Origin of the sequence: Spirillospora sp. CA-108201, from assembly GCF_050936235.1 — a bacterium.
In the GTDB taxonomy this organism is placed as follows: Bacteria; Actinomycetota; Actinomycetes; order Streptosporangiales; family Streptosporangiaceae; genus Spirillospora.
Window position 1 is genome coordinate 8,710,493 of record NZ_JBNJNE010000001.1, and the last position, 55,074, is coordinate 8,765,566.

A 55,074-nucleotide genomic window follows, 5' to 3' on the forward strand; every position below is an offset into this window, starting at 1 on the left:
TCGCCAAGCTCGACCTCCCGCACGCCGAGGGCGACCACCGCCGCGTCCTCGCCGTGCTGCGCTTCCTGGGCGGCGAGGGGTGACGGTTCCGGCCGCCCCGGACCGGCCGAGGCGCCGCGCCGTCTGGATCGCGCTGGCGGTCGCGACGGCGCTGGTCGTGGTCGCGCCGGTCGGCCTCAGGGCGTTCGGCCGGGCCGTCCAGCGGACCTCGACGTCCATGACCCCCTACCGGCACGCGATCCGGGAGGTGCGGCTCGACGTGGGCAGCGCCGAGGTCTCGGTCGGACCGGGATCGGACGGGGAGGCGCGCGTCTACAAGGACCTGCGCTGGGGGCCGAGGAAGCCCGAGCTCACCGAGTCGCTGGTGGACGACGTCCTGTTCGTCACCTTCCGCTGCCCGGGCCCCGACTGGCCGGGCGCCGGCTGCGGGGCGGAGATCGACGTCCAGGTCCCGGCCGGGGCGCGCGTGTCGGCGGTCTCGGGCTCCGGGAGCATCGACGTGCGCGGGGTGACCGGGGACCTCGACCTGCGGACCGGGTCCGGGGAGATCGACGTCGCCGGGGCGCGCGGCCGGCTGCGGCTGCTGGCGAGGTCCGGAACGATCAGCGGCCGCGCCCTCGCCGCGTCGAAGACGCAGGCCGACGTGTCGTCGGGCACCCTCGACCTGCGCTATGCCGAGCCGCCGGACTCGGTGGACGCCTCCGCGGGCTCCGGCACCGTGAAGATCATCGTTCCGCCGGGCTCGCGCTACCGGGTCGCCGGGTGGACGGGCGCGGGCAACGCCCACCTCAACCCGGCCGTCTACGACGACCGCTCGGACCGGCGGATCTCCGTCCGCAGCGGCTCGGGCGAGACCTACGTCGACTACCGCGATGACTAGGACGAATGCCGCGAACCGGAGCGATGGGCATCACACCGGGCGGATTTGCGTACATCGGTGTGCGGCCGGTTAACTGCTGGCATGCCTTCCGTACGCCTGTGCCTCGAGCACCGCCCGCCGATGCCGCGGGCCATGCGGCGTACGTGTTGCCGGCGAATGTGTGACCGCTGAGGGCCCCCGCCTGAGACTCGCGCCCCGAAGCGAGCGAACTCCGAGACCCCCGAGTCGCGCATGTTCTTCCAACGCCACCTGCTGAGCCACGCGCCGTACCCGCCCGGTCTCTCCTGACCCGCGCGGCGCCGCTCCGGCGCGTCCGCCGACACCGGCACAGCCTGATCGCCGACCCGTCCTGAACGCCGCCGCCCGTCCGGCGGCCCCCGTCCGCATGGGTGATTCCCTGTGATTCAGATCGAAAAACTTCGTAAGGTCTACCGCGGCCGCGGCCGCGAGGTGGCCGCCGTCGACGGCGTCGACCTGACCGTCGCCGAGGGCGAGGTCTTCGGCGTGCTCGGCCGCAGCGGAGCCGGAAAGAGCACCCTGCTGCGCTGCGTCAACCTGCTGGAGCGCCCGGACGAGGGCCGCGTCGTCGTCGGCGGCCGGGACCTGCTCGCGCTGCGCGGCGGGGAGCTGCGCCGGGCGCGCCGGGGCATCGGCATGATCCACCAGCACTTCGGCCTGCTCGGCAGCCGGACCGTCGCCGGGAACGTCGCGTTCCCGCTGGAGGTCATGGGCGTCCCGCGCGCCGAGCGGGCCGGCCGCGTCGCCGAGCTGCTGGACCTCGTCGGGCTCACCGAGCACGCGAAGGCCCACCCGGCGCGGATCTCCGGCGGGCAGAAGCAGCGCGTCGGCATCGCCCGGGCGCTCGCGGGACGGCCGAAGGTGCTGCTGTCGGACGAGGCGACGTCGGCGCTCGACCCCGAGACGACGGCCTCGATCCTGGAGCTGCTGCGCGACCTCAACCGCCGGCTCGGCCTCACGATCCTGCTCATCACCCACGAGATGGACGTGGTGAAGCGCATCTGCGACTCGGCCGCGGTCATGCGGGAGGGCCGGTTCACCGAGTCGGGGCCGGTGCCCGAGCTGCTCGCCCGCCCGGGCTCGGAGCTGGCGCGGGGCCTGTTCCCGCTGCCGCCCGCCGAGCCCCGCGACGGCACGACGCTGGTCGAGGTCACCTTCACCGGAGGCGCGACCGACGAGCCGTTCGTGTCGGCGCTGGCCCGCAAGTACGCGCTGGACGTCAACATCCTCGGCGGCGCCGTGGAGACGGTCGGCGGCGAGCGCGTCGGCCGGCTCCAGCTCGAACTGCCCGGCGAGCCGGCCGCCAACGCCGCGCAACTGGCCTTCCTGCGCGAGTCCGGCCTGGCCGTGCGGCTCGTGGACCCCGTGCAGGCGGCGAACCCCGGACTGGAGGATCCCCGATGAGCTGGGACGAGGTCATGCCGCTGCTGTGGCCCGCCACCCGCGAGACCCTCTACATGACCGGCGTCGCGACGCTGTTCACCGCCGCCCTCGGGCTCCTGCTCGGGGTGCTGCTGGTGATCACCGAGCGGGGCGGGCTGCTGCCCGCGCCGCCCGTCAACGGCGTGCTCGGCGTCGTGGTCAACATCGGGCGGTCGCTGCCGTTCCTGATCCTGATGGTGGCGATCATCCCGTTCACCCGGGCGGTCGTCGGCACCAGCATCGGCAACGCCGCCGCGATCGTCCCGCTGACCGTCGGCGCCATCCCCTTCTACGCGCGGCTCGTCGAGATCGCGCTGCGCGAGGTCGACCCGGGCGTCATCGCCGCCGCGGACGCGATCGGCGCCACCCGCCGAGAGATCGTCGGCAAGGTCCTGCTGCGCGAGGCGCGGCCGGGCCTGGTGTCCGGGCTGACCGTCACCGTCATCGCGCTCATCGGCTACACGGCCATGGCAGGGACGGTCGGCGGCGGCGGACTCGGCAACCTCGCCGTCGTCTACGGCTACGAGCGCTTCGAGACCAAGGTCATGGTCTCCACCGTGGCGCTGCTGGTCGTCATCGTCCTGATCATCCAGGCGGCGGGCGACCTCGTCGCCCGCCGGCTGACCCACAAGTAGTCCCGATCCCCGGAACCTGAGAGAAAGGCACTCCTCGTGCTTCGCAAGCTCACCGCCGCGCTGGCCTCCGTCGCCCTCCTCGGGGGCCTCACCGCCTGCGGCTCCTCCTCGGCGTCCGGCGACCCGGACGCGCCGCTGAAGGTCGCGGTCAACCCCGTCCCGCACGGCGACATCCTCAAGTACGTCAAGGACGACCTGGCGGGCAAGGCCGGCCTCAAGCTGGAGATCGTCACCTTCAGCGACTACCAGCAGCCCAACACCGCGCTGAAGGAGAAGCAGGTCACCGCCAACTACTTCCAGCACGTGCCGTTCATGGAGGAGTTCGAGAAGAAGTCCGGGACGAAGCTGTCGTTCGTCGCGCCCGTGCACCTGGAGCCCCTCGGCGTGTACTCGAAGAAGGTGAAGAGCCTCCAGGCGGTCCCGCAGGGCGCGACCGTCGCCGTGCCGAACGACCCGGCCAACGAGGGCCGCTCGCTGAAGCTGCTCGCCGACAACGGCCTGATCACGCTGAAGCCGGACGCGCCGACCAGCGCGACCGAGCGGGACGTCGCGAGCAACCCCAAGGGCCTGAAGTTCAAGCCGCTCAAGGCCGCCCAGCTGCCCCGCTCGCTGGAGGACGTCGACCTGTCGGTGATCAACGGCAACTACGCGATCGAGGCCGGGCTCGCCCCGAACAAGGACGCGCTCGCCGCCGAGAAGGCCGAGGGCAACCCCTACGCCAACGGCATCGTCACGCTGCCGGAGGACAAGGACGACCCCCGCGTGAAGAAGCTCGTCCAGCTGCTCCAGGGCCCCGAGGTGAAGAAGTTCGTCGAGGACAAGTACAAGGGGTCGGTGCTGATCGCCTCCTGACCCTTCCGCCCGTCCTCGAACCGCGCAAAGCGGCCCGGTCTGTCCGTCGGTCCTGATAGGACAGGTCCCGAAGATCAGGCGAAGGGGACCCATGGGCATTTATGCGCATCTTGAGGAATACGTCGGCCTACCGGTGGCCACGTTCAACGAGGACACCGGCGCCGAGGAGGAGGACGACGGCCGCGGCGCGGGCGCCGATCCCGTCAGCGGGGAGGACTTCCCGCCCGCGGGCGAGGCCGCCTGGTTCGTCGGGACCTCCTTCGACGAGGAGCCGTTCCCCGACGTGTTCGCGCGGTTCCTGGAGGCGGTCGACACCACCGAGGTGACGGCCCTGATCATCGGCTACTGGGGCGCGTCCTACGAGCACGACGAGGTCCCCGACCCGGTGGCGCTGCTGACCGGGGCGGCCGCGTCGTTCCCGAAGCTGCGGTCGCTGTTCCTCGGGGACATCACGGGCGAGGAGGCGGAGATCTCCTGGATCGAGCACGCCGACATCACGCCCCTGCTCGCCGCGTTCCCGGGCCTCGAGCGCTTCGAGGTGCGCGGCGCGCAGGGGCTCGTCCTCGACCCGGTCAAGAGCGAGGCGCTGAAGGTGCTGCGGTTCGAGTCCGGCGGGCTGCCGGGGCGGATCGTCCGCGCCGTCGGGGCGAGCGACCTGCCCAACCTGAGGCACCTCGACCTGTGGCTCGGCGAGGAGAACTACGGCGGCGACACCACCGTCGCCGATCTCGCCCCGTTCCTGTCCGGCGAGCGGCTCCCGGCGCTGCGCCACCTCGGCCTGGAGGACAGCGAGATCCAGGACGAGATCGCGGCGGCGGTCGCCGGCGCGCCGGTCGTCGCCCGGCTGGAGTCGCTCAGCCTGGCCATGGGCGTCCTGACCGACCAGGGCGCCGAGGCGCTGCTGGCCGGCCAGCCGCTCACCCACCTGCGCAAGCTGGACCTGCACCACCACTTCCTGTCCGACGCGATGGTCGAGCGGGTGCGGGCGGCGCTGCCCGGCGTCAAGGTCGAACTCGACGACCAGGAGAAGCCGGACGGCGACTGGCACTACATCGCGGTCTCCGAATGAGCGGGGCGCCGGTGAGCAGGGCGTCCGGATGATCCAGGAACGCCTCTCCAGCTTCGCGGGGCTGCCCGTCCACACCTTCGACGGGGAGCCGGGCGGCCCGCTGCCCGCGCCGGAGGACGTGGCGTGGGGCGTCTACCACCACGTCCACGACAACGGCGTGTGGGGCGCGGAGGTCCCCGAGAACCTCGACCTCCTCCTGAAGACGGTCGACACCGCCCGGGTCACCCACCTCGTCATCGGCTTCTGGGGGTTCGACACCGAGGACTTCTCCCCGGTCGAGTGGCTGGTGCGCAACGCCGGGCGGTTCCCGCGCCTGCGGGCGCTGTTCCTCGGCGACATCCTCGACTGGGACCTCCACATCTCCTGGATCCAGCACGGTGACATCTCGCCGCTGTTCGACGCCTACCCGGGGCTGGAGCACTTCGAGATCCGCGGCGCGTCCGACCTGCGGTTCGAACCGCCGCGCCTCGCGCGGCTGAAGGCGCTGCGGATCGAGTCCGGCGGGCTGCCGGCCGAGGTCGTGCGGGCGGTCGCGGGCGGCGACCTGCCCGCGCTGGAGCACCTGGACCTGTGGATCGGCTCGGAACAGCACGGCGGGTCGTCCTCGGCCGAGGACTTCGCGCCCCTCCTCACCGGCGAGCGGTTCCCGTCCGTGAAGCACCTCGGCCTGGAGAACGGCCCGTTCCAGGACGAGCTGGCCGAGGCGCTGGCGAGCGCGCCGGTCGTCGCCCGGCTGGAGTCGCTCAGCCTGGCCATGGGGATGCTGTCCGACCGGGGAGCGGAGGCGCTGCTGTCCGGGCAGCCCCTCACCCACCTGCGCAGCCTCGATCTGCACCACGCGTTCCTGAGCGAGCCCATGGCCGGCCGGCTCCGGGCGGCGCTGCCGGGCGTCGAGCTCGACCTGGAGGACGCCCTGGGCGAGGCGTCGTGGGTGGGCCAGGAGTGGCTCTTCAGCGACTCCTACGTCGCGGTGTCGGAATGACGCTCGCGGTGGTCGGCACGCCCGGCGATCGGCGTCCCGCGCTGTTCGCCGCGGCGTGCCGGTCCGCCGGGCTGCCCGAACCGCGGCTCGTCCCCTGGACGGACGTGCTGCGCGGCGCCCCCCTCTCCTTCGCGGAGGGCGAGGCGGTCCGCGTCGACTCGCCCGGCGAGGACGCCGAGGCCGACGTGCTGCTGCGCGGCCCCGGCGAGCCCGCGCGGGTGGGCGGCGGGGCGCGCTGGCACCGGACGTTCACGGCGGCGCTGCGGCGGTTGTCGTCGGCGGCGTCGGCGTCCGGCGCCCGCCTCCTCGGCGACGTCGAGGAGATCGCGGTCATGTTCGACAAGCGGCTCACCCACGCCCGCCTCCTCTCCGCGGGCGTGCCCGTCCCGGCCGCCCTGCCCGAGATCGACGGGTACGGGGCGCTCCGTTCCCGCATGGACGAGGCGGGCGAGCGGCGGGTGTTCGTGAAGCCGGCGCACGGCTCGTCCGCGTCCGGAGTGGTCGCCCTGCAGACCGCCCACGGCCGCGTCCGGGCCGTGACGTCGGCGTTCCTGTCCGGCGACCGGCTGTTCAACTCGCTGCGCGTCCGCTCGTACGAGTCCGAGGACGACGTCGCGAACCTGATCGGCCTGCTCGCGCCGGACGGCCTGCACGTCGAGCGGTGGCTGCCCAAGGCGACGCTCGGCGGCCGGGTGTTCGACCTGCGCGTCGTCGTCATCGACGGCGAGCCCACGCACGCGGTAGTCCGGACCAGCCGGACCCCGATGACGAACCTTCATCTAGGCGGTGCCAGAGGAGACCTGGGGGCGGTGCAGCGCGCGCTCGGGGAAAGGGGCTGGAAGCAGGCCCTGGACGTGTGCGCGCGGGCCGCCGCCTGCTTCCCGGGCAGTCCGATGGTCGGTGTCGACCTGCTCGTGGGGTTCGGATTGAAGCGGTTCGCGGTGTGCGAAGTGAACGCCTTCGGCGACCTGCTCCCCGGACTCACCGGCCTGCCCGGAACCTCCGCCGAGGACCTGGACACCTATGGCGCCCAGGTCAGGGCGATGGGGCTCGCATGCACGACATGAACGACGTCATCGGCAGCCACGACGTGCTGCTGGTCACCCTCGACACGCTGCGCTACGACGTGGCCGCCGAACTGGCCGCGGCGGGGGAGACCCCCACCCTCACCGGGCTGCTCCCGGAAGGCCGCTGGGAGCGCCGCCACACGCCCGGCAGCTTCACCTACGCCGCGCACGCCGCGATGCTGGCGGGCTTCCTGCCGACGCCCGCGTCGCCCGGCCCGCATCCGCGCCTGTTCGCCGGCGCCTTCCCGGGCAGCGAGACCACCGCCCCCGGCACGTGGACGTTCGACGCGGCCGACCTGCCGGCGGGCCTCGCCGCCGCGGGCTACCACACGGTCTGCGTGGGCGGCGTCGGGTTCTTCAACAAGCTGACGCCGCTCGGATCGGCGCTGCCGTCGCTCTTCGCCGAAAGCCACTGGGAGCGGGAGTTCGGCGTGACCGACCCAGAGTCGCTGCCTAACCAGATCGACCGGATCGCGGAAATCGTGGCACGGCTGCCTGACGAACGCCGTCTCTTCCTGCTGCTGAACGTCGCGTCCCTGCACCAGCCCAACTGGTTCCACCTGGACGGCGCCACACGCTCGGACGGGGACACCCGCGCCACGCACGCCGCCGCCCTCCGCCATGTCGACGCGCACATCGGCAGGTTGTTCGGCCTGATGCGCCGCCCGTGCTTCGTCATCGTCTGCTCCGACCACGGGACGGCGTACGGCGAGGACGGCCACACAGGCCACCGCATCGGCCACGAAGTCGTCTGGACCGTTCCGTACGGGGAGTTCGTTCTACCGTGAATCCATACCAGGCGTACGTGTACGCCTATCCGCACAAGACCGCCTACCGCCCGCTTCAACCGGCACCCGGACTGCGCGACGTATGGGCGGGGGAGTCGCTCGACGCGCTCTTCCTGTACCTGCACGTCCCGTTCTGCGAGATGCGGTGCGGCTTCTGCAACCTCTTCACCCGCACCGGCGCGCCCGAGGAACTGACCGGCGCCTACCTTGACGCGCTCGACCGCCAGGCGACCGCCGTCCTGGACGCCCTGGACGGCTCTGCCTTCGCCACCGCGGCCTTCGGCGGAGGGACGCCGACCTACTTCACCGCGTCCGAGCTGGAACGGCTCTGCGACATCGCGGGGCGGTTCCCCGGTTTCGGGTCGGTGCCACTGGGAGTGGAGACGTCCCCGGCGACGGCCACCACGGACCGGCTGGCCGTCCTCGCCGAACGCGGCACCACCCGCGTATCCATCGGCGTGCAGAGCTTCCTGGACGAGGAGGCGCGCGCCGCCGTCCGTCCGCAGAAACGCGCCGAAGTGGAGGCCGCACTGGACCGCATCCGTGCCGCGGGGTTCCCGATCCTCAACATCGACCTCATCTACGGCATCGACGGCCAGACACCCGCGACGTGGCTGCACTCCTTGAACGCCGCACTCACGTGGCGTCCGGAGGAGGTCTACCTCTACCCGCTCTACGTCCGCCCCCTGACCGGCCTCGGACGCCGCGCGCAAGACTGGGACGACCAGCGCCTCACCCTCTACAGGCTCGGACGCGACCACCTTCTTGGCGAAGGCTACGAGCAGGTGTCGATGCGGATGTTCCGGTTGCCGTCCTCAGGCGCGGGCGGCACGGAGTACTGCTGCCAGACGGACGGCATGATCGGCCTGGGCTGCGGAGCACGCTCCTACACTTCCCGCCTGCACTACTCGTTCGAGTACGCGGTCGGAGCCGGGCGGGTGCGTTCCATCATCGACGACTACGTCCGCGAGACCGACTTCACCACCGCCCGCGTCGGCTTCACGCTGGACGACGACGAACGCCGTAGGCGGCATCTCGTCCAGTCCCTCCTGCAAGCGACCGGCGTCGACCTGGGCACTTACCGCGCGCGCTTCGGGAGCGACCCGATGGACGACTTCCCGGCTGACCTGAAGCCGTTCGCCGAACGTGGATGGCTGGAGACGTCCGAGAACGCCCTCCGGCTGACCTCGGAAGGGCTCGCCTACTCCGACGCCATCGGCCCGGCGCTTTTCTCGTCCCGCGTGCAGGCGCTGATGGCGTCCTACGAGGCGCGGTGATGGACCATCTGACGATCCTCTACCGGGGTCCGCTCGCCAGCTGCGATTACGACTGCCCGTACTGCCCGTTCGCCAAGCGCCGCGACACACCGGAGCAACTTCGCGCCGACCGCGCCGCGCTCGAACGCTTCACCGAGTGGGTGTCTCACTGCGGCCACCGCGTGTCGGTCCTGTTCACGCCGTGGGGCGAAGGACTCGTCCGCTCCTGGTACCGGCGCGCCCTCACCGACCTCAGCCACCTTCCGCACCTGGAGCGGGTCGCGATCCAGACGAACCTCAGCCATCGCGTGTCCTGGACGGCCGACGCCGACCTGACCCGGTTGGCGCTCTGGGCGACCTACCACCCCGGCCAGGTCCCGTACGAGCGGTTCCTGGGCAGATGCCGGGACCTGGCGGCGCGCGGAGTCCGTTTCAGCGTCGGGATCGTCGGCCAGCCGGAACACCTCGACGCCGCCCGCCGCCTCCGCGCCGACCTCCCCGCCGGCACGTACCTCTGGGTCAACGCGGCCGAAGGGCGCACCTACGACGACGCCGAAGCCGCCACCTGGACCGAGATCGACCCGCTGTTCCCCGTGAGCCGCCACCCGCACGCGAGCCGCGGCCTCCCCTGCCGGACCGGCGAAACGGTCGTTTCGGTTGACGGCGACGGCACGGTCCGCCGCTGCCACTTCGTCCCGTCCGTCCTGGGCAATCTCTACGACGGCTCGTTCCGCGCGGCCCTGGCTCCCCGCCCGTGCCCTCTCGACACGTGCGACTGCCACATCGGCTACGTCCACCTCGAACCGCTCGGCCTCTACGACACCTTCGCCGGCGGCATCCTCGAACGAATCCCCGCCCTGCTCGACCACCCCTGACCGTCGCCGCGTCGGCGAAACGCACACCGCTGTTCAGCGGTCCGGACCCTCCTGCGAGGACTGGTCCTGCCCGCCCGAACCGCTGGCGTAGCGGCCTGCGAGCTCGGCACCGATCCGGGCGAGTTCGCGCTGGACGGCGCGCGGCTCGACGACGTCGAGCAGCGTGCCCCAGCCGGCGAGGTGGCGGGCGATGTCCAGCGGGGTCGGGGCGGCGAGGCGAACCCGGACGCGCCCGCCGCCGGCCTCGCCGTCGGTGTGGCAGTGCCGCCCGAACCGGTCGCGCAGGACGGGCACGAACCGCTCCTCGACGAGCACCGTCGCCCACGTGCGCGAACGTCGCCTTTCGATCTCGTCTGCGACCTCCTGCCAGGCGGCGGCGAGGGTGAGGTCGTCGGGGCGTTCGGCGGGCAGGCCGGTCGGCTCGGCCCGGATGATCCGGTCGACGCGGAAGGTGCGCCGTCCTCGCCCGGTGCCTGCCAGCAGGTACCAGATGTCGTCCTTGTCGATCAGGCCCCACGGGTCGACCAGCCGTTCCGCCGGTTCCCCGGTGCGGCCCGCGTAGGTCAGGCGGACCCTGACGCGGCGGATCACGGCGGTCTGCAGCAGGTCGACCGTCGCGGGGCGGGGACGGTTCCGCTCGCCCCACCGGACGGGGTCGACGATCGTCGCGTCCATGGCGGCCTCGGCGTCGGCGCGGAAGGTCCGCGGCAGGGCCCCCATGAGCTTGCGCAGCGCGGCCCTGGCCTCGGGTGAAGCGGCGGCCGCGGGGCCGGCCAGCAGGAACAGGGCCCGCGCCTCGGCCGCCGTCAGACCGCTGAGGTCGGTGCGGGCGCCGCCGACCAGCCGCCAGCCGCCGCCGCGGCCCGGCTGCGGATAGACCGGCACGCCGGCCGAGGCGAGCGCCTCCAGGTCGCGGCGGGCGGTGGCCACCGACACCTGGAGTTCGGCCGCCAGGTCGGCCGCGGTCACTCGGCCGCGGACCTGCATCAGCAGCAGGACGGCGACGAGGCGGTCGGCGCGCATGAAACCAGCTTCTCGAACAAAGTGCTCAGAGGATGAGCACTTTACCGGGAAGCAATGGGTGTCGCCGCCCACGGAGAAGGAGAACCGCCCGATGCCGAGAGCCCACAACCCCATCAGCCTCCTCGCCACCGCCGGCGAGCCGCGCTTCACGCGTTCGCACTACCTGCGGGTCGTGGTTCGATGATGCGTTTCGCGGACGCCGCCGCGTGGGAGGCGTGGCTGGCCGAACACCACGAGAGCGGCGACGGCGCCTGGCTCAAGATCGCCAAGAAGGGCGCGGGGGCCGCCTCCGTCACGATCACGGAGGCGCTGGAGATCGCGCTGTGCTCCGGCTGGATCGACAGCCGGCGCAGATCCCATGACGAGCACTTCTACCTGCAGCGGTATTCGCGCCGCCGCAAGGGCGGCGCCTGGTCGCGCAGGAACGTCGAGCGCGTGGAGGCGCTCACCGCCGCTGGCCGGATGCGCCCGCCCGGCCTGGCCGAAGTCGCCGCCGCCCAGGCGGACGGCCGCTGGGCGGCCGCCTACACCGCCCAGCGCGACGCCACCGTCCCACCCGTCCTGGCGGCCGCCCTCGCGACCTCCCCCGAGGCCGCCGCGCGCTTCGAATCACTGGACAAGACCACGCGCTACCGCCTGATCCTCCCGCTCCTCAAAGCCCGAACCCCCACCGAACAAACCACCCGCCTCCAGAAGGCGATAACCCAACTCCAGAACCAATAAAGGCAACCCCAGCGGCCCAGACCGGGCCAGCTTGGACTGGGACCGGTACAGGCCCAGTACTGCCCCGGACCATCCCTGGCCCGGGGCAGGGATGGCTCGGACCGAACCAGCTCGGACGGGGCCGAGCTCGGACGGGATCATTAGCCGCCCCCCGGGCGATGCGCAGGCCGGGGCTCGGTCCGGTCTTGCTCAGGTCTGCTTTTCGGGGTGGTAGTCGGCTTCGTCGACTCCGAACGTCCATGCGACGCCTGCGCGTGCAGTGCGTGTGTCGGGTGGGACGCGGAGGTAGTAGGTGCGGTACGTCCCATCAGGCTCGGGGGTGGAGTTGACCACCTCCACCATGACCACCGCCTCGTCGCCCGGCAGGTCGATCGACCACAGGACGCCCGTCTCGTCGCGGTGCAGGGGGCGCGCGCCGGTCTCGGCCAGGTACCGGTCGTAGCCGAAGATCTCCAGCATCACGCGGCGCAGCTCGGCGTTCTGCTCGGAGGAGATGCGGTCGGGCGTCAGGTCGGTCAGCGACGCGACGAAGTCGGGCGGGATGGGCATTCCGCGCCACGCGTGCAGCGCGAATCCGTCCGGGTAGGAGAGGGCGGGACCGTCCCCGCGGTGCAGCCGCCCGGGTTCGTCGCGGTACAGCTCGCTCGGCCGCTCCGAGAGGATCACCAGCCGCTCGTAGGGCCACCACCAGCCGGCCGACCGGGCCACTTCCGCCAGCCCTGCGAGCGGGCCGTCGAGGCGTCCGAGCGACTCGAACAACGCAAGCCAGGGCCCGTCGTGCTGGCCCAGGACGGCGTCCAGCGTGGCCGCGCGCAGCAGCGACCCGGCCGCGTCCTGCTCCGGGGAGGACCGCTCGTTGCCCGCCGTGCGGGGCCCGCCCTGCGCCTGCTCGCCGACCGCACCGCGCACACGCGTGACCAGCGCCTGCACCTGGTCCCACAGAAGGCCGCCGGTCTCGGCCCACGTGCGCGGCCACTGCTCCGGCCCCTGTTCGGAACAGGCCGCGGCACGTTCGGCCTCCCATGGACGGGTGCGCACGTCCGTCAGGACGCTCGCCCCCGCCTCACCGTCACGAAGGTCGGCGCGGGCCTGTTCGACCAGCCCGTCCAGCCCTGCCTTCTCCAGCGCTTCGCCATGCCCGGCGAGCACTGCCGCCACGGCGGCGCCGCGCGCGGGGGAGGGCACCCACAGGTACCGCTCTGGGGGCCTCAGCCCGGCGGAGGCGTAGGCGGCGCCCACCCCCGCCTCGGCGCGGGCACGGTCGGCGGGACCGGTGGCGAACGCCGCCGCCTGCCAGTCGCCGACCACGTAATGGGTCTCGCGCACCGTTTCAGTGAGCACGTTGTCCCGCCTCCTCAGTCGGCCACGACGCGGACGGAACCGGGCACGTACTCGCGCTGGCGGATCACCCGGTACCAGCCCTTGGGCAGCGTGATCGCCGCGTGCTCCTCGTGCACCAGGCGCCCGCCCGACGGCAGGTGCAGGTGGTCCGGCACGAGGGGGTCGGGGGTGCGCAGCAGCGTGCCGGGCGCGGCCAGGGCGTGCGCGTGTCCGGTGGCCTCGCCGCGGGCGAGCACCATGCGGCCCCGGCCGTCGCGCGGGGACGGCGGCAGCTCGCGGACGGACCGCGGAACCGTCTCCTCGGGCACGGGCAAGATCAGGACGTCTCCCTGTCGGTACATGCGGCGAAAGTAACGCCCGCCACCGACAAAACCCGCCGGCGGATTCCCCGCCCGGCGAGTCCGGCCACCGACCACGGTGGGGGGTGGTGCGGGTCAGAAGCCGCGGGTTCGGCGGGCGGCCGGGCGGGCCCAGCGGCCGGAGGCGCTCAGGCCGACGTGCTGGAACGCGCGGACGAGTTCGCCGCCGAGGTTGACCCCGGCGCCGAGGGCGAGCGCCACGGACAGCGCTCCGATGAGACTCAGCACGCCCGCCTGCGGTGATCCGGTGTTCAGCTCGACCATGCCGCGGTAGAGCGCCGTCCCCGGCAGCAGCGGGCCGATGGCGGGGACGACGAACGGCATGACGGGCTCCCCGTGCCGGCGGGCGAGCCAGCTCGCCATCACGCCGACGACGGTGGCGGCCATGGCCGCGGCCAACACGGGTGGAACGTGCCATCCGCGGGACAGGACGTAGAGCACCCAGATCAGCGCGCCGCCGAGGGCGACGGTGGTCAGCACGTCCCGCGGGGCGGCCAGGGACACCGCGAACGTCAGCGAGATGGCGGCGGCGGCGATGACGGCGACGGGCTCCAGGTTCGCCGACGGGGTCGGCAGGTGCCGGACGTCGATCGGCACGCCCAGGCTGACCCCGACGTACACCACGGCGCCCAGCCCGGCGACGATCGCCGCGATCATGAAGAAGACCTCCAGCCCCCGCGCCCCGGCGCTGACCAGGTCGCCGGTGATGCCGTCCTGGATGCTCGCCACCAGCGGACGTCCCGGAAGCAGCGCCAGGATCGAGCCGGTGACGATCGTGGCGGCCTGGCCCGGGTTGCCCATCGCGACCACCACGGCGGCCGCCGCCGCGCCGATCGCGGCGGCCACCGTCAGCTGGAAGAACTCCGCGATGCCGCGGCGCGCCAGCGAGGCGGCCGTGCGGTCGCCCAGCATCGTGGCGACGAACGCGGTGGTCGCCACCAGCGGCCCGCCGCCGGACAGCACGCTGCCCGACGCGGCGATGAGCCCGAAGGACACCACCAGCAGCCAGGCCGGATACGGGGGGCTGCCCCTTTTGATCTCCGCGAGCCGCTTGTGGGCCTCGTCCAGTTCGAGCATGCCGATGGACGCGTCCTGGACGAGCTGGTGCAGCGCGGTGAGCCGCCAGTAGGCCGGGGTCCGGCGCCGGATGGAACGCGCGCTGGTCATCGGCGCGGCGCCCCCTCCCGGGTGCGCCGAGACGAGGATGCTCGTCAGTGTGACCTGCACCTCGCAGCGGGGGAGCTCGTAGGCCACGCCCAGGCCGAGCATCGCCTCGTTCACGCGCTCGGTGGTCTCGCCGCTCGCCAGGAGGAGCTCGCCCACCCGCAGGACGAGGTCGATCGCCCGGGGGTCGACGACCTCGCCGGGCTCGTCCTCTGGGGGTTCCGGGGGCGACCCGTCCATGAGGACCTGCCATGTCCGCCGCAAGCGTTCAGCCGCGCCCATACCTCAGCTGGTGTCCCTTCCCGCCCATGAATCGATCTTGACTGGCAGGCTACCCACCAGCCGGGTGTCCCCAATCCGTGGTCTGCGTCCCACCTTTTCCACAGAGCGTGATTCTGGTGCGGTGCCTTCCGGGGCACTGGTACCAAGGACGCATGAGCTCTACGGACGGTCTGCGCGACGAGGCCGAGCGGTGCCTGCGCGCCCTCGCCGGTGACCACGCGCGGCTGCGCGACGACCAGTGGACGGCGATCAGCGCGCTCGTCGTCGAGCGGCGGCGCGCCCTCGTCGTCCAGCGGACGGGCTGGGGCAAGTCCGCCGTCTACTTCGTGGCGACCCGGCTGCTGCGCGAGCGCGGCGCCGGCCCGACCGTGATCGTCTCGCCGCTGCTGGCGCTGATGCGCAACCAGATCGACGCCGCCGACCGGGCGGGCATCCGCGCCCGCACGATCAACTCCTCCAACACCGGCGACTGGGACCAGGTCTTCGCCGAGGTCGAGGAGGGCGCGGTCGACGTCCTGCTGGTGAGCCCCGAGCGGCTCAACAACCCCGACTTCCGCGACCTCGTCCTGCCCAAGCTCGCCGCGGGCGCCGGGCTGGTCGTGGTCGACGAGGCGCACTGCATCTCCGACTGGGGCCACGACTTCCGCCCCGACTACCGGCGGCTGCGCACCCTGCTGGCCGAGCTGCCCCCCGGCATCCCGGTGCTCGCCACCACCGCGACGGCCAACGCCCGCGTCACCAAGGACGTCGCCGAGCAGCTCGCCGGCGACGACGCCCTGGTGCTGCGCGGCCCCCTGGAACGCGACTCGCTGCACCTCGCCGTCGTGGACCTCCCCTCCGCCGAGCAGCGCATCGCCTGGCTCGGCGAGCATCTCGGCGACCTCCCGGGCTCCGGCATCATCTACACCCTCACCGTCGCGGCGGCCCACGAGATCACCGGGTGGCTCCGCGACCGCGGTTACGAGGTGGCCGCCTACTCCGGCCAGACCGAGCAGGCCGAACGCCTCCAGGCCGAGCGCGACCTCCACGACAACAAGCTCAAGGCCCTCGTCGCCACCAGCGCCCTCGGCATGGGCTTCGACAAGCCCGACCTCGGCTTCATCGTCCACGTGGGGGCCCCGCAGTCCCCGGTGGCCTACTACCAGCAGATCGGCCGCGCGGGCCGCGGCGTCGACCGCGCCGAGGTCATCCTGCTGCCCGGCCGCGAGGACCGCGAGATCTGGGCCTACTTCGCGAGCCTCGCCTTCCCGCCGGAGCACATCGTCCGCAGCACGCTGGAGGTCCTGGACACGGCAGGCCGCCCGCTCTCCACCACGGCCCTGGAACCGATGGTCGACCTCAACCGGGCCCGCCTGGAGATGATGCTCAAGGTCCTCGACGTGGACGGCGCCGCCCGCCGCGTGAAGGGCGGCTGGACGTCCACCGGCGAACCCTGGTCCTACGACCGCGAGCGCTACGAGCGCGTCACCTCCGAGCGCCGCCGCGAGCAGCAGGCGATGCTCGACTACCTGGCGACGTCGGGCTGCCGCGAGGAGTTCCTGCGCCGCCAGCTGGACGACCCTGACGCGGGTCCCTGCGGCCGCTGCGACAACTGCACCGGCCGCCACCGGCCCACCGACGTCACCCAGGAGAGCGCGACCCGGGCCCGCGACCGCCTGCACCGCCCCGGCGTCGACATCGCCCCCCGCCGCATGTGGCCGACCGGCGTCAAGGACGACCTGGGCGTGTCCGGCCGCATCAAGCCCGAGCTCCAGGCCGAGACGGGCCGGGCCCTCGGCCGCCTCACCGACATCGGCTGGGGCAACCGCCTGCGCGACCTGTTCGCCGCCGGCGACACTGACGTCCCCGCCGACCTGGTGGACGCCGTCGTGCAGGTCCTCGCCGCCTGGGACTGGACGGCCCGCCCCACCGGCGTCGTCACCATCGGCTCCCGTTCCCGGCCCCGCCTGGTCACCACGTTCGGCCAGCGCATCGCCCAGATCGGCCGCCTGCCCTACCTGGGCGAGCTGGTCCCCGTCGGCGAGCCGGTGCCGCGCCGCCACAACAGCGCCCAGCGCCTCCGCTCCGTCTGGCACACCCTGACCGTCCCCACCGACCTGGCGGAGGCCCTCGCCGGCAACCCCGGCCACATCCTCCTGGTAGACGACCGCATAGAAACAGGCTGGACGATGACCGTGGCCACCCGCCTCCTGAAGGAGTCCGGCGCCCGATCAACCCTCCCCCTGGCCCTCGCCACCCCCACCTGACGCTCCACCCACCTCAGCGCCGGGCACGACCCGCCACCCCGACCCGAGGCCCCGGAAGGACGTTCGCAACCGTCCCCGCACTGCTGTGGCCCGCTCTTCAGGCCGGAGGCTTCAGGGCGGGAGTTGAGCTGCCGCCAGGTCGGCCTCGTGCTTGGTCGGCGGCGGCGACTCGGTGGCCCCCGTCCGGAGGTGTCGGGCGGGTGTTCGCGGCTGCGCCTCTGCTGCGCTGTGGCCTGCCGTGGGGCTGGTGCCGCGGACAGGTGTCGGCATTGCCGGCGTCGGGCGGGGCCCTGCAACGGCTTCACGGCCGCGGTCGGCCTCTGGCTGAGCGGGCGGCGCGGTGAGGGGGCGGGCTGGGGGTGAGGCCTGGGGGCTGCATCGGGGCCCGTGTGGGCCCCGATGCCGGCCTGGAGGGGGTGTGCCGCCCGCGCGCCCCCGTGGGCGCGGGCGGGACGTTTTCGGGCCGACCCGTGCGCGCGGCCCCGCGCACGGGTCGGCGTCCGGTCCCGGCGCCGCGGCGGAGAAGAGCCGCGGCGAACGGGAGACCAGGGCGCCGGGCGGCGGCCCCGGCGGCCGGCACCGCCGGGGCACGCCCGGGAGCGCCGCCGTCCGGGAGTGGGACGGGTGACGGCGGCGGTGGAGCGGCTCGATGGAAAGTGTTCTAGAGGTTAGAAAACTCTGTCCAGTTGTTTGGGAGAACATCTTGAGATAAGTTCAGGCGGAAATGTCATCATTTCCCGCATAGTTGGCCCCGCGGCCATTTCTGCGGGGTCCCGGAAGAGGTAGTAATGTCCCTCCCCGTGCCGCCGACCCTCGACTCGCTGCTTGACTGTCCGCCCGGACTGCTCGACATGACGTTCGACCAGCTGCGGACCCTGCTGGTGGTGCACGAGACCGGGTCGGCGCTGCGAGCGGCCCGGGTGCTGGGGCGCGAGCAGTCGAGCGTCCAGAAGCAGCTCGACACGCTGAACCGCAACAGCCAGGTGCTGTGCGGCGAGGTCCTGACCGTCCGGCAGGGGCGCGGGAAGGACTACCTGTTCACCCCGACCGGGGAGACCACGGTCGAACTGGCGCGCCTGACGTTCGGGAAATGGCTGGAGTCCATTCACTGGAGCCGGCGCCGCCTCGGCCGCATGCTGACGGTCGGCACCACGGAGTTCACCCTGCCGATCGTCTCCAGGGCCTGGGACCGGGTCTCGGAGGAGTTCCGGCAGCGCGAGGTCGAGTTCAAGGTCGCCCACGTCCGCACGAAGGACCTGTGGTCGCGGCTGGAGACCCGCCAGGTCGACCTCATCTGCGGCAGCATCGTCAGCACCCCGGAGGGCGACCTGCGCCTGGAGGAGTACGAGGTCATCGAGTACGCGCGGGGCCAGGCGCTGCTGCTCACCAACCTGCCGGAGGGCGAGCTGCCCGGCACGCCGGTGCAGACCAGCCGCCTCGGGCGGGTGCCGCTGGTGGTCCCGCCCGCCGGGCTCGTCGCCGACCTGCTCGCCACCTGGTACGGGGCGAACTTCCGCGAGCGGCTCAACGTCGTCGCCGACATCGACGACGTGCACTACGGGCTGTCGCTGCTGCGGTCGGGGTTCGTGCGCGGCTGCATGATCGTCACCGGGTCGATCGGCCGGGGCATGGCCGCGCAGGAGGACCCGGGCGCCGTCCCGCTCCGCGCGATCGGGCTGCACGACGACCTGGAGCCCAAGGCCGAGTTCATGACGGGCGCCTTCGTCCGCCGCGCCGACCTCGAACGCTACGACGCGGGCCACCCCCTGAACCGCCTCTGGGACGCGGTCAGGGAGGACGTCCGCACCTACACCCCGCTCGCCTGAGCGGGCCCGCCCCTACTTGATCTGGTTGTCCACCACGTCGAGGGTGGGGCGGGCGCCGAGGTGCTGCATGGCGCGCGCCGCCAGGCGGCAGCCCGCGGTGAGGGCGTCGGCCGGCTGCTTGCCGTCCAGCCACGGCGGGAGGAACCCGGCGACGAACGCGTCGCCGGCCCCGGTGCCGTCGATGATCTTCTCGACGGGCTCCGCGGCGACGGTGACCGGCTCCGGGCGGCCGTTGGTGTACCAGATGGCCCCGTCGGCACCGGCCTTGATCACGACCTGGGGGTACCAGGCGGTCAGGACCTTGGCGGCCTGCTCCGGCGTGTCGCGGCCGGTGAGGATCTCGGCCTCCTTGGCGTTGACGACCAGGAGGCGCGCGCCCTGCGTCCACTCCAGGAAGGGCTCGGCGCCCATCCGCTTGAGCGGGGACGAGGAGCCGCCGTCCACGGACACCGACATCTGCACCTTGCGGGCGATCTCCAGAGTGTGGATGGCCGCCTTGCGGGATCCCTCGTTGATCAGGGCGTAGCCCGACAGGTGCAGGTGGGTGCTGCCGGAGAAGAGGTCCTTGCAGCGCTCGATGTCCTCCGGCAGGAGGGCGGCGTTGGCGCCGGGATCCGACAGCATCGTCCGGTCGCCCTTGTGGGTGACCATGATCACACAGGTGCCGGTGGGACGTTCCTGGTCCATGACGAGGCGGGCGTCGACGCCGTAGCCCATCAACTCCATGTCCCGGTTCCGGCCCGCGATGTCGGAGCCGCGGCGGCCGACGAATGCGGCGTCGGTTCCCTCCACGGCCAGCCAGGCGGCCACGTTGGCGCCGGAGCCGCCACCGTGCATCGTCACGGCGGCCGGCGTGTCGCTCCCCTTGGCCAGGGGAAACGCGGCACGTGCCACGGTATCTGTCATAAGATCGCCGACCACGACCACGCGCGTCATGGAGTCATCACCTCGATCAACACGGCCCGCGCGAGCGGCAATTCTTGGGTGTGCTCGACCGTAACAGCTTCGGAGCCCGGATTAGGTCTCGAACGCGCAGCGAAACCGAGGAAGACGGTTTTTTCGTCGCGGGGTCGTCACGCATCCGTGCCTTACCCTCGGGTACGTGACCGAGCGTTATCCGGATCAATGGGAGGCCGACGTCGTCCTCAGCGACGGCGGGACGGCCCATCTGCGTCCCATCCGGCCCGAGGACGCCGATCTCCTGCGCACGTTCCACGCGCGGCTGTCCCCGGAGTCGATCTACTACCGGTTCTTCTCGCCGCGCCCCCAGCTGTCGGACCGCGAGGTCGAGCACTTCACGACCGTCGACCACGACCGGCGCGCCGCGCTGATCGCCACGATCGCGGGGGAGATGGTGGCGGTCGTCCGCTACGACCGGCTCGCCGACCGGCGGGAGACGGCGGAGGTGGCGTTCCTGGTGGAGGACGCGCACCAGGGCCGCGGGCTCGGCGCGGTGCTGCTGGAGCACATCGCGGCGGCGGCGCGGGAGCGGGGCGTGCGCCGCTTCGTGGCGAGCGTCCTGCCCGACAACCGGCGGATGACCCGGGTGTTCCGGGAGGCGGGGTACCGGGCGGAGCAGCGCTTCGAGGAGGGCGTGATCGAGCTCGTCCTCGACCTGGAGCCGACCGACACCTCGCTGGAGGTCATGACGGCGCGCGAGCACCGGGCCGAGTCGCGCTCCATCCAGCGGCTGCTGTTCCCGCGGTCGGTGGCGGTGATCGGGGCGAGCCGGGCCGAGCACAGCGTCGGCCAGACCGTCCTGCGGAACCTGCTCGCCGGGGACTTCAGCGGGCCCGTGTACCCGGTGCACCCGACGGCGGTCGCGGTGGCGGGGGTCCGCGCCTACGCGTCCGTCCTGGAGATCCCGGACGACGTGGACCTCGCGGTCGTGGCGGTGCGGGCCGACGCCGTCCACGAGGTCGTGGAGGAGTGCGCGGGCAAGGGCGTGCGGGGGCTGGTCGTCGTGTCGTCCGGCTTCGGCGAGGTCGGGGAGGAAGGACGGGCCGCCCAGGAGCAACTGGTGCGGCTGGCGCGCGCGTACGGCATGCGGGTCGTCGGACCCAACTGCCTAGGTATCGCCAACACCGACACCGATGTGCGCCTGAACGCGACCCTGGCGCCGACCATGCCCGGACGGGGGCCGGTGGGGTTCTTCTCCCAGTCAGGCGCCCTGGGCATCGCCATCTTGCAGCGGACGGCGGCCCGCGGTCTCGGGCTGTCCACGTTCGTCTCGGCGGGGAACCGGGCGGACGTCTCCGGCAACGACCTGATGCAGTACTGGGAGGAGGACCCGGCGACCAGGGCCGTCCTGCTGTACCTGGAGTCGCTGGGCAACCCCCGCAAGTTCGCGCGGCTGGCGCGCAGGCTCGGGCGCCGCAAGCCGATCGTGGCGGTGAAGAGCGGGCGCAGCACGCAGGGCGTCCCGATCGGGCACGCGGCGCGGGCGCTCACCCTGCCCGACCACGCGGTCAGCGCGCTGTTCGAGCAGGCCGGCGTGATCCGGGTGGAGGACCTGGCGGAGCTGTTCGACGTGGCGCAGATCCTGGCCTACCAGCCGCTCCCGGCGGGCGACCGCATCGCGATCATCGACAACTCCAACTCGCTGGGCCTGCTGGCGCAGGACGAGGCCGTCGCGCTCGGCCTGGAGGTCCGGCCCCGCATCGACCTCGGCCCCCGCGCCGACGCCGACGACTACGAGGCCGCCCTCGCCGGGGCCCTCGACGACGACACGGTCGACGCGGTCGTGGCGCTGTTCACGCCGCCGACGATCGGCGGCTACGACGTGCGCGTCCCCGAGCGGATCCTCCGGCTGGCGGCCGAGGGCAGGAAGCCGATCGTGGCGACCTACCTCGGCACCGAGGGGATGCCCGCCGACCTGCGCGTCACCGGCCCGGACGGGATGGCCGCGGAGGGCTCCGTGCCGTCCTACACGGCGCCCGAGGACGCCGTCCGGGCGCTGGCGTACGTGATCCGGTACGCGCGGTGGCGGCAGCGTCCTCCCGGCCGCATGCCGGTGTTCGAGGACGTGGACCGCGCCAAGGCGCGGGAGCTGGTCGCCGCGTGGCTGGGCGACGGCGGCCCCGTCCAGGTCGCGCCGGAGCAGGCGGCGGAGCTGCTGGCCTGCTACGGCATCGCGCTCGCCGGCGGGACGGACGGCGTCGCGACCCGCATCGTGGTCAGGGAGGACCGCTCGTTCGGCGCGCTGGTCTCGTTCGGGATCGCCGACGAGACGGCCGAGCTGCTGGATGACCGCGCCTACCGCCTCTCGCCGCTGGCGGACGCGGAGGCGGCGGAGATGATCCGCGCGATCCGCACCGCCCCGCTGCTGCTCGGGCACCGGGGCGCCGATCCGGTGAACCTGGGGGCCCTGGAGGAACTGCTGCTGCGCGCGTCGCGCCTCGGCTACGACCTGCCGGAGGTGGCGCGGCTGGAGCTGAGCCCCGTCACGGTGGGCCCGTCCGGGGTCGCGGTGCGGGCGGTGACGCTCACGCTGGAGCGCCCGCTCGGGCCGCGTCCCGAACTGGAGCCGCGCCACCTGTGACACGGGCGCCGGGCTTCTGGCGCCCTCGGCGGAAGGTGCGGGTCACGCGCGCTCATGACCACGAGCCATGCGCTCGGCGTCAGTCCGGCGGCGGGGGAGGGCTGGGCTCCGGGGTCGGCGGGACGGGGTCGGGCGCGGGTCCCGGCGGGACGGGTTCGGGCCCCGGCGCGGGCGGGGACGGCTCCGGCGGCGGGCCGGGCGGTATCGGCTCCGGCGAGGGACCGGGCGGGACGGGTCCGGGCGGCCGCGGCGCGGGGCCGGGCGGCGGCTGGGGCGGCACCGGGGGCTGCGGGGGAGGCGCCGGGTCCGGGGTGGGAGGCGGCACCGGCGGCGGGGTCGGCAGGGGATGCTCGTCCATGCCCACCCTGTACCCCGCACACGGACGTTACCCCGCACACGGACATATGACCGTGCGCCACGGCGGTCATGTGCGCGTCCGGCCCCGGACAGGGCAGGATGGGGCCATGAGGGAAACCCGAGCGACCGTCAGCGGTCTGCGCACGGCGATCGAGCGCAGCGGTTACTACCCGGCCCTGGTCGCGGACGCCGTCGAGTCGGCCGTCGGGGACGAGCGCGTCGTCGCCTACGTCGTCCACCACGAGGCGACCTTCGACCCCGCCATGGAGGTGCGGCGGCACGTGACCGTGCTCGTGCTGTCGGCGAGCCGGCTGCTCGTGTGCCACACCGACGAGCACCCGCCCGGCGAGGGCATGACGCGGCCGCACGCGTCCACCACCACCGAGGCCGTCAAGCTGGAGCGCGTCCAGTCGGTCGCGGTGACGCGGGTCGTCCCGGACCCGGCGTCCTACGTGCCCGGGGTGCCGCCCACCGAGGTGGTGCTGACCATCGGCTGGGGCGCCATCGCCCACATCGACCTCGAACCCGCGACGTGCGGCGACGAGAACTGCGAGGCCGACCACGGCTACACCGGCAGCGTCACGGCCGACGACCTGTCGCTGCGGGTCAGCGAGGCCGCCGACGGCGCGGACGCCGTGAGCCAGGTGCTGGCGTTCGCCGAGGAACTGTCCGCCGCGACCGCGCAGTGAGCGAGGCGATCGCCGGACGGCGCGGCGAGGCCGGTCGCGGAGCGGGACCGTCCCTCCCCGAACCGCCCGTCCCGCGGTACGGGGAGGCCGCGCTGGCCGACCTGCCGCCCTCCGCGCTGGCCGCGCTCGGCGTCCCCGGCGCGGTGAACGTCCTGGGCCTGCCCGCCGTGCCGCGCGTCTGCGTGCTGGTGGTCGACGGTCTCGGCTGGGAGCAGCTGCGGGCCCACCCCGGCGAGGCGCCCTTCCTGAACGCGATGGACGGCGGCCCGATCACGGCCGGGTTCCCGGCGACGACCGTCAGCAGCCTCGGCTCGCTGGCCACCGGCGCCCCGCCCGGCGAGCACGGGCTGCTCGGCGTGCAGATCGCGGTCCCCGGCACCGGGCGGCTGCTGAACTGCCTGCGCTGGGAGGACGACACCGTCGTGCCCGAGACGTTCCAGCCGGTCCCGACCGCCTACGGGCGGGCGGCCGCGGACGGCGTCGAGGTCGCCTACGTGGCGGAGCCCCTGTACCGGGGGTCCAGTCTCAGCCGCGCCACCACGCGCGGCGCCGACTACATCGCGGGCCGCGGCCCCGACCAGCTCGCCGACCGCGCCGGGCTGGCCCTGCGGCGCGGCGACCGGGCCTACGTCACCGTGTACTACGCCGACCTCGACGCGTCCGGCCACCGGTTCGGGGTCGGCTCCGCCGACTGGCGGCAGATGCTCCGGTACGTCGACCGCCTCGCGCAGCGCCTGGCGGAGGCCCTGCCGCCGGGCTCGTCCCTGCACGTGACCGCCGACCACGGCATGGTCGACCCGGACGAGCGGATCGACGTCGACACCGTCCCCGAGTTGGCGGCGGGCGTCGCCCTGCTCGGCGGGGACGCCCGCGCCCGCTACGTCTACAGCGAGCCGGGCGCCCACGCGGACGTGCTCGCCGCCTGGACGGCGACGCTGGGCGACCGCGCGTGGGTCGTCAGCCGCGAGCACGCCGTCGAGAACGGCTGGTTCGGCGCGATCGGCCCCGGGATGCTGGAGCGGATCGGCGACGTGGTCGCCGTCCCGCACGCCGACCTCGCGATCGTCGCGTCCGAGCGGGAGCCGTGGCTGGAGGCGATGGTCGGCATGCACGGCTCCCTCGTCCCGGCCGAGCAACTGGTGCCGCTGCTCACCGCGTCCCGGCCCTGAGATCCCGCGGAGATGAGATGAACCCGGATTCGCCCCTCCCTAATCGGGGCAACGGCGGCCAAACTGGCGATGTGCACCCTCTCATCGAAGTGCCCGCGCTGGACCGGCTGCTCCGACGGCGGGAGAACGTGGTCCTGCTGGACGTCCGATGGCATCTGGCGGGGCCGCCGGGGGTGGAGTCCTACCGCAGGGGGCACCTGCCCGGCGCCGTGTTCGTCGACCTCGACCGCGACGTGGCCGGGCCGCCGGGGCCCGGCGGGCGCCACCCCCTGCCGGACCCCGCCGCCTTCGAGGCGGCGATGCGCCGGGCCGGGGTCTCGGCCGGCGGCCCGGTCGTGGTCTACGACGACGCCGACTCCACGGCCGCCGCCCGGGTCTGGTGGTCGCTGCGCTACTTCGGGCACGACCGGGTCCGCGTCCTGGACGGCGGCTACCGCGCCTGGACGGAGGCCGGCCACGCGGTGAGCACCGCCGATCCCGAGGGCAAGCCGGGCGACTTCGTCGCCGCCCCCGGCCGCCTCCCCGTCCTGGACGCCGAGGGCGCCGCGGAGCTGGCCCGCGCGGGCGTGCTGCTGGACGCCCGCGCCGCCGAGCGGTACCGCGGCGAGCAGGAGCCCGTCGACCCGGTGGCCGGGCACATCCCGGGCGCCCGGAACGCTCCCACCTCGGGAAACGTCGGCGTCGACGGCCGGTTCCTGCCGCCGGAGCTGCTGCGCGAGCGTTTCGCGCAGCTCGGCGCCACCGACGCCCTCGACGTCGGTGCCTACTGCGGTTCCGGCGTCACCGCCGCCCACGAGATCCTCGCCCTCCACCTCGCCGGAATCCCGGCCGCCCTCTACGTGGGCTCCTGGTCGAACTGGGTCGCCGACCCCGCCAACCCGATCGCCGCAGGCGACGGCTGACCCCGACCCCGCCGCCCGCGGGCGGGTGTCAGCCGGTGCCCATGGCGAGGAAGCCGGTCGTGGCCGGGGTGCGGGTGGTGGCGGCCAGGGCCCGGGAGGGGGTCTTTCCGGCCGCCAGCGCCGTGTGGAAGGCGGTCATGAAGGCCGGGGTCGCGTCGTCCCGGACGGGCAGGACGCTCGCGATCACGGTGGCGGTGCCGAGGGCCAGCAGGGCGCCGGCCATGCCGAGGACGGCGTCCCCCTCGTCGGCGCGGCCGATGTCGCACGCGGACAGGACGATCAGGTGCGGCGGGTCGGCCAGCTCGTCCAGGTCGTGGACCATGAGGGGGCCGTCGGCGAGGCGCAGCCGGGAGAACAGGGCGTTGCCCGGATGGAACTCGCCGTGGGCGGCGATGTGGGCGAGGGCGGCGCCCTCCAGGGCGTCGCGGACGGGTTCGGCGCGGGCGTCCGGGCCGTCCAGGACGGCGGCGCCGGGGTGGAGGCGGCGGAGCGCGGCGATCTCACGGTCGGCGTGCAGGAGATCGGGGCCCGCCACGAGGACGGCGTGCCCGCCGGAGGGGGCGCGCGTGCGGGCGTGGAGCCAGGCTCCGGCGGACGGCACGACCGTGAACGGGCGCCCCGCCAGGGACGGGAGCGCCGCCCAGGGCAGGCCGTGCAGGGCCCCTGTCGGGGCGATGACCAGCTCGCGGTCGTCCAGGACGGGGCGGAGCGGGGCGAGCAGGAGGCGGTCGAGGCGTTCGGCCGCGCCGGTGAGGGCGGACGGCGCCGGCGATCCGGCGTTCTCGGCGAGGCGGCAGGCGGCGAAGCGGAGCAGGCCGGTCTCGCGGCGCGCCGCGTCGCCCGGGCCGAGGCGGTGGCGGCGGGTGCGGCCGCCCGCCACGGTGACGGCGTGCAGTTCGCCGCCGATCGCGATCAGCTCGACGAGGGCGCGGTCGCCGAGCGCGGCGGCGACCTCGCCGGCCGCGGCGGGGCGGCCCGGCGACGCGCCGGACGGGCGGCGGCGCGTCCGCTCGCGGATCCTCGCCTCCAGCGCGGTCAGGTCCGCCGGGGGAGCGGGCGGGTCCCCGCCCCGGGCGGTGTCGGCCGTGCGGTCGACGCTGAGGGCGCGCAGCGCGGTCAGCGCCGCGGCGCGCTCGGGGTCCCGGGGCGGGCGGACGCGGACCGGCCGCGCGATCGCCCGCCGCCGCTCCTCCACGGCGAGCAGTTCCCGCGCCGACCCCGACAGGCGGAGGCCGAGCTCCGCCAGTTCCGCGGCCAGGCCCGCCGCGCGGGCGCGCAGGTCGAGCGCGTCCAGGGCCTCCGCATGCTCCTCGGTCACCTCCAGCCCGGCCCTGACGGCCGCCACCGCGCCCTTGCGGGCGTCGCGGGAGGAGTGTTCGAGGGCTATCGCGTGCCAGGCGGCGATCCGGCCCGAGGCCGGGCCGCTCGTCCGCCGGACGGAGGCCAGCAGATGCCCTGCCGGACGGCCCAGCGAAAGCGCCACGCGCGCGGCGACGATGCGGGCCTCGTCGGCGGCGTCCGCCCAGCCGCCGCTCTCCAGCCGTTCCGCCGCGGCCGTGGCCGAACGGAGCAGGACGGCGGATCGCTCACCGGACGCCCACCGGGCCTTGAGCAGCACGTGCTCGGCCAGAAGCGCCCATCCGGCGCGCTGCTGCTCGGTGAACGTCGTCCGGGCCCGCTCCGCCGCCACCGTGGCCTCCTCCGCGTTGCCGTCGGCCAGTTCGGCGTGGGCGAGGAGCAGGTAGCCGTCCGCCGTGTCGCATCGGTACCCGTTCGACGTGGCCGCGTCCAAGGCGGCGGTGAGGACGGGACGCGCCTCGCCCGGCAGCCCGGCCATGATCAGCGTCTCCGCCTGGTCGAACCGGCACTGCGCCAGGCGCTCACCGGCCAGGCCCTGTTCTGCCTCCGCGAAGAGACGGAGCGCGCGCGGGACGTCCCCACGCCGCGACACCGTGAAGGCCAGGTTCCCCTTCGCCATGGCCGTCTGGTGGCGCAACCCGGCGGCCTCCCCGACGGCGACGGCCTCGGCCAGCGCCTCCTCCGCGCCGTCGTAGTCACCGCGGAACACACGCGCCAGGCCGAGGTTGGTGAGGAGACCGTTGAGCGCGGCGGGGTCCTGCCCTTCGCGTAACCGGGGGAGGGCCTGAAGGGCGACCTCGTGCGCCTCCTCCAGACGTCCGGCCCGGGCCAGAGCGGCCGCCTTGTTCGCGGCCAGGCGGTCGGCGTCGGATCCGCGCAGGACGGTCTCCGCCCGCCGCGCGTGGGCGAGCGCCCCGGTGACGTCGCCGCTCGCCGTGAGCAGCCCGACGAGGTTCATCCGCACCTGCGCCGCCGCATACGGGTCGGATCCGGAGGCCAGTTCCAGGGCGCGCCGGAGGAAGGCGAGCCCCTCGTCCAGGCGTCCCAGCTCCTTGGCCGCCAGGCCGGCCACGCGCAGCGGCAGGACCCCGCCGCCGTCCTCCAGCAGTGCGAGCGCCCGCGTGAAGGCGGTCGCGGGGTCCCGCGCCGCCATCCGCAGCAGGACGGGCTCGTCCTGCCCGGTCACAGCCGGATCCAGCTCGTGACGATCGACGTGCCGTCGTCCAGCCGCAGGATCAGGCTCACGAGGCCGGCCGGCACGCGCGGCAGCCAGAACATCCCCGCCGGCTCCGTGCGCGCCGTGATCCCGCCCGGCGGCAGGTCGCGGTGCCGGACCTCGACCAGCGCCGCCGCGGACGGGACGAGCCGCCCGTGGATCTCCCGGAGCCGGCCGTCCGGGGAGACCTCGATCTCGACCGCCGCGTCCGGGCAGGCGAACGTCAGCGTCCGGGCCGGGCCGCCCCGCACGCCCGCCGCGCGTCCGCCCCGGTCGTGCTCCAGTTCCGCCAGCCGCGCGGCCGGCGCCCGCCACGCGATCGACGCGCGGGCCGCCGCGAGGACGGCCGCCGGCACCGGGTCGAGGATCTGGAACGTCGCGCGGACCCCCGCCATCAGTTCGTCGTCGTTCACGGGACGAGCCTCCGCAGGGAGTCCAGGCAGCGCGCCCGCGTCGGGCCGACGCTGCCGACGGGGATGCCGAGGGCGGCGGCCAGTTCGGCGTGGCTCGGGGCCAGCGCGAACAGCCGCAGCAGCGTCCGGCAGCGCAGCGGCAGCCTCTCCAGGGCCGCGCCGACCAGGCCGAGCCGCTCGCGCGCCGCGATCACCCGCTCGGGGTCGGGCTCGGGCTCGCGCGGCGCGGGCACCGACGGAAGGGTGCGGCCGCGCCGGCGCGCGAGCCGTAAGCTCTCGTTGCGCGCCGTCGTGGCCAGCCAGCACGCCGCCGCGGCGGGCTCGCGGAGCTCGTCGATCCGCTCCACCAGCCGCAGCCACGTCGTCTGCACCGCGTCGCCCGCGTCCGCGTCGTTCAGACCGTACGAGCGGGCGATCGACCACAGCAGCCCGCTGTGCCGCTCGACCAGCCGGGCCCACGCGTCACCGTCGCCGTCGCGTGCCCGGACCACCAGCTCGTCCGTATTGTCCCTACGGGCCACCGAAGTCTCCTCCCGAGGCCCCCTGCTTCGCCTTCACCCTAAGGCATCGGGCGGTGACGCGGTGTGCACTTCGGTGCCGAGGCCCGGAAGCACCGGGTGCCGCGCGGGATCGAGGACGCGGTCGGCCGCCTCGGGCGCGCCGACGCCCTCCTCCGCGGCGAGGGCGGCGATCCGTCCCGCCACCGCCGGCGTCGCGAACGACGTCCCGCTCCAGGTCGCGTAGCCGTCGAACCGGTCGGGATCGGCACCGTTCACCGCGGAGCGCGGGCCGTCGAACCGGACGAAGGCACTCGCCACGCCCACCCCCTGCGCGCACGCGTCCACCCACCATCCGTGATTGGAGAACCAGGCCCGGTCGTCGCCGTCCAGGGCGGCGACGCCGATGACGGGCTTCATCGCGGCGGGCCAGAACGGGCGGTCCGTCGCCGCGTTCCCCGCGCATGCCACGACGACCGTGCGGCGGCCGAGCGCGGCGATCGCCTGGGAGAGCACCGGCGAGGGGCGGTCGTCGTAGGTGTGGCATCCGAGCGAGACGTTGACGATGTCGGCGCGGCCCCAGGCGGTGAGCCACTCCAGCGCCCGGATCACGTCCAGCTCGTCGCCGATGCCGTGGCCGTCGATGACGCGGCGGGCCCGCAGCTCGGCGGACGGCGCCTGGGAGAGGACGACGCCCGCGATGAACGTGCCGTGGCCCGCCTGCGCGTCCAGCGCGAAGTCCAGATCGGCGTCCAGGACCTCCGCCGCCTCGGCGGCCTGCTCCCGGTACCACGCCTCGCCCTCGTACCAGGGGTGCGGCGACAGGCCGGTGTCCAGGATCGCGACGGTCACGTCGCGCCGGACCGGGCCGCGCTCCGGCGCGGGCAGGGGAGGGGACGGGCGGGGCAGGTCGGCGGGACCGCTCCACCACATCGGCTGGCCGAGGACGAGGTGGTTCGGCGCCGCGCTCAGCCTGCGGCGGCGCCGGTCCGCGCCTCCGAGGGCGGCCGCCAGCTCGCACACGTCGACCTTCGCGGGGGCGCGCAGCCGCAGCCGCGTGACGCCGCCCTCGTCCTCGCGCGAGTCGTACCAGCGCCGGACCATCGACTCGGCGGCGCAAGCGTCCCGCCCCGCGACCAGGATCTCGTTCCGGCGGACGAGCGCCGGCCGCCCTGGCAGCGGCTCCACCACGACCGCGTCCGAGTGCCGCGCCAGCACCCGGTCCAGCCGCGCCTGCTGATCGAACATCGAGCCTCGCTCTCGCCGAACCGACCCTTCCGCTCATCGTGCCGGAGCGATGACGTTCCGTGCCGGGAGGAGAGCGGAACGTGGCCGATAGCGGCATCCGTGACGAGTGTCACCCCGGAGGGGGCGCACACCTGCATCCCCTTCGCAATAGTGGATCTTGACGGAGGCGCCGGGTGAACGATGTGCATCCTGTGTTCAAGCGTTCAACAAACTGCGAACTCACGGTGGTGCGACTCCGGCCGATGATGCACAATGAGGGACGCGGACGCCGACTTGGGACGTACGAGGCCGTAGGGGAAGACGAGCCTCGGTACAGATCCAGGAGGTCCGGTGACCGCACGTGGCGTTTTTTACGTCCACTCCGCGCCACCTGCGCTGAGCCCGCACATCGAGTGGGCCGCCGCAGGTGTTCTCGGGGTGCCCGTTTCCCTTGAATGGGCAGATCAGCCGGCCGCGCCCGGGACGCTGCGCGCCGAGCTCCATTGGGAAGGGAAGCCCGGTACCGCCGCGGGCATCACCTCCGCGCTGCGCAACTGGAAACTGGTGCGGTTCGAGGCCACCGAGGATCCGACGCCCGGCACCGACGGCGTCCGCTTCAGCTTCACCCCGACCCTCGGGGTGTTCACCGGGGTCATCGGCGCGAGCGGCGACATCATGGTCCCCGAGGACCGGCTCCGCGCGGTGATGGCGAACGCCGCCGTCGGCAAGGCCGCCCTGGAGCAGGAGCTCGACCGGCTGCTCGGCACGCCGTGGGACAACGAGCTGGAGCCCTTCCGCAGGGCCGGCGACGGCGCCCCCGTCCGCTGGCTGCACGCCGCCGTCTGACCGCCCCGCCGGCGTGGAGCGCGCCCGTCCCGCAACGCGCACGCTCCGCCCCCGGCCCGGCCGCCGCGTCGCCCGGCGTGCCCGTCAGGCCAGGTACCGAGGCTCGGTGACCAGGCCAGGCGGACCGTCCCGGCGACCGCGCGTGCGCGGGTCGAGGCGCGTCCGGCACCGCCGCGACGGCCGGGACGCCCACCGGCGTCCTCCGGAAACCGAACCGTCAGCGCTGGGGCGCGGGGGAGGCGTCCGTGTCCACGGGATGCCAGGCGGGGCCGTCGCCGTCCCGCCTGACCCGCCCGAACACCACGTCGGCGAAGTGGACGCCGAAGCCGATCGTGTCGGGCTCCTCCAGTTCGGCGACGAGACGGCGGCGGTGGTCGGCGGATCGGGCGGGGTCGTGGTCGACGGACGCCGACCATTCGGGGTGGCCGACCTGGACCGGCGAGTGCAGGGCGTCGCCGAACGCGATCAGCCGCCGTCCGCCCGAGACGATGACGTACTCGGCGTGGCCGGCCGTGTGGCCCGCGGTGATCCGGACCCGCACCCCCGGGAAGATCTCCTGCCCTTCGGTCACGGTCCGGACGCGCGGCGCCATGGCGGCGATCTGCTCGGCCATGCCGTGCGCCGCCGGCAGGTCGCGCTCGGCCCACTCCGGCTCGGACACAAGGAGGTCGGCGTGCGCGAACGCCGGCAGGTCGCTTCCGGGGGCGCGATGCCAGGCCCAGCCCAGGTGGTCGGGATGCAGGTGGGTGAAGGCGACGGTCTCGATGTCCTCCGGCCTGCGGCCGAGTTCGGCAAGGCTGTCCAGGAGCGCGCCTCCGTGGATGTCGCCGCGCGGGGTGCCCGGGTCGGGCGGCGGCGCCTGCGGTCCGAACCCGCGTCGATCAGCAGGGCGCGGTCGCCGTGCTCCACCAGCAGGCCGCCGATGCTCGCCACGAGGTGACCGGAGGCGTCCAGGTAGTCCGGGTGGGCGGCCCACGCCTCGTCGGTGGTGTCCGGCAGCCAGCCGCGCGGAGGGAGCCGCACGGCGCCGTCCGGCACGTAGGAGATCTTCATGTCGCCCAGGACCAGCGAGCGGATTCCCGCCGGCCGTCGCAACCGCTCGGCCTGGTCGAGCGTGGAGTTCGTCATGGTCCCTGCCTTCTTCAGTGTCAGGCCGTCGCCGTGCTGCGCGGCGGCCGGGACCACTTTAAGCATCAAGCTGAAAACATTCAATCTCTAATTATTATGACTTGATGTAGTTGCTAGGATGGAGGCATGACAACGCCCGGGGAACCGCAGGACGTCGCCGAGCGCGAGGTGTGCGGTCTGGTGAACGGACTGGCCCAGCAGATCGCCGACCACGTACGCGAACGCGCCGTCGCCCTGGGCCTCACCGCGGCCCAGGCCACCGCGCTGCGGGAGATGACCGGGCCGATGACCATGCGTGAGCTCGCCGACCGCATGAGCTGCGAGCCCTCCAACGCCACCTTCGTCATCGACAAGCTCGAGAAGCGGGGCCTGGTCGAGCGCCGGGCCCACCCCACCGACCGCCGCGCCAAGCAGCTCGTCCTCACCGCCGACGGCGGTGAGCTCCGCGAACGGCTCCTCGATCTCCTCGTCCAGGACTCGCCGCTGGGCGGTCTCACCCCCCGGCAGCAGCGCGCGCTCCAGGACCTGCTTGAGCAGGCCATCATCCGCCGGTGAACCGACGCCGGAGGGCGCGCGCGGGGACCCCGCACACGCGAACGGCCCGCCGGGCGCAACCCGGCGGGCCGTTCGGCGTGGAAGCGTCAGAGAGCGCGCTGGAAGGCGACCGACACGTTGTGGCCGCCGAATCCGAACGAGTTGTTGAGCGCCGCGGCCGGGCCGTCCGGCAGCTTGCGCGGCTCGTCCCGGGCGATGTCGAGGTCGACCTCGTCGTCGAGGTCCTCCAGGTTGGCCACGAACGGGACGACGCCCTCCTTGAGGGCGAGGACCGTGAAGATCGACTCAAGGGCGCCGGCGCCGCCGAGCAGGTGCCCGGTCATCGACTTGGTCGCGGTGATGACCACCTGGCGCGCGGCCTCCTCGCCGAGCCCCGCCTTGATGGAGGCCAGCTCCGCGACGTCGCCCGCGGGCGTGGAGGTCGCGTGCGCGTTGATGTGGACGAGGTCGGCGGGCTCCAGCCCCGCGTCCTTGAGCGCCCGCTGCATCGCCTTGGCCTGCCCGGAGCCGGACGGGTCCGGCAGCACGATGTCGTAGGCGTCGCCGGAGTAGCCGCAGCCGGACGCGAAGCCGTGGATGTCCGCGCCGCGGGCGCGGGCGTGCTCCTCCGATTCGAGGATCATCACGGCGGCGCCCTCGCCGAGCACGAAGCCGTCGCGGTTCTTGTCGTAGGGCCGGGACGCGCGCGCCGGCTCCTCGTTGCGGGTCGACATCGCGCGCATCGCCCCGAACGAGGCCATCTGCAGCGGGTGTATGCACGACTCGGTGCCACCGCAGATCACCACGTCGGCGCGGCCGGCGCGGATCATGTCGATGGCGTACCCGACGGCCTCGCCGCTGGACGCGCAGGCGCTGACCAGGGCGTGCGAGCCGGCCATCGCGCCGAACTCGATGCCGACGTGCCCGGAGGCGCCGTTCGGCATCAGCATCGGGACGGTGAAGGGCGAGACCCGGGACCAGCCCTTCTCCCGGAAGACGTCGTAGCTGTTGAGAGCGGTGTGCAGGCCGCCGATGCCGCTGGACAGCACCACGCCGAGGCGCTCGCCGTCCACGGTGAAGCCGCCCTCGACGCCGGGGCGCTCCATGCCCTTCTGCCCCTTGCCGCCCGCCGGCACGGCGAACCCGGCGGAGGCCCAGGCCTCGCGCGCGGCGATCAGGGCGATCGCCTGGTTGCGGTCGAGCCGGCGCAGGTTCTGCTTCGGCATCACCTCGGACGGGTCGACCTTCAGCGTCGCGGCGAACTGGACCGGCAGGTCGTCGACCCCCTCCCAGTCCAGCTTGCGGATACCGGACTCGCCGGCGAGCAGGGCGGACCAGGTCGACGGCATGTCGCCGCCGAGTGGGGTCGTTGCACCGAGACCGGTCACCACGACCCTGGTCTGGCTCTTGCTCATAGTGCGTGCTCCTTGCGGACTGTGAGGGGAGGAGGAAGGGCGCGCCGCCTCCCGGGTGGCGGCGCGCCCTCCCGCGGCTCAGCTCTGCAGGTTCTGGACGAAGTTGATGACGTCCTTGACCGTCTTCAGGTTGCGCAGCTCGTCGTCGGGGATCTCGACGCCGAACTTGTCCTGGGCGGCCACCGCGATCTCCACCATCGACAGCGAGTCGATGTCGAGGTCGTCGATGAAGTTCTTCTCCGGGGTCACCTCGGACTTGTCGATGCCGACGATCTCATCGATGATCTCGGCGAGGCCGTCCAGAATCTCCTGTTCGGTGGCGACTTTCATGTTCCTGGTCTCTCCTTCGGTGGGTTGGTCCAGAGCCTGCGAGCAGGCGTGACGGCCTACGGGATCTGGATGACTTGGGCAGCGTAGGACAGCCCGGCGCCGAACCCGACCAGCAGGGCCGGGGCGCCGGACGGCACGTCGCCGCGTTCGATCATTCGGGACAGCGCCAGCGGGATCGAGGCGCCCGAGGTGTTGCCGGACTGCCTGATGTCGTCGGCCACGACGGCGTTGGTCGCCTTCACCTTGCGGGCGATGGCCTCGATGATCCGGAGGTTGGCCTGGTGCGGGACCACGGCCGCGAGCTCCTCGGGCCTGACCCCGGCCCGCTCGCACGCCTGGATCGCGATCGGTGCGATGGCGGTGGTGGCCCAGCGGAACACCGCCTGCCCCTCCTGCCGGATGAACGAGTTGCGGTCCTCGATAATGATCTTGTCGTACTTGTCGCCGGCGCTGCCCCACACGACGGGGCCGATGCCGGGGGTCTTGCTGGCCGTGACGACCGCCGCGCCCGCGCCGTCGGCGAAGATGATGCAGGTGGAGCGGTCGGTCCAGTCGATCCACTGCGACATCTTCTCGGAGCCGATGACCAGCGCGTTGCGGGCGCTCCCGGCCCGGACGGCGGCGCTGGCGGTGGCGAGCGCGTAGCAGAAGCCGGCGCAGGCGGCGTTGAGGTCGAACGCGCCGGGCGCCTCGATGCCGAGGCGGTGCGCGACCTGCGCGGCGTGGCCCGGCATCGGCGACTCCGCCGAGCACGTCGCGAGGATCACCAGGTCGATGTCGGAGGGGGCGAGGCCGCTGGCCGCCAGCGCCTTGCCGGCGGCGTGCGCGCCGAGTTCGACGATGCCCTCGTCGTCGCCGGCGATGCGCCGCTCGGCGATGCCGACGCGGCTGCGGATCCACTCGTCGTTGGTGTCGACGGTCAGCGCGAGGTCGTCGTTGGTGACGACGCGGGCGGGCCGGTAGTCGCCGAAGGCCAGGATGCGGGCGCCGGGGGCGGCATCGGGAATGGTGAGCGCGGTGGTCATGACGCGTCCGCCTCGATCAGCTCGCGGGCCTTGTCCAGGTCGGCGGGGGTCTTGAGGGCGACCAGCTCGATTCCCTTCAGCTCGCGCCGGGCCAGGCCGGTGAGCGTCCCGGCGGGCGGCAGCTCGATGATCGCGGTGACGCCGAGCTCGCGCATGGCCGCCATGCACGCGTCCCAGCGGACGGGCGCGCTGACCTGCTCGACGAGCCGGGCGAGGAAGTCGCTCCCGCTGTCGACGACGGCGCCGTCGCGGTTCTGGATCAGCGCGGCGCGCGGGTCGGCGACGGGCACGCCGGGCGCCAGGCGGCGCAGGACGCCGACGGCGGGCTCCATGTGCTCGGTGTGGAAGGCTCCCGCGACCGACAGCGGCCGCAGGCGCGCCTTGGCGGGCGGCTCGTCGGCGAACTTCGCGAGCCGCTCCGTCGTCCCGGCGGCGACGACCTGGCCGGCGCCGTTGACGTTGGCGGGGGTGAGGCCGTGCTTGTCGATCGCGGCGAGGACCTCGTCGGCCTCGCCGCCGAGCACGGCCGTCATGCCGGTCGCGGTGACGGCGGCGGCCTCGGCCATCGCCCGGCCCCGCTCCCGGACGAGGACCAGCGCGGCCTCGGGGGTCAGCACCCCGGAGATCGCGGCGGCGGCCAGCTCGCCGACGCTGTGCCCGGCGACGGCGTCCGGCCCCGCCTTGCCGCCGGGGGCGCCGTCGTAGAGGGCCTCGGCCGCGGCGATCGCGGCGGCGACCAGCAGCGGCTGCGCGACCGCGGTGTCACGGATCTCCTCGGCGTCCGCGGACGTCCCGTAGCGCACCAGGTCCAGACCCGTGACCGCCGACCACCAGGCGAACCGGTCGGCGACTCCGGGTTTCTCTAGCCATGGCTTCAGGAAGCCGGGGGTCTGGGCGCCCTGGCCGGGCGATGCGAGGAGAATCACAGCGTCCAGCCTGCCGTCATGTGCCCGCGCCGACGATGCCGATCACGACGAACTTTGGTCTTGGCGCTTTGTACGACCTCTACAAGAAACCCTGGTGAGCGCCTGTAACCGGGCGGGGACGCTCGGTGCGACGCTCATCACCACCAAAGGGTGCGTTCTACCCCGTCGTCCTGGCGGCGCGGGAATGGAAACGGCCGAGGACCAGGGCGATGCGGAGGGTGAAGGCGTTGCGGCCGTCGGTGGGGGCCAGGCCGGTCAGCTCGGCGACGCGGCGGAGCCGGTAGCGGACGGTGTTGGGGTGGACGAACAGGAGCCGGGCGGTGGCCTCCAGCGACGAGCCCTGTTCGAGGTAGGTGGTGAGCGTGTCCAGGAGCGGGGCGCCGGCGGCGAGCATCGGGTTGTAGACGCTCTCCACCAGGTAGCGGCGCGCCTCGTCGTCGCCGTCGAGGGCGCGCTCGGGGAGGAGCTCGGTGGCGAGGACGGGGCGGGGCGCGTCCGGCCAGCCGGCGGCGGCGCGCAGGCCGGCGACGGCGGCGCGGGCGGAGCTCGTGGACTCGTAGAGGTCGGAGACCTGCGGGCCGACGACGACCGGGCCGGGCCCGCACTTGGCGGCGATCGGGCGGGCGGCGTCCATGGGGTCGGTGTCGCCGCCCACGATGACGACGACGCGGTGCCCCTGCACGCCGGCCAGCACGTCGGCGCGGGCGCGGCGGGCGGCCAGCTGCATCTGGTCGATGGTGACCTCGGGCTCCTCGTCCTCCGGGGTGAAGCCGGCGATGACGGTGACGGGCTTGGACGTCCAGCCGAGCGCGGCGGCCCAGGAGTGCATGCCGTCGTCGACCTCGTCGCGCAGCACCGCGTTGACGACGAGGGCCTCCAGGCGGGCGTCCCAGGCGGCGCGCGTCTCGGCGGCGCGGGCGTAGACCTGGGCGGCGCCGAACGCCACGTCCCGGGTGTAGCGCAGGATGGCCTCGCGCAGCTGGGCCTCGCCGCCGGGCGCGGCCAGCTCGTCCAGCCGGGTCTCCACCACGTCGATGATGACGCGGATCATGTCGATGGTGTGCTGGAGCTTGATGGAGCGCAGCAGCTCGCGGGGCGCGGTGCCGAACACCTCGCCGGCGATGGCGGGGCGGGACCGCTCGTTGCTCTTGAACCACTCCACGAACGCGGCGATGCCGGCCTGCGCCACGAGGCCGATCCAGGAGCGCTGGTCCGCGGGCATGCGCCGGAACCAGGGGAGCTGCTCCTCCATGCTGGTCAAAGCCGCGGTGCCGAAGGTCCCCATCGCCTTCTCCAGGCGCTGGGTGGTCTGCTCGCGGATCTCGGCCTCGTTCGCGGTGTTCACCATCCCAGGGTGCCACCACACCTGCGGTGTCTTCGCCGGAAGTGAGCAAACCGGGTCACCGGGGGGTCACCGCGGAGGCGCGCCCGAGCGCGATGTCGGTGAGGTTGCGCAGCGACGCGGAGCCGGGGGCGAGGTAGTCGCTGTGGCCTCCGTGCCCGGCGTCGAAGACGCGCGCGCCGAACCCGGTGGAGACCGGGTCGGGGCCCAGCCCGAGCCCGAGGAAGCGCACGTGGGGGACGTCCTCCATCCAGTCGGTCGAGCCCCGTCCCGCCCAGACGCGGGCCGTCCCGCTCAGCCTGGACGCCGACCAGGCGGCCGTCCCGGGGCTGCCGTAGAGCGCGATGTCGGTGACCTGCCTCCAGGCGGCGCTCCTGGAACCGTTCAGGGCGGCCTGGCCGCAGACCACCGAGCCGTAGCTGTGGCAGAGGAGGCCCACGCTCGCGCCCGGGTTGACCTGGCGGACGCCCTTCATGAACTTGCGGAGCTGGACGGCGCCTTCCGCGGCCCGCTCGGCGGTGAGGACCTCGCTGCTGAACGTCTTGGGCGCCGCGTAGCCGAGCCAGGCGACGACCGCCAGGCCGGGCTCCGGCGACAGGGAGCGGGCCTGCTGGTAGACGGCGCGTGCGCCCCCGCCCGGCGTCGACCAGGGCTTGCCGCCCCGCTTGTCGAACGCCGACAGCGTGGTGTCCGCGCCGGGGACGAGCACCGCGACGCGGCGTGCCCGGGCGAGGTCGCCGATGACCTCGATGGCCCGCCCGCGACCGCGCGGGTCGAAGTAGAGGAAGCGGCGTCCGGGCTGGAGGAAGGCGCCCAGCGCCTTGCGCCGGTCGGTGTCGCCGACCTTCTCCGCCGTCTTGAGGGCCTCCTCGATGGAGCGGCGCTCGGCGGCGTACCGGACGTCCAGCGTCGACGGCGCCATCCTCGGGACCGCGACGGGCGCCGCGTACGGGTCGGCGTGGCCCGTTCCCGCGGTCGTCAGCAGCACGACCCCGATGGACGCGGCGGCGGCCGTGGCCCGCCGGAGGGGGCGGGCGTGCCGTCGCGCGAGGCGCGGCGAGGGCGTCGTGGTGGGGTGCGGCGGCATCGGCGCCTTTCTACCATCGAAGATCGTTCAGTGCGGGCTCGGCTCACCCCCCGGCGGGTCAGGAGACGCCCCTGGAGAAGTACGGGCCGGGGACCGGGTTGGTTCCCGGGGCGGCGTCCCGCGCGTGCCGCCACCGGCTCGGGAAGGCGGCGGCCAGTGCCCCGCCGGCGGCGAGCGCGCCGCCGAAGGCGACCAGCCACGCGAGGCGCTCGGCGATCCGTTCCGGCTGGTCGGGAACGGTGTGCAACCCGTTCAGGCTACCGAACGCGAGCAGCGCCCCCAGGGTGACGAAGATCATTGCCGTCTGGTGCCCGAGGGAGATCCCCAGCGCGCGGCGGTTGGCCGCCGCGATCGCCGACCGGGCCCGGGCGTGTCGCGTCCAGCGGGGCCTCTGCTCCGCCGGGGCTCCGGTCCTCGCGGTCAGGCATGGGCGACCTCCGCGTCGCGACCGAGGGCGATCAGGGCGAGGTTGCGCAGCGCGGCGGAGCCGGGCTTCAGGTAGCCGCTGTGCGGGCCGGTCCCGGCGTCGAAGCGCAGGGCGCCGAAGCCGGGCGAGACGGGATCGGCGCCGAACCCCAGCCCGGCGAAGCGGACGTGCGGCACGTACCGCACCCAGTCGCCCTCCGCCCGGCCCGCCCAGACCCGCGCGGACGTCCCGAGGCCGGAGGCGTGGCGCAGGGTGGTGCCGGGGCTGCCGAACAGGGCGATCTCGTCCACCGGCAGGGGCGCGAGACGCCGGGCGGCCTTGCCGCAGACCACCGAGCCGTAGCTGTGGCAGAGCAGGGCGAACCGGGCCCGCCCGTTCACGCGGCGCACGCCGGTGAGGAGACCTTCGAGGCCCCGTGCCCCCTTCTCGGCACGTCCGCTCGTCAGGGCGCCGGTGCCCAGCGTGGAAGGGGGGTCGTAGCCGAGCCAGGCGATGACGGCGATCCGCGCGCCGGGCGCGGCGGCGCGGGCCTGCCGGTAGAGCGCCCGGCTGCCGCCGCCGACGAACTTGGGCGAGTCGTAGTCGGCCAGCGAGTTGTCCGCGCCGGGCACGACCACCGCGATCCGGTCGGCCCGCTTGAGGTCGCCCAGGACCTCCACAGCACGCCCGTCGCCTCGCGGGTCGAACGACAGGAACCGCCGGTCGGGCGCCAGGAGGGCGGAGAGGGCCCGTGCCCGTCCCTTGTCATGGACGCGTTCCGCGATGGCCAGGGAACGCGCGATGTCCCGGCCGGTCGCCCGGTAGCGGGCATCGAGGGCCGGCGCCGACAGCGCGGGCGCCTGGGCCGGGGCCGCGTACACCTCGGCGTGTCCCGCGGCGGTCGTCGAGCCGGCGGCGGCCAGCACCGAGACGGCGGCGACGGTCCTGCGAACGCTGGGCATCCCACGCGTCCTTCCTGGTCAGTGGAGTGGAGCACTGATCAGGAAGGTAGAGATCAGACGTGTCAGAGCACATCGGCCGACGGTGCTGTCCCGCCCCGTACGCCCCCGGTACGACGGATGCGCCCCCGGTATGACGCCGCGCGGCCCGGCGTCAGTCGCCGGGCCGCACCAGCCCCACCTCGTAGGCGTAGACGATCGCCTGCGGGCGGTCGCGCAGCCCGAGCTTCATCAGGATCCGCCCGAAGTGCGTCTTGACGGTCTGCTCGGCGACGACGAGCCGTCCGGCGATCTCGCCGTTGGACAGGCCGCGCGCGACCAGCGCGAGCACCTCGGTCTCCCGCTCGGTCAGCTCCCGCAGCCGCTTGCGGGACGGCGCGCGCGGGCCCCCGAGCCGGGAGAACTCCGCGATGAGCCGCCGCGTGACCGACGGGGACAGCAGCGCGTCGCCCGCGGCCACCACCCGCACCGCCTCGGCCAGCTCGGTCGCGGACGCGTCCTTCAGCAGGAACCCGCTGGCCCCGGCCCGCAGCGCCTCGTAGACGTAGTCGTCCAGGTCGAACGTCGTCAGCATGAGGACCCTGGGGGCGCCGTCCCCGGCGTCCGCGAGCAGCCGGCGGGTCGCCTCCAGGCCGTCCATCACCGGCATCCGGACGTCCATCAGCACCACGTCGGGACGCAGTTCGGCGACGCGGCGCAGCCCCTCCTCGCCGTTGACGGCCTCGCCCGCGACCTCGATGTCGGGCTGGGCGTTCAGCAGCACGCCGAAGCCGGTGCGCACCATGCCCTGGTCGTCGACGATCACGACCCGGATCGTCACGTCGCGTCCCGCGCCTTCACCGGCAGCGATGCGGTCACGGCGAATCCTCCCTCGGACGTGGGGCGGGCGGTCAGCTCGCCGCCCAGCGCGGCGGCCCGCTCCCGCATGCCGACCAGCCCGTGGCCGCCGCCGGGAAGCGGGGGAACGGACCCGGGCCCGCCCGCGGGCGGGCCGTTGACGACGCCGAGCCACACTATGCCGTCATCGCAGGACACTTCGACCTCGACGCGGGAACCGGGCGCGTGCCGCATGGCGTTGCTCAGCGCCTCCTGGAGGATCCGGTACGCGGTGAGCCCCACGCCGGGGGGCAGCCCCCCGAGGTCGCCGCCCAGCCGCGTCTCGACGCGCAGGCCGGCGCCGCGCGCGTTGCCGACGAGCTCGTCCAGCCGCTCCAGGCTCGGCTGGGGGGCGGTCTCGGCGCCGTCCTCCGCGCGCAGCACGCCGAGGATGCGGCGCAGCTCCGTCAGCGCGTCCAGCGCGGTCGCGCGGATCTCCGCGAGGTCGCGGCGCGTCTCGTCCGGGACGGTCTCGACCTTGTACGGGGCCGCCTCCGCCTGGATGGCGATCATCGACATGTGGTGCGCGACGACGTCGTGCAGCTCCCGCGCGATCCGCTGCCGCTCGGTCAGCACCGCCTCGGCGTCCTGGTGCCGCCTCTCCTGCTCGGCCAGCTCGCGCCGCGACGTCTGCCGGACGCGGACCGCGTAGCCCACCGCGAGCGGCAGCAGGAGCAGCACCGACGCCCCGGCCCCGGACTGCGGATCCTTGATCCACACCCCGGCGAACGAGATGATCGCGACGCCCAGCGTGACGTCGCGCGAGCAGCGCACCGCGACCGTGTACACGGTCACGACCGCCGTGAACGCACCCGCCGGGACGTAGGGGACGGTCAGCCAGTCGCCGACGTCGACCAGCGCCATCGCCAGGAAGCTCAGCCGCCACGCGCCGAGCGGATGCCGGTCCCGCAGCGCCAGCGGCGCCGTCACCGCGACGGCGATGAGGAGCTTCGTCCCGTCGGAGACGTGGATGCCGCGGCGCATCGTCTCGGTGGACAGCAGCGACACCGTCCCGGCGACGAGCCCGACGGTGAGGGCCATCCCGAACAGGTTGACCACCAGGCCGTAGGGAAGCCGCCCGATCCCGACGTACCGCGTCCAGCGCAGCGGCCACGGCCACGGCCGGTTCAGCGGCGCCGGGTCCGCCTCGCCGGTCACGGCCGCGGCGAGCAGCACGTCCCGCAGGACGCCGCGCAGTGTCAGATTCTCCCCGGCCATGAGCACCAGGCTAGGCAGCCGCGGTCTCACCCGGATGACACCGTGGTGGGACGCGCCGGGTCATACCTGGGTACGGTGCGAGGCGTGGAGCCCGTCGAAGCCCTGCGCCGCATCGCGTTCCTGCTGGAGCGCGCCCATGAGCCGACCTACCGGGTGCGGGCGTTCCGCACGGCCGCCGGCCGCGCCGGGCAGACGGCCCCGGACGAGCTGGCCGGCCGCGCCCGCGACGGGACGCTCACCGCGCTGCCCGGCATCGGCAAGGTCACCGCCCTGGTGATCGAGGAGGCGCTGCGCGGGGAGACGCCCGTCTACCTGCGGCGCCTGGAGGCCACCGAGGGGGAGCCGCCGGACGAGGCCGCCGCCGCGCTCCGCTCCGCGCTGAAGGGCGACCTGCACGCCCACAGCGACTGGTCGGACGGCGGATCCCCGATCCTGGAGATGGCCGAGACCGCCCGCTCCCTCGGCCACGAGTACCTCGCCCTCACCGACCACTCGCCGCGGCTGAAGGTCGCCAACGGCCTGTCCGCCGGCCGCCTGCGCCGCCAGCTCGACGTCGTCGCCGAGCTCAACGCGTCCCTCGCGCCGTTCCGCATCCTGACCGGCATCGAGGTCGACATCCTGGAGGACGGCGCCCTCGACCAGGAGCCCGGTCTCCTCGACCGCCTCGACGTCGTCGTCGCGAGCGTGCACTCCGAGCTCCGCATGGACCGCGTCGCCATGACGAAGCGGATGGTCGCCGCGATCGCGAACCCGCGCGTGAACGTCCTCGGCCACTGCACGGGGCGCATCGTGAAGGCGGGCGGCAGGCGCGGCGGGCTGCGCCCGGAGTCGGAGTTCGACGCCGCGCTCGTCTTCGACGCCTGCGCCGCCTACGACGTCGCCGTCGAGATCAACTCCCGCCCCGAGCGCCTCGATCCGCCGAAGCGCCTGCTGCGCCTGGCGGTCGAGGCGGGCTGCCGCTTCTCCGTCGACTCCGACGCCCACGCGCCCGGTCAGCTCGACTGGCAGCCGTTCGGCTGCGAGCGGGCCGCCCGGTGCGGGGTCCCGGCGCCGCGGGTCGTCAACACCCTCGCGGCCGACGACCTCGTCGCGTGGACGCGCTCGAAGCTCTGACGGTCAGCGCGGCCCCCGGTGGATGCGCCCGGGGAAGCGGGCCCCCTTCGCGGTGATCTCCACGGGATGGAACTCCTCCGGGGCCAGCCCCTCGAATCCGGTCTCGACGATGTCGCTGTAGAGGGACGAGGAGACGATCAGCGCCATCTCGCGGACGGGGTCGGCGCGCAGTTCGTCCCGCAGTTCCTGCGAGTCCAGGAGCCGGGAGACGACGATCGGCGCTTGGCCCACCGCCCCGAAGAGCCCGTCGGACAGGGGGCCGTGGTGCATCGCCACCCGGAGCCTGATCGGCGGTCTCCGCCCCCGGTTGAGCTCGGCCAGCGCGGCGGCCAGCGCGCGCGGGTAGGACACGAGCACCGGCAGCCCGTCGGTGTCGGGCGGCAGGATCGCCATCTCGCCGTCGCCGCCGACCTGCCGCAGCCAGGCCCGCCTGTCGAGACCGGCCGCGGCCGCCGCGGCCTCCAGGATCTCGTGAAGATCCAGCTTCGTATGTTGCGCGCCCCCCGGCGTTCGTGCAAGGTTGCATGTAGGGTTTCTTGCATCCGTGCACGAGAGTTTTCAGGAGGAGGACATGGCGGTCCGCCAGTCGCCGTCCGTGCGGGCCCGGCAGCTCGCCCGCGAACTGCGCGGCCTGCGCACCCGTGCGGGGGTGACGATCGACCAGGTCGCCGCGGAGACGAGGTGGTCGACGGCCAAGGTGTCCCGGATCGAGACCGCCTACACCCTGATCACCGTCGCGGACCTGCACCGCCTCCTCGCCTTCTACGGGGTGGAGGAGCCGGCGGTGGAGCGCTACGTCAGACTGGCCCGGGCCGCGCGCGAACGGGGCTGGTGGGAGACCTACGGCGAGACGCTCGGGGAGCGCTACGCCGCCTTCATCGGCCTGGAGGCCGACGCGCAGGCGATGCACTCCTACCGGGTGGCGATCATCCACGGCCTGCTGCAGACGGCCGACTACACCCGCGCCTGCATGACGGCCAACGTCCCCGCGCTGCCTCCCGGTGAGGTCGACCGGCAGGTCGAGATCCGGTTGAAGCGGCAGGCCCGGCTGCGCTCCCTTGAGGCGATGGAGCTCTTCGCCGTCCTGGACGAGGGCGCGCTGCGCCGGCGGATCGCCGACGACGCGGTGATGCGGGGCCAGCTGGAATACCTGATCGAGGCCGGGATGCTGTCGAATGTGAGAATTCTGGTCATTCCTTTTGACAACGGCTATCCCGGCGGGCTCACGGACTTCAGCATTCTGAAGTTCCAGGAGCCCGAGTACCCGGACATCGTTTACATCGAGCAGATGGGCGGTAGTCTCATCATCGATGATGAGAGCCAGGTCTTCCGTTTTACGAGCGCGTTCGAAAAAATTTGCGGCAATGCGCTCGACGAGGCCGGTTCGCGTGACCTCATCGAGCGCATCGCCAGGGCGTACTAGCAGAACAGTGAATCTCCGTTAATGACAACGACGTCTTATGGTGCCGCCCTCGCATGGCGAAAGAGCACCCGCAGTGCCTCCGGTGACGAATGCGTCGAACTGGCCGCCGGTATTGCCGCCGGCGACTGGTCCACGGCCGTGCTCGTCCGCGATTCCAAGGCGCCGGCCGGAACCGTTCTCCGCTTCGGGGGCGCCGAGTTCGCCGCCTTTCTGGCGCGGGTGAGAAGCGGCGAACTCGACCCGTGAGACGTCAGCCGCCCAGGGCGCGCACCATGCGCATGATCGTCTCGATCTGCCCGCCGCCCTTCATGTCGTAGGCGGTGTCGCCGCCGTAGCCCCACCAGTTCCAGCAGCCCTGCGGGTTGCCGCCCAGCCAGCTGGACGCGGTGGCCTGCGGATACAGGACGATCATGCCGTTGGTGTCGGCGTACTCGTTGAGGAAGGTCTTCGTCGCGAACGCGTTCCCGACGACGCCGCGCCCCTGCTGGCACCCGTGCAGCGCCACCATCAGCCTGCACGTCCCCGTCTGGCAGCCCGCCGGGATGTAGGCGAAGCCCGTCGCGTCCATGCTGACGGACGAGGCGCTCCCGCTCGGCGCGTACGCGTTCTGGTCGAACTCCATGAGCGTGCCGCCGGGTGCGGCGGCGGGCGCCGCCACGGACCCGAACAGGTGTCCCAGCATCGAGCGCTCCGGGTCGTCACCGCACTTGTTGATGTAGGGGGTGTAGGTGGCCGAGCAGGGGTTGGGGCCGATCGGGCTCACCCAGGCGTGCCCGGACGGCGAGGTCTTGTCGTAGGAGACGGCGGACCCGAAGTTCCGGTAGAAGCCGGCGAGGTCGTCGTTCACCGACTGCTTCACCGTCGAGTCGTTCGTCCCGTGGTAGATCCACACCGGATGGCCGGACAGGTTGCCCACCGGGTCGACGCTTCCCCGCGCCGCCCGGTCGCGGGCCGTCCGCTCCAGCTCCGCGGGGTTGTCGTCGTAGATGTCGTTCATGCACGCGAGCTGCGCGGTCGTCACGTTGCCCCGCGCGCAGTGATAGGGCCCGGCGGTGAAGATGCCGGCGCCCCGGAACGTCCCGGAGTAGGCGATGTGGAGCTGGTCGGCCATGTAACCGCCGGACGAGACGCCACTGACATACGAGGCGCTGATCGAGTGACGTGGAAGAGCGGCCGCGGCCGCGGACGCGGGCGCCGCGCCGACGGTCGCTAAGGCGAGCGCGGCGGCCGCGAGGAACGGGGCGGGTTTCATCGGTTCTCCTAGCGGAGGGAGCAGGTGTTCACGGGGTCGCCTGTGGTGGGGCGGGGGAGTGTGGTGCTCTTCGGTGGCGTGGTGCCGTGTTGCGTCCAGGACTCCAGGGCCGTGAAGGCCGTCCGCAGGCAGGGCAGGAGCGGGCGCAGGCGGTCGGGGTGGGAGTCGTAGAGGCCGTCGACGTGGTTGGCGGCCTCCAGGCGGTAGTAGCGGTAGGGCGCCTTTCCCTTGGCGCGGACGAGTTTCGCGTAGACGTCGGAGTCGGTTCCGATGGGCAGGAGCGTGTCGTAGGTGCCGTGAAGGGTGATCATCGGCTTGCGGATGCGGCCGGTGAGCGCCACGCGGGCGACGGCGCGGTGGACGCTCTTCGGGCGCGCCGCGTAGGTGTAGGCGGCCTCCTCTCCTGCGTAGGCGGGGTCGAACTCTTCGCGGTAGACGCGCTGGGTGAGCTCCCAATAGACCTGGTCGTGGAACGGCCAGAGGAATTCGGAGCCGGGGGCGAGGCCCGCGTTCAGGAGCGCCCGGTGGGCGGACGGGTCGCCGGTGGCCGCGTACGACGGGTAGGCCCGCAGCACCTGCGGCAGGTAGGTGAACAGGTTCGGGCCGTCGGCGCGCCAGAGCGTGCCTTCCGCGTCGATGCCGCCGTCGTACAGCTCCGGGCGGTTCTCCAACTGCCAGCGGACGAGGTATCCGCCGTTGGAGATGCCCGCCGCGTACGTGCGGCGCGGGGTGCGGCCGTACCGTTTCGCGACGACCTTCTTGGCGGCCCGGGTGAGCTGGGTGACCCGGTCGTTCCATTCGGCGACGGCGTCGCCGGGGCGGCGGCCGTCCTTGGAGAACTCGGTGCCGCTGTTGCCCTTGTCCGTCGCGGCGTAGGCGTAGCCCTTGGCGAGCGCCCAGTCGGAGATGGTGAAGTCGTTGGCGTACTGCCGCCTGTTGCCGGGAGGGCCGGCGACCACGAGTCCGCCGTTCCAGCTCTCGGGCAGGCGGATGACGAACTGGGCGTCGTGGTTCCAGCCGTTGTTGGTGTTGAACGTCGAGGTGTCGGGGAAGTAGCCGTCCAGCTGGATGCCCGGCACCCCGGACGGGTTGCGCGTCCCGGCGGCGTGCAGTCCGGCCCAGTCGGCCGGGACGGTGTGGCCCGAGCCGGCCGTGCCCGCGGTCGTGAGGTCGTCGAGGCAGGCGGCCACCTGCTTCTCCGCGCCCGGCACCGCGAGCCCGGGCGCGCAGCCGGGGCCCTGCCGCGCGTCGGCCCGCGCGGCCAGGGGCAGGGCCAGGGCCGCGGTCAGGGCGCCGGCCACGGCGCCGGCGGTCAGGGCGGGGCGGACGATCGGCATTCCGGCTCCTCGGGACGGACGTCAGGTGCCCGCCATGGTGAGCGCCGGTTGTGACCGCTGCCACGTGCTCCGCCCACATATCGGATCGACTCGCCATGTGCCCGTGGTCGTGACCTGCGCGTGATGTGGCTCACACCCGTATCCGGCCGTCCGAATGTGGGTGCCGGTCACATGGTCCGGTCCGCGGGTGCCACCTAGCGTTCCCGGTCACGGCGGCCCGAGTGCGTTCCGGGCCGTCCACGACGAGCGCGAGGAGGGCGCATGGGCGACCCGGACCGAAAGGCCCCGGTGCTGGCGGCGCGCGGCCTGGTCAGGGAGTTCCGCGGCTTCAGGGCCGTGGACGGCGTGGACCTCGACGTCGCCGAGGGGTCCGTCCACGCGCTGGTCGGGCCGAACGGCGCGGGGAAGACCACGCTGTTCAACCTGCTCACCGGGTTCCTGAAGCCGACGGCGGGCAGCGTCCGGCTCGGCGCGCACGAGCTCGCCGGGCGGCGCCCCGAGCTGATCGCGGGGCTCGGCCTCGCCCGGTCGTTCCAGATCACGAGCCTGTTCGCGGAGCTCACGCCGCGCCAGCACGTGGAGCTCGCGCTCGCCGGGCGCACGGGGCTCGGCTGGCGGTTCTGGCGCTCGGACAAGGCGCTCGGACGCCACTCCGGGCGCGCCGCCGAACTGCTCGGGCAGGTCGGGCTGGAGGAGCACGCGAACGTCCCGGCCGGGTCCCTGGCCTACGGCCGCAAGCGCGCCCTCGAACTGGCGCTGGCCCTCGCGCTCGACCCGAAGGTGCTGCTCCTGGACGAGCCGACCGCCGGCATGGGCGTCGAGGACGTCGGCCGCACCGTCGACCTCATCAGGAAGGTCCGCGACGGGCGGACCGTGGTGATGGTCGAGCACAACATGAGCGTCGTCTCCAGCCTCGCCGACCGGGTCACCGTCCTGCAGCACGGCCGCGTCCTCGTCGAGGGCCCCTACGCCGAGATCCGCCACGACCCCCGCGTCGTCACCGCCTACCTCGGAGACTCCAATGCTGCGCATTGACGGACTGTCGGCCTGGTACGGCGAGGCCCAGGCCCTGCGCGAGGTGTCGCTGCACGTCGACAAGGGCGAGATCGTCACCCTCGTCGGGCGCAACGGCGCCGGCAAGACCACCCTCCTGCGGTCCCTGATGGGGCTGCACCGGGGAGCGTCCGGAACGGTCCGGTTCCTGGACGAGGACATCTCCGGACTCAGCCCGCACAGGCGGGCCCGGCGGGGCCTCGGGTACGTCCCCGACGACCGGGGCGTCTTCGCGACGCTCTCGGTGGAGGAGAACCTCACCCTGCCGCCCGTGACGGGCCCCGGCCCCTGGTCGCTGGAGCGGGTGTACGAGACGTTCCCGCGCCTCCGGGAGCGGCGCCGGTTCCCCGGGACGAAGCTGTCGGGCGGCGAGCAGCAGATGCTCGCGCTCGCCCGGGTCCTGCGGACCGGCGCCCGCCTGCTCCTGTGCGACGAGCCCACCGAGGGCCTCTCGCCGCTGATCGTCCAGCAGATCGGCGAGATCCTCCGCGAGGTCAAGGCGGCCGGGGTGACCGTCCTGCTCATCGAGCAGAACGTGCACTTCGCCGCGACCGTCGCCGACCGCCACCACCTGCTCGCCGAGGGACGGATCGTCGAGTCCATGGACAACGACGAGGTCCGCGCCCGCGAGAGCGAACTCCTCCAGTACCTCGGAATATAGGGAGACCCCGATGAGAGTTCTCGGACGCTCGGCCGCGCTCGCGACCGCCGGAGCGCTGCTGGCCGGCTGCGCGGGCGGTCCCGGCGGGGGCGGGGGCAAGATCAGCGACGACGAGATCGTGCTGGCGGTGCTGACCGACCAGTCCGGCGTCTACGCCGACCTGTCGGGCAAGAACGCCGTCGAGGCGGTGAAGATGGCCGTCGCCGACTTCAAGGCCAAGTACGGCGGCAAGGCCGTGACCGACAAGATCGAGGTCATCTCCGCCGACCACCAGAACAAGCCCGAGGTCGCCAACTCCAAGGCCCAGGAGCTCTACGACCGCAAGAAGGCCGACCTGATCCTGGACGTGCCCACCTCGTCCGCCGCGCTCGCCGTCGCCACCGTCGCCAAGAACAAGAAGAAGCTGTTCATCGACGTCGGCGCCGCGACGACCGAGCTGGAAGGCAAGCAATGCAACAAGTACACCTTCCACTACGGCTACAACAGCTACATGCTCGCCCACGGGACCGGCACCGGGGTCACCAAGGACGGCGGTAAGAACTGGTACATCGTCTACCCGGACTACGCGTTCGGGCAGGACATGCAGAAGACGTTCACGACGGCCATCAAGGGCGCCGGCGGCAACGTCGTGAAGAGCGACCCGACGCCGTTCCCGAACGACAACTTCTCCACGTTCCTGCTGAAGGCGCCGGGACTGAAGCCCAAGCCGCAGGTGCTCGGCGCCATGCAGGCCGGCGGTGACCTCGTCAACCTGGTCAAGCAGTACAACGAGTACAAGCTGGGCGAGAAGGGCGTGAAGCTCGCCGCGGGCCTGATGTTCATCACCGACATCCACTCGCTCGGCTCCGACGCCCTCGCCGGGACGCGGTTCACCGACTTCTGGTACTGGAACGCCAACGAGGGCAACCGCGCCTGGGCCGACAAGTTCAAGGCCAAGACCGGCGTCCGCCCGACGGCCGTGCACGCGGCCGACTACTCGGCGGCCCTGCAGTACCTGGAGGCCGTGCAGCGCGGCGGCACCGACAAGTCCGACGGCGTGGTGAAGCAGCTCGAAGGGGCCAAGGTCAACGACGCGTTCACCTCCACCGGGACGATCCGCGCCGAGGACCACCTGCTCACCCACGACGCCTACGTGGCCGAGGTCAAGCCCAAGAGCGAGGTCAAGGAGCCCTGGGACTACGAGAAGATCCTCAGCACGATCCCGGCGGCGGAGGCGTTCCAGCAGCCCGACCCGTCCTGCTCCCTCTAGGCGGGCCGCGACGTGCTGCAACAGGCGTTCAACGGGCTGGTGGGCGGGGCGTTCTACGCCCTGCTCGCCCTCGGCCTGGCCGTCATCTTCGGGATGCTGGGCGTGGTCAACTTCGCGCACGGCGCGTTCTACATGCTCGGGGCGTTCGGGTCCTTCGTCCTGCTCGACTCCTTCGGCGTGAACTTCTGGCTCGCGCTGCTGATCGTCCCCGTCGCCCTCGGGATCGCGGGCGTGCTGCTGGAGCGGCTGTTCGTCCACCGGCTCGCGCCGCTGGACCCGCTCTACAACTTCCTGTTCACCTTCGGGCTCGCGCTGATCCTGCAGGACCTGGTGAAGCGCAGGTACGGGGTGCAGTCGCAGCCCTACCCGCGGCCCTCCGCGCTGGACGGGTCGATCGACCTCGGCCTGTTCACCTACCCGACGTACCAGGTGTTCGTGCTGGCGGTGTCGGTGCTGGTGTGCGGCGCCGTGTGGGTGGTGCTGACCCGGACCCGCGTCGGCATGATCGTCCGGGCGGCGACCGAGCGGCCCGAGCTGTCGCGCGCCCTCGGCATCGACGTCGCCCGCTGGGTGACGCCGGTGTTCGGGTTCGGCATCGCGCTCGCCGGGTTCGCCGGCGTGCTCGCCGCGCCGATGCGCGCGGTCAACCCGCTGATGGGCTCCGACCTGATCATCACGGTGTTCGCGGTGGTCGTGATCGGCGGCCTCGGCTCGGTGTTCGGCTCCGTCGCCGCCGGGTTCGCGGTCGGGCTCGTGTCGGCCCTCGGCAACTACTACGTCCCGTCGCTGTCGCAGACGCTGGTGTTCATCCTGATGGCCGCCGTGCTGCTGTGGCGCCCCGCCGGACTGTTCGGACGCGAGGAGGCCCTGTGATCCTCTCCAAGCTGGCCGGACGGCCGGTCCTGCTGGCCGCGGGGCTCGTGGTGGCGCTCGTCCTGCCCTGGTTCGTCTACCCGCCGGTCGCCCTGGACATCGTCTGCTGGGCGCTGTTCGCGGCCGCCGTCGACCTGCTGCTCGGCTTCACCGGGCTCCTGTCGTTCGGGCACGCGGCCTTCTGGGGCGGCTCGGCGTACGCCACCGGCCTGATCGCGCTGCACTCCGGGCTGCCGTTCCCCGTCGCCGTCCTCGGCGGCGCCGCCTTCGCGGCGGCTCTCGCCGTCCCGATCGGCTTCCTGTCGGTGCGGCTGCGCGGCATCTACTTCGCGATGGTCACCCTGGCCTTCGCGCAGATGGTGTACTTCATCGCCAACCAGTGGCGGGACGCGACCGGCGGGGAGAACGGCCTGCAAGGCATCCCCAGGGAGCTGTTCGGGCTGGACCTGTCCGACCCGTTCTTCTTCTACTACGCCGCGCTGCCGTTCATCCTCGCCGGGCTGTTCGCCGCCTGGCGCATCGTCCGGTCCCCCTTCGGCAGGGTCCTGATGTCCATCCGCGACAACCCGAACAGGGCGCGCGCGCTCGGCTACAGCATCGACCGCTACAAGCTGCTGGCCTTCGTCCTGTCGGCGGCACTGTCGGGTCTCGCGGGCGGGCTGTTCACCGTCGGGCACGGCTTCGCGTCCCTGCAGGGCGTGTACTGGACGACCTCGGGCCAGGCCGTGATGATGGTCGTCCTCGGCGGCATCGGCACCCTGTGGGGCGGGGCCATCGGCGCCGCGCTGATCGTGGAGCTGAACGACTACCTGGCCACCGCCGGGTTCGAGGAGACCGGGATCATCACCGGCGCGATCTTCATCGTGGTCGTGCTGCTGTTCCGCCGCGGCTTCTGGGGCACCGCCCGCGACCTGGTCGCGGCCCGCGCGTCCCGCGCCCGCCCGGCGCCCGAGAACGACGACGCCAAGATCGAAGCCTCCGTCTGACACCGGCCCGGGCGCGGCGCGCCGTCCCCGAGGGGGGCGGCGCGCCGTTCCGCGGCGTGCTCAGCGGGAGAGGCGGTGCAGGCGGAGGGCGAGCTGGAGTTCGAGGGCCCGCTCGGGGGTCTGCCAGTCGTCGCCGAGGAGGCGGGCGATGCGGTCGAGTCGCTGGCTCACGGTGTTGACGTGGATGTGCAGGCGCTCGGCCGTCCGCGACAGGCTGCCGCCCGTCCCGAAGTAGGCCTCCAGGGTCTGGACGAGGGCCGTGCCGCGCCGCTCGTCGTAGTCCAGGACGGCGCCGAGCGCGCTCCCGAGGAAGCCCGTCACGTCGCGGTCGTCCCCGATGAGCAGGCCGACGAAGCCCAGCTCGGACGCGCCCGCGCCGTCGCCGCGGCGCCCGAGGGCCAGCAGCGCGTCGGCGCAGCGCTGCGCCTCCCGGTGGGCGGTGGCGACCTCGCCCGGTCCGCGCACCGGCCCGGCCGCGCCGACCGTGGCGGGCCCGCCGAGGGAGGCGCCGAGCTCCCGGGCGACGCGGCGCGCCGCGTCGCCCGGCCGGTCGCCCGGCAGCATCAGGACGATCTCCTCCGCCCGCGAGGCGGCCAGGCCGTGCTCCACCGCCGCGAACGACGACGCCCAGAAGGCCGCGCGGGGCCGGTGCTCGCGGGAGTCGTACCTGGCGCAGAGCACGACGTGCGGGGCGCTCAGGTCGACGCCGACGCGCCGCGCCCGCGCGGTCAGCGCCTCGGCGCTCGCGCGGCGGCCGGTCAGCAGGTCGTCCAGCAGCTCGCCGCGCACCCGGCCCTCGGCCTCGGTGGCGCTGCGCTGGAACAGCAGCAGCAGCGCGGTGACGAGCGCCGCGCGCTCCAGGATCCGCTGGTCGGCGTCGTCCACCTCGTCGGCCGTGCGCAGCACCAGCGTGCCGAGCATCTCGTCGCCGGTGGACACCGAGGCGATCCACAGGTCGCCGCGCCTGACCGTCCGGCCCTGGGCGCGTGCGGAGTGCGCCGAGGCCGAGACCCCGCCGAGCTCGTCGTCGGTCAGGGGCCGCGACGCGGCGCCCGTCGTCGCGAGCCGGCGGCCGTCGGCGTCAAGGACGTACAGGGTGCCGCCCAGCAGTTCCGTCACCACGGCGCCGACGTCTTCCACGCCGCCGCCCCGGACCACCACGGCGGTCATCCGGTCGTGCGCGCGCGCCGCCCGCTCCACGGCCGCGCTACGCGCCTTGACCTCCTCGTTGGCGGCGCTCAGCTCGGTCAGAGCGGTACGGGTCTCCTCCAGGAGGCGGGCGTTGTCGATGGCGATCGCGGCGTGCGCGGCGAGCGAGCCGAGCAGCGCCACCTCCTCCTGGTCGAACGGGCGCTGGCTGCGGTTCGCGGCCGTCAGCACCCCGATGACCCGGCTGCCCAGCCGCATCGGCACGCCGAGGATGGCGACCAGCCCCTCCTCGGCGACCGCGTCGTCGATGAAGCCGCGGTGCTCGAACTGCGCGTCCCCCAGGTAGTGGGCGCTGTTGTAGGGCATCGCGGTCTGCGCGACCAGGCCGACCAGTCCGGTGCCCATCGGCAGCCTCAGCCGCCGGAACGCCGCCGACACCGACCCGTCGGTCACCCGCATGTAGGTGTCGCCGCGCGCGTCGTCGTTCAGCGTCAGGTAGGCGATGTCGGCGTTCAGCAGCCGCCGGGCGCGGCGGGTGATCGCCTCCAGCACCGCGTCGAGGTCGCGCAGCCCGGCGAGGTCGCCCGCGGTGTCGAACAGCGCCGCCAGCTCGTTCTCCCGGCGCGCGTGCCGCCGCATGATCGTCCGGACCCGCAGCGCGGCGAGCTTGGCCGCCTCCAGCTCCTCCAGGACGGCCGGGGGCGCGCCCTCCGCCCGCGCCTGCACGAGGGGACCCTCGAACTCGACGGGGGAGGCCTCCCGGGCCAGCAGTTCGAGGAAGACGCCGCAGGTCATACGGCTCATTCTTAGTACGCCGTCCAACCGCCGTCGAGTGCCAGGGACGCGCCGGTCACCATCGAGGCGGGCGGCGAGCACAGGTAGGCGACGAGCTCGGCCACCTCGTCCGGCTCGATCAGCCGCTTCACGGCGGCGTGGTCGAGCATGATCCGCTCGACGACCTCGTCCTCGGGCAGGCCGTGCGTGCGCGCCTGGTCGGCGATCTGGTTCTCCACCAGCGGGGTCCGGACGTAGGCGGGGTTGACGCAGTTGGACGTCACGCCGTGCGGGGCGCCCTCCAGCGCGATCACCTTGGACAGCCCTTCCAGGCCGTGCTTGGCCGTCACGTAGGCCGACTTGTACGGCGAGGCCCGCAGCCCGTGAACGGACGAGATGTTGACGACGCGGCCCCATCCGCGCTCGTACATGCCGGGCAGCGCGTCCCGCGTCAGCCGGAACGGGGCCTCCACCATCAGCCGCAGGATCCGCGCGAACATCTCCGGCGGGAAGTCCTGGACGGGCGCCACGTGCTGGATCCCGGCGTTGTTGACCAGGATGTCCGCGCCGGCGGCCAGCCCGTCGAGCGCGTCCATGTCGGACAGGTCGGCCGGAACGGGGACGCCGCCGATCTCGGCCGCGGTCCGCTCCGCCGCGTCGCCGTCGATGTCGGCCACCACCACCTCGGCGCCCGCCGCCGCGAGCCGCCGGGCGCAGGCGCGGCCGATGCCGCTCGCGCCACCGGTGACCAGGGCGCGCCGGCCCGCCAGATCCAGCGTCCCCGAAGTCCCCGCGTCCGCACGCGGTGTCACGCTCGTCATGGGCAGAACCTATGGAGCGCGGCCCCGCCCTCCCATGTGGCCCGCGCACACAATCCACCGCCGAACGGTATGGATCGGTTGAACCGGCTGGGTCACAACAGCCCGTTCCACAT

The 55,074-nt window shown here is 73.4% G+C and carries 55 protein-coding genes (2 of these 55 only partly in view); 28 read left to right on the top strand and 27 right to left on the bottom strand.

Translation table 11 applies throughout. From position 1 onward, the window contains the following. The 11 genes from ACQEU6_RS41640 to ACQEU6_RS41690 all read left to right on the top strand — a co-directional run. On the top strand, positions 1-83 hold the 3' portion of the coding sequence (locus ACQEU6_RS41640; RefSeq protein WP_499339245.1) for a response regulator transcription factor. It extends 565 nt beyond the left edge of the window; the window shows 83 of its 648 coding nt (coding positions 566-648); the start codon falls outside the window, past its left edge; its stop codon occupies positions 81-83. Beyond that, complete coding sequence (locus ACQEU6_RS41645) at positions 80-880, top strand: DUF4097 family beta strand repeat-containing protein (RefSeq protein ID WP_499339246.1); 801 nt, start codon at positions 80-82, stop codon at positions 878-880. Before ACQEU6_RS41640 ends, ACQEU6_RS41645 begins: the two co-directional genes overlap by 4 nt. Positions 881-1,279: 399 nt before the next feature. Beyond that, positions 1,280-2,302 (top strand): methionine ABC transporter ATP-binding protein, encoded by a 1,023-nt coding sequence (locus ACQEU6_RS41650; RefSeq protein WP_499339248.1) that lies wholly within the window; start codon positions 1,280-1,282, stop codon positions 2,300-2,302. Beyond that, entirely contained in the window at positions 2,299-2,955 is a 657-nt protein-coding gene (locus ACQEU6_RS41655) for a methionine ABC transporter permease (protein WP_499339249.1), read from the top strand. The genes ACQEU6_RS41650 and ACQEU6_RS41655 overlap by 4 nt, the downstream gene beginning before the upstream one ends. A gap of 36 nt (positions 2,956-2,991) precedes the next feature. Next, a complete protein-coding gene (locus ACQEU6_RS41660) occupies positions 2,992-3,807 on the top strand; it encodes a MetQ/NlpA family ABC transporter substrate-binding protein (RefSeq protein ID WP_499339251.1) in 816 nt (271 codons plus the stop codon). Positions 3,808-3,898: 91 nt separating this feature from the next. Continuing rightward, a complete protein-coding gene (locus ACQEU6_RS41665) occupies positions 3,899-4,876 on the top strand; it encodes an STM4015 family protein (protein ID WP_499339253.1) in 978 nt (325 codons plus the stop codon). 28 nt (positions 4,877-4,904) lie between these two features. After that, on the top strand, positions 4,905-5,858 hold the full coding sequence (locus ACQEU6_RS41670) for an STM4015 family protein (RefSeq protein WP_499339255.1): 954 nt from the start codon (positions 4,905-4,907) through the stop codon (positions 5,856-5,858). After that, positions 5,855-6,925: an STM4014 family protein gene (locus tag ACQEU6_RS41675; RefSeq protein ID WP_499339256.1), complete on the top strand. Its 1,071-nt coding sequence runs from the start codon at positions 5,855-5,857 to the stop codon at positions 6,923-6,925. The genes ACQEU6_RS41670 and ACQEU6_RS41675 overlap by 4 nt, the downstream gene beginning before the upstream one ends. Continuing rightward, the gene (locus ACQEU6_RS41680) at positions 6,913-7,713 is read left to right on the top strand and encodes an STM4013/SEN3800 family hydrolase (protein WP_499339257.1); all 801 of its coding nucleotides are present in this window, start codon (positions 6,913-6,915) and stop codon (positions 7,711-7,713) included. Before ACQEU6_RS41675 ends, ACQEU6_RS41680 begins: the two co-directional genes overlap by 13 nt. After that, the gene (locus tag ACQEU6_RS41685; protein WP_499339258.1) at positions 7,710-8,990 is read left to right on the top strand and encodes an STM4012 family radical SAM protein; all 1,281 of its coding nucleotides are present in this window, start codon (positions 7,710-7,712) and stop codon (positions 8,988-8,990) included. Before ACQEU6_RS41680 ends, ACQEU6_RS41685 begins: the two co-directional genes overlap by 4 nt. Next, positions 8,990-9,844 (top strand): STM4011 family radical SAM protein, encoded by an 855-nt coding sequence (locus tag ACQEU6_RS41690; RefSeq protein ID WP_499339259.1) that lies wholly within the window; start codon positions 8,990-8,992, stop codon positions 9,842-9,844. Before ACQEU6_RS41685 ends, ACQEU6_RS41690 begins: the two co-directional genes overlap by 1 nt. 33 nt (positions 9,845-9,877) lie before the next feature. On the opposite strand, the gene ACQEU6_RS41695 is transcribed toward ACQEU6_RS41690, so the two are convergent. Continuing rightward, positions 9,878-10,867 carry a helix-turn-helix transcriptional regulator gene (locus ACQEU6_RS41695; RefSeq protein WP_499339260.1) on the bottom strand — a complete coding sequence of 330 codons (990 nt, stop codon included), beginning with the start codon at positions 10,865-10,867 and terminating at the stop codon, positions 9,878-9,880. A 180-nt stretch (positions 10,868-11,047) separates the two neighbouring features. On the opposite strand from ACQEU6_RS41695, the gene ACQEU6_RS41700 reads away from it, so the two are divergent. Continuing rightward, the gene (locus ACQEU6_RS41700; RefSeq protein ID WP_499339261.1) at positions 11,048-11,590 is read left to right on the top strand and encodes a YdeI/OmpD-associated family protein; all 543 of its coding nucleotides are present in this window, start codon (positions 11,048-11,050) and stop codon (positions 11,588-11,590) included. Between the two features lie 189 nt (positions 11,591-11,779). Here ACQEU6_RS41700 and ACQEU6_RS41705 read toward each other — a convergent pair whose 3' ends face one another. The 3 genes from ACQEU6_RS41705 to ACQEU6_RS41715 all read right to left on the bottom strand — a co-directional run bounded on the left by ACQEU6_RS41705 (position 11,780) and on the right by ACQEU6_RS41715 (position 14,736). Further along, entirely contained in the window at positions 11,780-12,931 is a 1,152-nt protein-coding gene (locus tag ACQEU6_RS41705) for a DUF6745 domain-containing protein (RefSeq protein WP_499339262.1), read from the bottom strand. Between the two features lie 14 nt (positions 12,932-12,945). After that, the gene (locus tag ACQEU6_RS41710) at positions 12,946-13,272 is read right to left on the bottom strand and encodes a DUF8820 family protein (protein WP_499339263.1); all 327 of its coding nucleotides are present in this window, start codon (positions 13,270-13,272) and stop codon (positions 12,946-12,948) included. A 93-nt stretch (positions 13,273-13,365) separates the two neighbouring features. After that, positions 13,366-14,736, bottom strand: coding sequence for a threonine/serine exporter family protein (locus ACQEU6_RS41715; RefSeq protein ID WP_499339264.1), 1,371 nt, complete (start codon positions 14,734-14,736; stop codon positions 13,366-13,368). Positions 14,737-14,888: 152 nt separating this feature from the next. On the opposite strand from ACQEU6_RS41715, the gene ACQEU6_RS41720 reads away from it, so the two are divergent. Together ACQEU6_RS41720 and ACQEU6_RS41725 are read left to right on the top strand one after the other, a co-directional pair. Then, positions 14,889-16,982, top strand: a complete 2,094-nt coding sequence (locus ACQEU6_RS41720; protein ID WP_499339265.1) for a RecQ family ATP-dependent DNA helicase — start codon at positions 14,889-14,891, stop codon at positions 16,980-16,982. Positions 16,983-17,770: 788 nt separating this feature from the next. Next, positions 17,771-18,808, top strand: a complete 1,038-nt coding sequence (locus ACQEU6_RS41725; protein WP_499339266.1) for a LysR family transcriptional regulator — start codon at positions 17,771-17,773, stop codon at positions 18,806-18,808. A gap of 12 nt (positions 18,809-18,820) precedes the next feature. On the opposite strand, the gene ACQEU6_RS41730 is transcribed toward ACQEU6_RS41725, so the two are convergent. After that, positions 18,821-19,744 carry a carbohydrate kinase family protein gene (locus ACQEU6_RS41730; protein ID WP_499339268.1) on the bottom strand — a complete coding sequence of 308 codons (924 nt, stop codon included), beginning with the start codon at positions 19,742-19,744 and terminating at the stop codon, positions 18,821-18,823. Between the two features lie 166 nt (positions 19,745-19,910). Here ACQEU6_RS41730 and ACQEU6_RS41735 point away from each other — a divergent pair, with 166 nt between their 5' ends. Continuing rightward, positions 19,911-22,349, top strand: coding sequence for a bifunctional acetate--CoA ligase family protein/GNAT family N-acetyltransferase (locus ACQEU6_RS41735; RefSeq protein ID WP_499339269.1), 2,439 nt, complete (start codon positions 19,911-19,913; stop codon positions 22,347-22,349). Between the two features lie 79 nt (positions 22,350-22,428). Here ACQEU6_RS41735 and ACQEU6_RS41740 read toward each other — a convergent pair whose 3' ends face one another. Then, on the bottom strand, positions 22,429-22,707 hold the full coding sequence (locus ACQEU6_RS41740; RefSeq protein ID WP_499339270.1) for a hypothetical protein: 279 nt from the start codon (positions 22,705-22,707) through the stop codon (positions 22,429-22,431). A 106-nt stretch (positions 22,708-22,813) separates the two neighbouring features. Here ACQEU6_RS41740 and ACQEU6_RS41745 point away from each other — a divergent pair, with 106 nt between their 5' ends. From ACQEU6_RS41745 to ACQEU6_RS41755, 3 genes are all read left to right on the top strand, one after another. Beyond that, a complete protein-coding gene (locus tag ACQEU6_RS41745; protein WP_218826204.1) occupies positions 22,814-23,395 on the top strand; it encodes a DUF5998 family protein in 582 nt (193 codons plus the stop codon). Next, positions 23,392-24,564 carry an alkaline phosphatase family protein gene (locus ACQEU6_RS41750; RefSeq protein WP_499339271.1) on the top strand — a complete coding sequence of 391 codons (1,173 nt, stop codon included), beginning with the start codon at positions 23,392-23,394 and terminating at the stop codon, positions 24,562-24,564. Before ACQEU6_RS41745 ends, ACQEU6_RS41750 begins: the two co-directional genes overlap by 4 nt. Positions 24,565-24,635: 71 nt before the next feature. Beyond that, positions 24,636-25,466, top strand: coding sequence for a sulfurtransferase (locus tag ACQEU6_RS41755; RefSeq protein ID WP_499339272.1), 831 nt, complete (start codon positions 24,636-24,638; stop codon positions 25,464-25,466). A gap of 28 nt (positions 25,467-25,494) precedes the next feature. On the opposite strand, the gene ACQEU6_RS41760 is transcribed toward ACQEU6_RS41755, so the two are convergent. The 4 genes from ACQEU6_RS41760 to ACQEU6_RS41775 are packed head-to-tail and all read right to left on the bottom strand — an operon-like array spanning position 25,495 to position 30,199. Beyond that, positions 25,495-28,011, bottom strand: coding sequence for a CHAT domain-containing protein (locus ACQEU6_RS41760; protein WP_499339273.1), 2,517 nt, complete (start codon positions 28,009-28,011; stop codon positions 25,495-25,497). After that, positions 28,008-28,454, bottom strand: coding sequence for a hypothetical protein (locus ACQEU6_RS41765; protein WP_499339274.1), 447 nt, complete (start codon positions 28,452-28,454; stop codon positions 28,008-28,010). Before ACQEU6_RS41765 ends, ACQEU6_RS41760 begins: the two co-directional genes overlap by 4 nt. Further along, positions 28,451-28,975 (bottom strand): RNA polymerase sigma factor, encoded by a 525-nt coding sequence (locus ACQEU6_RS41770; protein WP_499339275.1) that lies wholly within the window; start codon positions 28,973-28,975, stop codon positions 28,451-28,453. The genes ACQEU6_RS41765 and ACQEU6_RS41770 overlap by 4 nt, the downstream gene beginning before the upstream one ends. A gap of 33 nt (positions 28,976-29,008) precedes the next feature. Continuing rightward, positions 29,009-30,199, bottom strand: coding sequence for a S8 family peptidase (locus tag ACQEU6_RS41775; RefSeq protein ID WP_499339277.1), 1,191 nt, complete (start codon positions 30,197-30,199; stop codon positions 29,009-29,011). 330 nt (positions 30,200-30,529) lie between these two features. On the opposite strand from ACQEU6_RS41775, the gene ACQEU6_RS41780 reads away from it, so the two are divergent. Further along, the gene (locus ACQEU6_RS41780; RefSeq protein WP_499339278.1) at positions 30,530-31,024 is read left to right on the top strand and encodes a DUF3145 domain-containing protein; all 495 of its coding nucleotides are present in this window, start codon (positions 30,530-30,532) and stop codon (positions 31,022-31,024) included. Between the two features lie 217 nt (positions 31,025-31,241). On the opposite strand, the gene ACQEU6_RS41785 is transcribed toward ACQEU6_RS41780, so the two are convergent. Further along, a complete protein-coding gene (locus tag ACQEU6_RS41785; protein WP_499339280.1) occupies positions 31,242-32,000 on the bottom strand; it encodes an MBL fold metallo-hydrolase in 759 nt (252 codons plus the stop codon). Between the two features lie 278 nt (positions 32,001-32,278). On the opposite strand from ACQEU6_RS41785, the gene ACQEU6_RS41790 reads away from it, so the two are divergent. Further along, entirely contained in the window at positions 32,279-32,707 is a 429-nt protein-coding gene (locus tag ACQEU6_RS41790; protein WP_499339281.1) for a MarR family winged helix-turn-helix transcriptional regulator, read from the top strand. 86 nt (positions 32,708-32,793) lie between these two features. On the opposite strand, the gene ACQEU6_RS41795 is transcribed toward ACQEU6_RS41790, so the two are convergent. From ACQEU6_RS41795 to ACQEU6_RS41840, 10 genes are all read right to left on the bottom strand, one after another. After that, complete coding sequence (locus ACQEU6_RS41795) at positions 32,794-34,101, bottom strand: beta-ketoacyl-[acyl-carrier-protein] synthase family protein (RefSeq protein WP_499339283.1); 1,308 nt, start codon at positions 34,099-34,101, stop codon at positions 32,794-32,796. A 78-nt stretch (positions 34,102-34,179) separates the two neighbouring features. After that, complete coding sequence (locus ACQEU6_RS41800; RefSeq protein ID WP_089313791.1) at positions 34,180-34,431, bottom strand: acyl carrier protein; 252 nt, start codon at positions 34,429-34,431, stop codon at positions 34,180-34,182. Between the two features lie 56 nt (positions 34,432-34,487). Next, positions 34,488-35,456, bottom strand: a complete 969-nt coding sequence (locus ACQEU6_RS41805) for a beta-ketoacyl-ACP synthase III (protein ID WP_499339285.1) — start codon at positions 35,454-35,456, stop codon at positions 34,488-34,490. Further along, positions 35,453-36,382, bottom strand: coding sequence for an ACP S-malonyltransferase (locus ACQEU6_RS41810; RefSeq protein ID WP_499339286.1), 930 nt, complete (start codon positions 36,380-36,382; stop codon positions 35,453-35,455). Before ACQEU6_RS41810 ends, ACQEU6_RS41805 begins: the two co-directional genes overlap by 4 nt. 157 nt (positions 36,383-36,539) lie before the next feature. After that, positions 36,540-37,730, bottom strand: coding sequence for a PucR family transcriptional regulator (locus ACQEU6_RS41815; RefSeq protein WP_499339287.1), 1,191 nt, complete (start codon positions 37,728-37,730; stop codon positions 36,540-36,542). A 52-nt stretch (positions 37,731-37,782) separates the two neighbouring features. Then, positions 37,783-38,811 (bottom strand): alpha/beta hydrolase, encoded by a 1,029-nt coding sequence (locus ACQEU6_RS41820; RefSeq protein ID WP_499339288.1) that lies wholly within the window; start codon positions 38,809-38,811, stop codon positions 37,783-37,785. Between the two features lie 58 nt (positions 38,812-38,869). Beyond that, entirely contained in the window at positions 38,870-39,109 is a 240-nt protein-coding gene (locus ACQEU6_RS41825) for a hypothetical protein (RefSeq protein WP_499339289.1), read from the bottom strand. Between the two features lie 122 nt (positions 39,110-39,231). Then, positions 39,232-40,179: an alpha/beta hydrolase gene (locus tag ACQEU6_RS41830; RefSeq protein ID WP_499339290.1), complete on the bottom strand. Its 948-nt coding sequence runs from the start codon at positions 40,177-40,179 to the stop codon at positions 39,232-39,234. A 151-nt stretch (positions 40,180-40,330) separates the two neighbouring features. Further along, positions 40,331-40,996 carry a response regulator gene (locus tag ACQEU6_RS41835; RefSeq protein ID WP_499339291.1) on the bottom strand — a complete coding sequence of 222 codons (666 nt, stop codon included), beginning with the start codon at positions 40,994-40,996 and terminating at the stop codon, positions 40,331-40,333. Next, on the bottom strand, positions 40,993-42,270 hold the full coding sequence (locus tag ACQEU6_RS41840; RefSeq protein WP_499339292.1) for a sensor histidine kinase: 1,278 nt from the start codon (positions 42,268-42,270) through the stop codon (positions 40,993-40,995). Before ACQEU6_RS41840 ends, ACQEU6_RS41835 begins: the two co-directional genes overlap by 4 nt. Positions 42,271-42,354: 84 nt before the next feature. Here ACQEU6_RS41840 and ACQEU6_RS41845 point away from each other — a divergent pair, with 84 nt between their 5' ends. After that, a complete protein-coding gene (locus ACQEU6_RS41845) occupies positions 42,355-43,383 on the top strand; it encodes a PHP domain-containing protein (protein WP_499339294.1) in 1,029 nt (342 codons plus the stop codon). Between the two features lie 3 nt (positions 43,384-43,386). Here the strand turns inward: ACQEU6_RS41845 and ACQEU6_RS41850 are convergent, their stop codons facing one another. Continuing rightward, positions 43,387-43,776 carry a hypothetical protein gene (locus tag ACQEU6_RS41850; protein WP_499339295.1) on the bottom strand — a complete coding sequence of 130 codons (390 nt, stop codon included), beginning with the start codon at positions 43,774-43,776 and terminating at the stop codon, positions 43,387-43,389. Between the two features lie 151 nt (positions 43,777-43,927). On the opposite strand from ACQEU6_RS41850, the gene ACQEU6_RS41855 reads away from it, so the two are divergent. Beyond that, a complete protein-coding gene (locus ACQEU6_RS41855; RefSeq protein WP_499339296.1) occupies positions 43,928-44,806 on the top strand; it encodes a helix-turn-helix domain-containing protein in 879 nt (292 codons plus the stop codon). A gap of 21 nt (positions 44,807-44,827) precedes the next feature. Then, complete coding sequence (locus ACQEU6_RS41860) at positions 44,828-45,052, top strand: DUF397 domain-containing protein (RefSeq protein WP_499339298.1); 225 nt, start codon at positions 44,828-44,830, stop codon at positions 45,050-45,052. Between the two features lie 4 nt (positions 45,053-45,056). On the opposite strand, the gene ACQEU6_RS41865 is transcribed toward ACQEU6_RS41860, so the two are convergent. Continuing rightward, positions 45,057-46,058, bottom strand: coding sequence for an extracellular catalytic domain type 2 short-chain-length polyhydroxyalkanoate depolymerase (locus tag ACQEU6_RS41865; RefSeq protein WP_499339300.1), 1,002 nt, complete (start codon positions 46,056-46,058; stop codon positions 45,057-45,059). Positions 46,059-46,066: 8 nt separating this feature from the next. Continuing rightward, positions 46,067-47,395, bottom strand: coding sequence for a tannase/feruloyl esterase family alpha/beta hydrolase (locus ACQEU6_RS41870; protein ID WP_499339302.1), 1,329 nt, complete (start codon positions 47,393-47,395; stop codon positions 46,067-46,069). 261 nt (positions 47,396-47,656) lie between these two features. Between ACQEU6_RS41870 and ACQEU6_RS41875 the strand changes: the two genes are divergently transcribed. Genes ACQEU6_RS41875 through ACQEU6_RS41895 form a run of 5 tightly spaced genes read left to right on the top strand, consistent with a single transcriptional unit; the run spans position 47,657 to position 52,217 of the window. Further along, entirely contained in the window at positions 47,657-48,430 is a 774-nt protein-coding gene (locus tag ACQEU6_RS41875) for an ABC transporter ATP-binding protein (protein ID WP_499339304.1), read from the top strand. Beyond that, positions 48,417-49,109: an ABC transporter ATP-binding protein gene (locus ACQEU6_RS41880; protein ID WP_499339306.1), complete on the top strand. Its 693-nt coding sequence runs from the start codon at positions 48,417-48,419 to the stop codon at positions 49,107-49,109. Before ACQEU6_RS41875 ends, ACQEU6_RS41880 begins: the two co-directional genes overlap by 14 nt. A 10-nt stretch (positions 49,110-49,119) precedes the next feature. Beyond that, a complete protein-coding gene (locus tag ACQEU6_RS41885; RefSeq protein WP_499339307.1) occupies positions 49,120-50,358 on the top strand; it encodes an ABC transporter substrate-binding protein in 1,239 nt (412 codons plus the stop codon). A gap of 12 nt (positions 50,359-50,370) precedes the next feature. Then, the gene (locus tag ACQEU6_RS41890; protein WP_499339310.1) at positions 50,371-51,231 is read left to right on the top strand and encodes a branched-chain amino acid ABC transporter permease; all 861 of its coding nucleotides are present in this window, start codon (positions 50,371-50,373) and stop codon (positions 51,229-51,231) included. Further along, positions 51,228-52,217 carry a branched-chain amino acid ABC transporter permease gene (locus tag ACQEU6_RS41895; RefSeq protein ID WP_499339312.1) on the top strand — a complete coding sequence of 330 codons (990 nt, stop codon included), beginning with the start codon at positions 51,228-51,230 and terminating at the stop codon, positions 52,215-52,217. The genes ACQEU6_RS41890 and ACQEU6_RS41895 overlap by 4 nt, the downstream gene beginning before the upstream one ends. A gap of 60 nt (positions 52,218-52,277) precedes the next feature. Here ACQEU6_RS41895 and ACQEU6_RS41900 read toward each other — a convergent pair whose 3' ends face one another. From ACQEU6_RS41900 to ACQEU6_RS41910, 3 genes are all read right to left on the bottom strand, one after another. Continuing rightward, positions 52,278-54,161 (bottom strand): helix-turn-helix domain-containing protein, encoded by a 1,884-nt coding sequence (locus tag ACQEU6_RS41900; RefSeq protein ID WP_499339314.1) that lies wholly within the window; start codon positions 54,159-54,161, stop codon positions 52,278-52,280. A gap of 11 nt (positions 54,162-54,172) precedes the next feature. Further along, positions 54,173-54,961: a 3-hydroxybutyrate dehydrogenase gene (locus ACQEU6_RS41905; protein ID WP_499339316.1), complete on the bottom strand. Its 789-nt coding sequence runs from the start codon at positions 54,959-54,961 to the stop codon at positions 54,173-54,175. Between the two features lie 92 nt (positions 54,962-55,053). Continuing rightward, positions 55,054-55,074: the end of an SUKH-4 family immunity protein gene (locus tag ACQEU6_RS41910; protein WP_499339317.1), read on the bottom strand. 1,014 nt of this gene lie beyond the right edge of the window; 21 of the gene's 1,035 nt are visible here — the last part of the coding sequence; the start codon falls outside the window, past its right edge; its stop codon occupies positions 55,054-55,056.

What these genes read in the sequence shown, in the direction of transcription:
- ACQEU6_RS41680 (WP_499339257.1), top strand. Translation starts at nt 6,913, where the DNA reads ATGCACGACATGAACGACGTCATCGGCAGCCACGACGTGCTGCTGGTC.
- ACQEU6_RS41740 (WP_499339270.1), bottom strand. Translation starts at nt 22,707, where the DNA reads ATGGACGAGCATCCCCTGCCGACCCCGCCGCCGGTGCCGCCTCCCACC.
- ACQEU6_RS41860 (WP_499339298.1), top strand. Translation starts at nt 44,828, where the DNA reads ATGACAACGACGTCTTATGGTGCCGCCCTCGCATGGCGAAAGAGCACC.
- ACQEU6_RS41720 (WP_499339265.1), top strand. Translation starts at nt 14,889, where the DNA reads ATGAGCTCTACGGACGGTCTGCGCGACGAGGCCGAGCGGTGCCTGCGC.
- ACQEU6_RS41745 (WP_218826204.1), top strand. Translation starts at nt 22,814, where the DNA reads ATGAGGGAAACCCGAGCGACCGTCAGCGGTCTGCGCACGGCGATCGAG.
- ACQEU6_RS41825 (WP_499339289.1), bottom strand. Translation starts at nt 39,109, where the DNA reads ATGATCTTCGTCACCCTGGGGGCGCTGCTCGCGTTCGGTAGCCTGAAC.
- ACQEU6_RS41725 (WP_499339266.1), top strand. Translation starts at nt 17,771, where the DNA reads ATGTCCCTCCCCGTGCCGCCGACCCTCGACTCGCTGCTTGACTGTCCG.
- ACQEU6_RS41885 (WP_499339307.1), top strand. Translation starts at nt 49,120, where the DNA reads ATGAGAGTTCTCGGACGCTCGGCCGCGCTCGCGACCGCCGGAGCGCTG.
- ACQEU6_RS41795 (WP_499339283.1), bottom strand. Translation starts at nt 34,101, where the DNA reads ATGAGCAAGAGCCAGACCAGGGTCGTGGTGACCGGTCTCGGTGCAACG.
- ACQEU6_RS41670 (WP_499339255.1), top strand. Translation starts at nt 4,905, where the DNA reads ATGATCCAGGAACGCCTCTCCAGCTTCGCGGGGCTGCCCGTCCACACC.
- ACQEU6_RS41710 (WP_499339263.1), bottom strand. Translation starts at nt 13,272, where the DNA reads ATGTACCGACAGGGAGACGTCCTGATCTTGCCCGTGCCCGAGGAGACG.
- ACQEU6_RS41830 (WP_499339290.1), bottom strand. Translation starts at nt 40,179, where the DNA reads ATGCCCAGCGTTCGCAGGACCGTCGCCGCCGTCTCGGTGCTGGCCGCC.
- ACQEU6_RS41820 (WP_499339288.1), bottom strand. Translation starts at nt 38,811, where the DNA reads ATGCCGCCGCACCCCACCACGACGCCCTCGCCGCGCCTCGCGCGACGG.
- ACQEU6_RS41715 (WP_499339264.1), bottom strand. Translation starts at nt 14,736, where the DNA reads ATGGGCGCGGCTGAACGCTTGCGGCGGACATGGCAGGTCCTCATGGAC.
- ACQEU6_RS41870 (WP_499339302.1), bottom strand. Translation starts at nt 47,395, where the DNA reads ATGCCGATCGTCCGCCCCGCCCTGACCGCCGGCGCCGTGGCCGGCGCC.
- ACQEU6_RS41840 (WP_499339292.1), bottom strand. Translation starts at nt 42,270, where the DNA reads ATGGCCGGGGAGAATCTGACACTGCGCGGCGTCCTGCGGGACGTGCTG.
- ACQEU6_RS41665 (WP_499339253.1), top strand. Translation starts at nt 3,899, where the DNA reads ATGGGCATTTATGCGCATCTTGAGGAATACGTCGGCCTACCGGTGGCC.
- ACQEU6_RS41900 (WP_499339314.1), bottom strand. Translation starts at nt 54,161, where the DNA reads ATGACCTGCGGCGTCTTCCTCGAACTGCTGGCCCGGGAGGCCTCCCCC.
- ACQEU6_RS41775 (WP_499339277.1), bottom strand. Translation starts at nt 30,199, where the DNA reads ATGTTCGATCAGCAGGCGCGGCTGGACCGGGTGCTGGCGCGGCACTCG.
- ACQEU6_RS41675 (WP_499339256.1), top strand. Translation starts at nt 5,855, where the DNA reads ATGACGCTCGCGGTGGTCGGCACGCCCGGCGATCGGCGTCCCGCGCTG.
- ACQEU6_RS41790 (WP_499339281.1), top strand. Translation starts at nt 32,279, where the DNA reads ATGACAACGCCCGGGGAACCGCAGGACGTCGCCGAGCGCGAGGTGTGC.
- ACQEU6_RS41850 (WP_499339295.1), bottom strand. Translation starts at nt 43,776, where the DNA reads ATGGCGATCCTGCCGCCCGACACCGACGGGCTGCCGGTGCTCGTGTCC.
- ACQEU6_RS41880 (WP_499339306.1), top strand. Translation starts at nt 48,417, where the DNA reads ATGCTGCGCATTGACGGACTGTCGGCCTGGTACGGCGAGGCCCAGGCC.
- ACQEU6_RS41655 (WP_499339249.1), top strand. Translation starts at nt 2,299, where the DNA reads ATGAGCTGGGACGAGGTCATGCCGCTGCTGTGGCCCGCCACCCGCGAG.
- ACQEU6_RS41905 (WP_499339316.1), bottom strand. Translation starts at nt 54,961, where the DNA reads ATGACGAGCGTGACACCGCGTGCGGACGCGGGGACTTCGGGGACGCTG.
- ACQEU6_RS41865 (WP_499339300.1), bottom strand. Translation starts at nt 46,058, where the DNA reads ATGAAACCCGCCCCGTTCCTCGCGGCCGCCGCGCTCGCCTTAGCGACC.
- ACQEU6_RS41730 (WP_499339268.1), bottom strand. Translation starts at nt 19,744, where the DNA reads ATGACGCGCGTGGTCGTGGTCGGCGATCTTATGACAGATACCGTGGCA.
- ACQEU6_RS41815 (WP_499339287.1), bottom strand. Translation starts at nt 37,730, where the DNA reads ATGGTGAACACCGCGAACGAGGCCGAGATCCGCGAGCAGACCACCCAG.
- ACQEU6_RS41805 (WP_499339285.1), bottom strand. Translation starts at nt 35,456, where the DNA reads ATGACCACCGCGCTCACCATTCCCGATGCCGCCCCCGGCGCCCGCATC.
- ACQEU6_RS41700 (WP_499339261.1), top strand. Translation starts at nt 11,048, where the DNA reads ATGATGCGTTTCGCGGACGCCGCCGCGTGGGAGGCGTGGCTGGCCGAA.
- ACQEU6_RS41690 (WP_499339259.1), top strand. Translation starts at nt 8,990, where the DNA reads ATGGACCATCTGACGATCCTCTACCGGGGTCCGCTCGCCAGCTGCGAT.
- ACQEU6_RS41875 (WP_499339304.1), top strand. Translation starts at nt 47,657, where the DNA reads ATGGGCGACCCGGACCGAAAGGCCCCGGTGCTGGCGGCGCGCGGCCTG.
- ACQEU6_RS41695 (WP_499339260.1), bottom strand. Translation starts at nt 10,867, where the DNA reads ATGCGCGCCGACCGCCTCGTCGCCGTCCTGCTGCTGATGCAGGTCCGC.
- ACQEU6_RS41800 (WP_089313791.1), bottom strand. Translation starts at nt 34,431, where the DNA reads ATGAAAGTCGCCACCGAACAGGAGATTCTGGACGGCCTCGCCGAGATC.